General features: G+C 61.5%; 52 protein-coding genes. 25 read left to right on the top strand and 27 right to left on the bottom strand.

The features are described 5' to 3' along the window. Positions 1-1,087 precede the first annotated feature (1,087 nt). The 5 genes from ACIOVD_RS23625 to ACIOVD_RS23605 all read left to right on the top strand — a co-directional run bounded on the left by ACIOVD_RS23625 (position 1,088) and on the right by ACIOVD_RS23605 (position 6,192). The gene (locus tag ACIOVD_RS23625) at positions 1,088-1,660 is read left to right on the top strand and encodes a DarT ssDNA thymidine ADP-ribosyltransferase family protein (RefSeq protein ID WP_401130517.1); all 573 of its coding nucleotides are present in this window, start codon (positions 1,088-1,090) and stop codon (positions 1,658-1,660) included. After that, positions 1,657-2,298 (top strand): DUF4433 domain-containing protein, encoded by a 642-nt coding sequence (locus ACIOVD_RS23620; RefSeq protein ID WP_401130515.1) that lies wholly within the window; start codon positions 1,657-1,659, stop codon positions 2,296-2,298. Before ACIOVD_RS23625 ends, ACIOVD_RS23620 begins: the two co-directional genes overlap by 4 nt. Further along, complete coding sequence (locus tag ACIOVD_RS23615) at positions 2,298-3,362, top strand: macro domain-containing protein (RefSeq protein ID WP_401130513.1); 1,065 nt, start codon at positions 2,298-2,300, stop codon at positions 3,360-3,362. Before ACIOVD_RS23620 ends, ACIOVD_RS23615 begins: the two co-directional genes overlap by 1 nt. A gap of 550 nt (positions 3,363-3,912) precedes the next feature. Next, the gene (locus ACIOVD_RS23610) at positions 3,913-4,296 is read left to right on the top strand and encodes a nucleotide pyrophosphohydrolase (protein ID WP_401130511.1); all 384 of its coding nucleotides are present in this window, start codon (positions 3,913-3,915) and stop codon (positions 4,294-4,296) included. A gap of 24 nt (positions 4,297-4,320) precedes the next feature. After that, a complete protein-coding gene (locus tag ACIOVD_RS23605; RefSeq protein ID WP_401130509.1) occupies positions 4,321-6,192 on the top strand; it encodes a DNA/RNA helicase domain-containing protein in 1,872 nt (623 codons plus the stop codon). Positions 6,193-6,427: 235 nt separating this feature from the next. Here ACIOVD_RS23605 and ACIOVD_RS23600 read toward each other — a convergent pair whose 3' ends face one another. Continuing rightward, positions 6,428-7,360 carry a carbon-nitrogen hydrolase family protein gene (locus ACIOVD_RS23600; protein ID WP_320333098.1) on the bottom strand — a complete coding sequence of 311 codons (933 nt, stop codon included), beginning with the start codon at positions 7,358-7,360 and terminating at the stop codon, positions 6,428-6,430. Between the two features lie 32 nt (positions 7,361-7,392). Further along, positions 7,393-8,718 (bottom strand): MFS transporter, encoded by a 1,326-nt coding sequence (locus ACIOVD_RS23595; RefSeq protein WP_401130507.1) that lies wholly within the window; start codon positions 8,716-8,718, stop codon positions 7,393-7,395. A gap of 87 nt (positions 8,719-8,805) precedes the next feature. Between ACIOVD_RS23595 and ACIOVD_RS23590 the strand changes: the two genes are divergently transcribed. Beyond that, positions 8,806-9,747, top strand: coding sequence for a LysR family transcriptional regulator (locus ACIOVD_RS23590; protein WP_401130505.1), 942 nt, complete (start codon positions 8,806-8,808; stop codon positions 9,745-9,747). A 30-nt stretch (positions 9,748-9,777) separates the two neighbouring features. Here ACIOVD_RS23590 and ACIOVD_RS23585 read toward each other — a convergent pair whose 3' ends face one another. After that, complete coding sequence (locus tag ACIOVD_RS23585) at positions 9,778-10,800, bottom strand: YhcG family protein (RefSeq protein WP_401130503.1); 1,023 nt, start codon at positions 10,798-10,800, stop codon at positions 9,778-9,780. Between the two features lie 329 nt (positions 10,801-11,129). Here ACIOVD_RS23585 and ACIOVD_RS23580 point away from each other — a divergent pair, with 329 nt between their 5' ends. The 4 genes from ACIOVD_RS23580 (at position 11,130) to ACIOVD_RS23565 (ending at position 16,309) form a co-directional block, all read left to right on the top strand. Next, entirely contained in the window at positions 11,130-11,372 is a 243-nt protein-coding gene (locus tag ACIOVD_RS23580) for an exodeoxyribonuclease VII small subunit (RefSeq protein ID WP_095166242.1), read from the top strand. Next, complete coding sequence (ispA, locus tag ACIOVD_RS23575) at positions 11,369-12,256, top strand: (2E,6E)-farnesyl diphosphate synthase (protein ID WP_095166240.1); 888 nt, start codon at positions 11,369-11,371, stop codon at positions 12,254-12,256. Before ACIOVD_RS23580 ends, ispA begins: the two co-directional genes overlap by 4 nt. 99 nt (positions 12,257-12,355) lie before the next feature. Next, positions 12,356-14,254 carry a 1-deoxy-D-xylulose-5-phosphate synthase gene (gene dxs, locus ACIOVD_RS23570; protein ID WP_401130500.1) on the top strand — a complete coding sequence of 633 codons (1,899 nt, stop codon included), beginning with the start codon at positions 12,356-12,358 and terminating at the stop codon, positions 14,252-14,254. A gap of 156 nt (positions 14,255-14,410) precedes the next feature. Continuing rightward, positions 14,411-16,309, top strand: coding sequence for a TonB-dependent receptor domain-containing protein (locus ACIOVD_RS23565; protein ID WP_401130498.1), 1,899 nt, complete (start codon positions 14,411-14,413; stop codon positions 16,307-16,309). 49 nt (positions 16,310-16,358) lie between these two features. Here ACIOVD_RS23565 and ACIOVD_RS23560 read toward each other — a convergent pair whose 3' ends face one another. From ACIOVD_RS23560 to nrdR, 12 genes are all read right to left on the bottom strand, one after another. Further along, entirely contained in the window at positions 16,359-17,153 is a 795-nt protein-coding gene (locus ACIOVD_RS23560; RefSeq protein ID WP_159998149.1) for a cobalamin-binding protein, read from the bottom strand. Then, entirely contained in the window at positions 17,153-17,572 is a 420-nt protein-coding gene (locus ACIOVD_RS23555) for an MFS transporter (RefSeq protein WP_159998151.1), read from the bottom strand. Before ACIOVD_RS23555 ends, ACIOVD_RS23560 begins: the two co-directional genes overlap by 1 nt. Beyond that, positions 17,569-18,186, bottom strand: a complete 618-nt coding sequence (gene ribA / locus ACIOVD_RS23550) for a GTP cyclohydrolase II (RefSeq protein ID WP_027617724.1) — start codon at positions 18,184-18,186, stop codon at positions 17,569-17,571. Before ribA ends, ACIOVD_RS23555 begins: the two co-directional genes overlap by 4 nt. 109 nt (positions 18,187-18,295) lie before the next feature. Beyond that, on the bottom strand, positions 18,296-19,051 hold the full coding sequence (locus ACIOVD_RS23545) for a substrate-binding periplasmic protein (RefSeq protein ID WP_401130495.1): 756 nt from the start codon (positions 19,049-19,051) through the stop codon (positions 18,296-18,298). 23 nt (positions 19,052-19,074) lie between these two features. Beyond that, positions 19,075-19,578 (bottom strand): phosphatidylglycerophosphatase A, encoded by a 504-nt coding sequence (locus ACIOVD_RS23540; RefSeq protein ID WP_095166229.1) that lies wholly within the window; start codon positions 19,576-19,578, stop codon positions 19,075-19,077. Continuing rightward, positions 19,575-20,540, bottom strand: coding sequence for a thiamine-phosphate kinase (thiL, locus tag ACIOVD_RS23535; RefSeq protein ID WP_401130493.1), 966 nt, complete (start codon positions 20,538-20,540; stop codon positions 19,575-19,577). Before thiL ends, ACIOVD_RS23540 begins: the two co-directional genes overlap by 4 nt. Positions 20,541-20,564: 24 nt before the next feature. Beyond that, positions 20,565-21,065: a transcription antitermination factor NusB gene (gene nusB / locus ACIOVD_RS23530; RefSeq protein ID WP_056728930.1), complete on the bottom strand. Its 501-nt coding sequence runs from the start codon at positions 21,063-21,065 to the stop codon at positions 20,565-20,567. Next, positions 21,062-21,538: a 6,7-dimethyl-8-ribityllumazine synthase gene (gene ribE, locus ACIOVD_RS23525; protein ID WP_003228649.1), complete on the bottom strand. Its 477-nt coding sequence runs from the start codon at positions 21,536-21,538 to the stop codon at positions 21,062-21,064. Before ribE ends, nusB begins: the two co-directional genes overlap by 4 nt. A 91-nt stretch (positions 21,539-21,629) precedes the next feature. Continuing rightward, a complete protein-coding gene (gene ribBA / locus ACIOVD_RS23520; protein ID WP_095166224.1) occupies positions 21,630-22,721 on the bottom strand; it encodes a bifunctional 3,4-dihydroxy-2-butanone-4-phosphate synthase/GTP cyclohydrolase II in 1,092 nt (363 codons plus the stop codon). Between the two features lie 31 nt (positions 22,722-22,752). After that, positions 22,753-23,418: a riboflavin synthase gene (locus ACIOVD_RS23515; protein WP_320333106.1), complete on the bottom strand. Its 666-nt coding sequence runs from the start codon at positions 23,416-23,418 to the stop codon at positions 22,753-22,755. Positions 23,419-23,462: 44 nt separating this feature from the next. After that, the gene (gene ribD, locus ACIOVD_RS23510; protein WP_159998155.1) at positions 23,463-24,596 is read right to left on the bottom strand and encodes a bifunctional diaminohydroxyphosphoribosylaminopyrimidine deaminase/5-amino-6-(5-phosphoribosylamino)uracil reductase RibD; all 1,134 of its coding nucleotides are present in this window, start codon (positions 24,594-24,596) and stop codon (positions 23,463-23,465) included. Then, complete coding sequence (gene nrdR, locus ACIOVD_RS23505; RefSeq protein WP_162530215.1) at positions 24,593-25,057, bottom strand: transcriptional regulator NrdR; 465 nt, start codon at positions 25,055-25,057, stop codon at positions 24,593-24,595. The genes ribD and nrdR overlap by 4 nt, the downstream gene beginning before the upstream one ends. A gap of 128 nt (positions 25,058-25,185) precedes the next feature. On the opposite strand from nrdR, the gene ACIOVD_RS23500 reads away from it, so the two are divergent. The 3 genes from ACIOVD_RS23500 to trxA all read left to right on the top strand — a co-directional run bounded on the left by ACIOVD_RS23500 (position 25,186) and on the right by trxA (position 27,259). Next, positions 25,186-25,650, top strand: a complete 465-nt coding sequence (locus ACIOVD_RS23500) for a YbaY family lipoprotein (RefSeq protein ID WP_095166615.1) — start codon at positions 25,186-25,188, stop codon at positions 25,648-25,650. Beyond that, a complete protein-coding gene (locus ACIOVD_RS23495; RefSeq protein ID WP_401130489.1) occupies positions 25,647-26,312 on the top strand; it encodes a class I SAM-dependent methyltransferase in 666 nt (221 codons plus the stop codon). The genes ACIOVD_RS23500 and ACIOVD_RS23495 overlap by 4 nt, the downstream gene beginning before the upstream one ends. 74 nt (positions 26,313-26,386) lie before the next feature. After that, positions 26,387-27,259: a thioredoxin gene (gene trxA / locus ACIOVD_RS23490; protein WP_095166217.1), complete on the top strand. Its 873-nt coding sequence runs from the start codon at positions 26,387-26,389 to the stop codon at positions 27,257-27,259. 55 nt (positions 27,260-27,314) lie between these two features. Here the strand turns inward: trxA and ACIOVD_RS23485 are convergent, their stop codons facing one another. Further along, entirely contained in the window at positions 27,315-27,674 is a 360-nt protein-coding gene (locus ACIOVD_RS23485; protein ID WP_320333107.1) for a hypothetical protein, read from the bottom strand. A gap of 133 nt (positions 27,675-27,807) precedes the next feature. Between ACIOVD_RS23485 and ACIOVD_RS23480 the strand changes: the two genes are divergently transcribed. From ACIOVD_RS23480 to ACIOVD_RS23460, 5 genes are all read left to right on the top strand, one after another. After that, positions 27,808-28,413 (top strand): DUF2796 domain-containing protein, encoded by a 606-nt coding sequence (locus tag ACIOVD_RS23480; protein ID WP_401130487.1) that lies wholly within the window; start codon positions 27,808-27,810, stop codon positions 28,411-28,413. Between the two features lie 130 nt (positions 28,414-28,543). Next, on the top strand, positions 28,544-29,254 hold the full coding sequence (locus ACIOVD_RS23475) for an ABC transporter ATP-binding protein (protein WP_159998165.1): 711 nt from the start codon (positions 28,544-28,546) through the stop codon (positions 29,252-29,254). 1 nt (position 29,255) lies between these two features. Continuing rightward, positions 29,256-30,521 carry an ABC transporter permease gene (locus tag ACIOVD_RS23470; protein WP_095166209.1) on the top strand — a complete coding sequence of 422 codons (1,266 nt, stop codon included), beginning with the start codon at positions 29,256-29,258 and terminating at the stop codon, positions 30,519-30,521. A 9-nt stretch (positions 30,522-30,530) separates the two neighbouring features. Next, positions 30,531-31,049, top strand: coding sequence for a DUF3299 domain-containing protein (locus ACIOVD_RS23465; protein WP_095166207.1), 519 nt, complete (start codon positions 30,531-30,533; stop codon positions 31,047-31,049). 184 nt (positions 31,050-31,233) lie between these two features. Beyond that, a complete protein-coding gene (locus ACIOVD_RS23460) occupies positions 31,234-31,932 on the top strand; it encodes an OmpW family protein (RefSeq protein ID WP_095166205.1) in 699 nt (232 codons plus the stop codon). 60 nt (positions 31,933-31,992) lie between these two features. On the opposite strand, the gene ACIOVD_RS23455 is transcribed toward ACIOVD_RS23460, so the two are convergent. Then, complete coding sequence (locus ACIOVD_RS23455) at positions 31,993-32,922, bottom strand: NAD-dependent epimerase/dehydratase family protein (RefSeq protein WP_095166203.1); 930 nt, start codon at positions 32,920-32,922, stop codon at positions 31,993-31,995. Further along, the gene (locus tag ACIOVD_RS23450; protein ID WP_095166201.1) at positions 32,915-33,799 is read right to left on the bottom strand and encodes a sugar nucleotide-binding protein; all 885 of its coding nucleotides are present in this window, start codon (positions 33,797-33,799) and stop codon (positions 32,915-32,917) included. Before ACIOVD_RS23450 ends, ACIOVD_RS23455 begins: the two co-directional genes overlap by 8 nt. A 221-nt stretch (positions 33,800-34,020) precedes the next feature. Here ACIOVD_RS23450 and ACIOVD_RS23445 point away from each other — a divergent pair, with 221 nt between their 5' ends. Further along, positions 34,021-38,367, top strand: coding sequence for a DEAD/DEAH box helicase (locus tag ACIOVD_RS23445; RefSeq protein WP_401130485.1), 4,347 nt, complete (start codon positions 34,021-34,023; stop codon positions 38,365-38,367). On the opposite strand, the gene ACIOVD_RS23440 is transcribed toward ACIOVD_RS23445, so the two are convergent. Next, entirely contained in the window at positions 38,364-40,508 is a 2,145-nt protein-coding gene (locus ACIOVD_RS23440; RefSeq protein ID WP_401130484.1) for a mechanosensitive ion channel family protein, read from the bottom strand. The two genes, ACIOVD_RS23445 and ACIOVD_RS23440, sit on opposite strands and share 4 nt — an antisense overlap. 203 nt (positions 40,509-40,711) lie before the next feature. On the opposite strand from ACIOVD_RS23440, the gene ACIOVD_RS23435 reads away from it, so the two are divergent. The 3 genes from ACIOVD_RS23435 to ACIOVD_RS23425 are packed head-to-tail and all read left to right on the top strand — an operon-like array spanning position 40,712 to position 43,798. Next, positions 40,712-41,521 carry an endonuclease/exonuclease/phosphatase family protein gene (locus tag ACIOVD_RS23435; protein ID WP_401130483.1) on the top strand — a complete coding sequence of 270 codons (810 nt, stop codon included), beginning with the start codon at positions 40,712-40,714 and terminating at the stop codon, positions 41,519-41,521. Continuing rightward, positions 41,518-42,825: a cardiolipin synthase ClsB gene (gene clsB / locus ACIOVD_RS23430; protein WP_401130482.1), complete on the top strand. Its 1,308-nt coding sequence runs from the start codon at positions 41,518-41,520 to the stop codon at positions 42,823-42,825. The genes ACIOVD_RS23435 and clsB overlap by 4 nt, the downstream gene beginning before the upstream one ends. Further along, on the top strand, positions 42,812-43,798 hold the full coding sequence (locus ACIOVD_RS23425) for a lysylphosphatidylglycerol synthase domain-containing protein (protein ID WP_095166191.1): 987 nt from the start codon (positions 42,812-42,814) through the stop codon (positions 43,796-43,798). Before clsB ends, ACIOVD_RS23425 begins: the two co-directional genes overlap by 14 nt. A gap of 140 nt (positions 43,799-43,938) precedes the next feature. Here ACIOVD_RS23425 and ACIOVD_RS23420 read toward each other — a convergent pair whose 3' ends face one another. The 3 genes from ACIOVD_RS23420 to ACIOVD_RS23410 form a co-directional block, all read right to left on the bottom strand. Next, positions 43,939-44,697 (bottom strand): alpha/beta fold hydrolase, encoded by a 759-nt coding sequence (locus tag ACIOVD_RS23420; protein WP_320333117.1) that lies wholly within the window; start codon positions 44,695-44,697, stop codon positions 43,939-43,941. Then, positions 44,687-45,796 carry a DUF3182 family protein gene (locus ACIOVD_RS23415; RefSeq protein WP_401130481.1) on the bottom strand — a complete coding sequence of 370 codons (1,110 nt, stop codon included), beginning with the start codon at positions 45,794-45,796 and terminating at the stop codon, positions 44,687-44,689. Before ACIOVD_RS23415 ends, ACIOVD_RS23420 begins: the two co-directional genes overlap by 11 nt. Before the next feature lie 185 nt (positions 45,797-45,981). Next, positions 45,982-46,977 carry a GlxA family transcriptional regulator gene (locus tag ACIOVD_RS23410; protein ID WP_095166185.1) on the bottom strand — a complete coding sequence of 332 codons (996 nt, stop codon included), beginning with the start codon at positions 46,975-46,977 and terminating at the stop codon, positions 45,982-45,984. A 96-nt stretch (positions 46,978-47,073) separates the two neighbouring features. Between ACIOVD_RS23410 and ACIOVD_RS23405 the strand changes: the two genes are divergently transcribed. Together ACIOVD_RS23405 and ACIOVD_RS23400 are read left to right on the top strand one after the other, a co-directional pair. Next, on the top strand, positions 47,074-47,628 hold the full coding sequence (locus ACIOVD_RS23405; RefSeq protein ID WP_095166182.1) for a cysteine hydrolase family protein: 555 nt from the start codon (positions 47,074-47,076) through the stop codon (positions 47,626-47,628). A 36-nt stretch (positions 47,629-47,664) separates the two neighbouring features. Then, positions 47,665-48,489 (top strand): alpha/beta fold hydrolase, encoded by an 825-nt coding sequence (locus ACIOVD_RS23400; RefSeq protein ID WP_095166178.1) that lies wholly within the window; start codon positions 47,665-47,667, stop codon positions 48,487-48,489. A 90-nt stretch (positions 48,490-48,579) separates the two neighbouring features. Here ACIOVD_RS23400 and ACIOVD_RS23395 read toward each other — a convergent pair whose 3' ends face one another. Next, entirely contained in the window at positions 48,580-49,110 is a 531-nt protein-coding gene (locus tag ACIOVD_RS23395; protein ID WP_095166176.1) for a single-stranded DNA-binding protein, read from the bottom strand. A 9-nt stretch (positions 49,111-49,119) separates the two neighbouring features. Then, positions 49,120-50,517, bottom strand: coding sequence for an MFS transporter (locus ACIOVD_RS23390; protein WP_095166174.1), 1,398 nt, complete (start codon positions 50,515-50,517; stop codon positions 49,120-49,122). A 188-nt stretch (positions 50,518-50,705) separates the two neighbouring features. Here ACIOVD_RS23390 and uvrA point away from each other — a divergent pair, with 188 nt between their 5' ends. After that, a complete protein-coding gene (uvrA, locus tag ACIOVD_RS23385; protein WP_095166173.1) occupies positions 50,706-53,540 on the top strand; it encodes an excinuclease ABC subunit UvrA in 2,835 nt (944 codons plus the stop codon). Positions 53,541-53,680: 140 nt separating this feature from the next. On the opposite strand, the gene bfr is transcribed toward uvrA, so the two are convergent. The 3 genes from bfr to rplQ form a co-directional block, all read right to left on the bottom strand. Further along, positions 53,681-54,145: a bacterioferritin gene (gene bfr, locus ACIOVD_RS23380; protein WP_095166171.1), complete on the bottom strand. Its 465-nt coding sequence runs from the start codon at positions 54,143-54,145 to the stop codon at positions 53,681-53,683. Between the two features lie 149 nt (positions 54,146-54,294). Continuing rightward, entirely contained in the window at positions 54,295-55,749 is a 1,455-nt protein-coding gene (locus ACIOVD_RS23375; protein ID WP_401130476.1) for a catalase, read from the bottom strand. 227 nt (positions 55,750-55,976) lie between these two features. After that, on the bottom strand, positions 55,977-56,363 hold the full coding sequence (rplQ, locus tag ACIOVD_RS23370; protein ID WP_401130474.1) for a 50S ribosomal protein L17: 387 nt from the start codon (positions 56,361-56,363) through the stop codon (positions 55,977-55,979). Positions 56,364-56,397 lie beyond the last annotated feature (34 nt).

The raw sequence follows: 56,397 nt of genomic DNA, 5'->3' as shown, positions 1-56,397 counted from the left end.
CGGTGCAGCCAACATCGGCGCGGGGCCACGAGGTATCTGGTTACCGACGTCAAAGCCGGGTCCCTTCAAGCAGGGATGCGCAGCCTCCCTGCTTGAAGGGACCGACATTAAAAAATAAAATACCTCGGAATCTAGGAGGCACCACCGATTTCCAGGATCAGCCAAGACCAAAGGTCTGCCGCATAGTCAGGACAAATCAATCCTTGATCCGAATTATCCACAGGCGTAGAAAAGATCGGGCAAGGCGCTGTCGTTGACAGCAACCCAGGTAGCCAGAACCTTTAAGGCTACGCCACGCCATGGTGGTTCTCCCAAAGTGCGATTAGCGTCCGGCGGCTCGCACGGTCACAGCCATGTGATGGATGCCTACTTTTACCAGTGTGCCCACTGCGGCAACTCATACCCCTTTATAGCTGCCCTGCAGCAACCTATCCGCTTGGCCATTTCACTGCGCCAACCTGCGCCCGTCTCTTTCTTCCGGAAAGAGACGGGCGCTTCTACCGCTGCTGCAGCCCAACTCGTACAAGGCTTTGCGGCATTCCCCCTCGTGACAATCGGCGTGACAAACACCGAAGTCACCAGCAACAGCGATGCCGATGATGGTGCCGCAGCCCAAGGAATGGACTGCACCTGACTGACAGTCAGGCATGCCCCGGTCATCGCATTACTGCCTTCAACCGACTCAGGGTCTCGCAGCACCGGTCTCGTCAGCCAGTGCAGCCTCCACCCGCCCACTTCCTCGGAAGTGCTCAGGAGGCCAGATCATGAGATGCCCAAGCTTCCGGTCGTAAGGAGCCGCAAGTCCCGCGTTAGTGGACAACCCTCACAGGTCGCAGGGGCCTTGATCCCTGATAACACTCAACATTCTTGGCGGGATGACGTGGGGATGGTTTTAACGGTTTGGCTTTGAGAGGAGTTCGGGTATAGCACTGGTCAGTGGACGAGATGGACGCTATTTCACTCTGATACTGGTCCATTAGCAGATACCCTTTCAACGAGCAAGGTTATAGAGTGACGGAGCAATATCAAAATGGCATGATCGTGTAAGACGCAACCGTCGTATGTCCTGATGAGAGGGAGCTAATCAATGCCTGACATTCGAGAGCAAAAACTGCTTTATCACCTGACGAGCGTGACTAACATTCCATCGATTCTTGAGAGAGGTTTGATGCCACGAGCGCAGCTCCAAGAATTTCAAGATGTCGCCGACCAGGAAATCATCACCAACCGTCAAGCGTTGGCGCTTGAGAATTACGTTCCCTTTCACTGGTTCGCTCGAAACCCCTTCGATGGTCGAGTCCAACGTGACAGACCGAACGAGCAATTCGTGTTAATTACGGTGAGAAGGGCATTGGCCCAGCGAGGGAACTGGAAGGTTGTCCCATGCCATCCCTTGGCAAGCGGCAATATCCAATTGCTTGACTACACGCCAGGGGTGGCTGCGATAGACTGGGAGGTGATGAACCTTCGCGATTACCTTGATCCGACCTGCAAAAGCGTCTGTATGGCGGAGTGTTTATCGCCACATCCAGTACCGCCTACGTGGTTTTTTAAGGTTTACGCGCCCTCAGATCAGGTTGCAGAAAGCGTAGCCCGCGTAGTAGCTGGGCTGAGACTCTCGCTTGAGGTTGAGGTCAACGGAGCAATGTTTACCCGATGATCTATAAAAATTTGAATCCGGAGAAAGCGCTGATTTGGCGTATTGTCCACCGTGACAACCTACCTTGGCTGCTTGATAATGGCCTGCATTGCGCTGAGTCAGGGATTCTGTCGCCCAGTTACGTCAGCATCGGCAATCCGGATTTGATCAGCAAGCGTCGTCACCGTGCCGTACCTATCGCTCCTGGAGGCACGCTGGGCGATTATGTGCCGTTCTATTTCACGCCTTTCTCAGTGATGATGAAAAACATTCATTCGGGATGGGGCGTGCAGCAACGTAAAAATGAAGAGATAGTGATTCTTGTGTCCAGCTTGTATCACCTTCAAAATCTAAGCCTACCCTTCGTTTTTACAAACGCACACGCTTACCCTCACTGGACTGACTACTACAGCGATCTTGAGCGACTTGATCAAATCGATTGGGATGTACTTCAACGTCGTGATTTTAAGCGTGACCCTGACGACCCTAAAAAAATGGAACGCTATCAAGCCGAGGCCCTCGTGCACGGCCATGTGCCAGTAGAGGGCCTTCTGGGGATTGTCTGCTATACAGAAGCAATAAAGCGTCGTGTTGAAAAGGGGATTAAGGAGCGTGGACTGGATCTGCCTGTTCATGCCCGGGCAAGGTGGTATTTCTGATGATTAGGTTCACACAAGGCAACCTGCTTGAGGCTAAGGTCGAAGCACTCGTCAATACGGTCAACACCGTCGGCGTGATGGGCAAAGGCATTGCGCTGATGTTCAAGGAGCGTTTTGCCGATAATTACCGATTATACGCAACTGCTTGCAAAGCAAATCAGGTGCACACGGGTAAGATGTTCATCACAGAAGTGCGTGAGCTCGATGGTCCGAGGTGGGTGATCAATTTTCCGACAAAGCAACACTGGCGCTCTCCCTCCAAGATAAGTTGGATTGCTGAAGGACTAGACGATCTCCGTCATTTTTTGATCGACCAACAGGTTAAGTCAATCGCCATTCCGCCATTGGGTGCGGGTAACGGTGGACTTGAGTGGAACGTTGTCCGAGAACTGATCGAGGTGCAACTCAAGGATCTAGAAACCGATATCCTTGTCTTCGAGCCAACTAAGCAATATCAAAACGTTGCCAAACGCAGTGGAGTGGAAAAACTGACACCAGCCCGTGCTTTAATTGCCGAACTAGTGCGCCGTTACTGGGTACTAGGCATGGAGTGCAGCCTTCTAGAAATTCAAAAGTTAGCCTGGTTTTTAGAGCGTGCAATAGAACGCTTATGCCCCGGCGAGAACCCTCTAGACTTGAAGTTTGTAGCACATAAATACGGGCCATATGCCAATCGACTCCAACATTTGCTAAATAATTTGGATGGAAGCTATCTGCACTGCGGAAAGCGAATAAGCGATGCGGGACCGCTAGATGTTATCTGGTTTGATGAAAGCCGCAAAACATTCGTTCAAGCCTATTTAAAAAGCGAAGGCAAAGCTTACGCGCCGGCTTTGGAGCTTACATCAAAATTAATTGATGGTTTTGAGTCTCCCTATGGCATGGAACTTCTAGCTTCGGTGGACTGGCTGTTAGTAAATGATGGAATTAAACCGAACGTCACGGAAGTCCGCAAAGGCTTGTCTTCATGGAAAGCAACGACACCAGGTGCCGGGGAACGGAAGAGTCGTTTATTTGATGATAAGTCCTTGGAAATCGCCATAGAGCGGTTAACCACCATATAAACTCACTACTCCTAGTCATCACTTGGCAGGCATTATGGCGAGACTCCCCTGCATGCGATCTCGCCGGCCTTTAGTTTTTAATCAACACCGAGTGGCCGCAATCGGCCGGCTCCTAGCGGTCCTTACCGCTGCCCTTGTGTTAAGTCCGGCTCGACGCGGTTAGTCTCGTCAATCAAAATCCTGTCAGCAAATAAATGTGGACTTTTGGTCAAACGCCTTAGCATACCGAGAACAACGCAACAGTTGCGAAAGTAAAGTCTTACGCTGCTTCATGATCAGGAGCTAACCGCGTATGAGGTGAATTAAATCGTACTAAACCTTAGATTTTTATGAAGCCTGCAACTCATGGCTCTTGGTTTACGTTTTCCCGTCCCAAGCTGCAACGCCCAAGACCTCACCTTACCGTACTCAAAGGCATAAATGAGCTGCCGCCCTGCAAGAGTACCCAGCGAAAAACCGCCACAAAAAAAGGAAAAGTCTTACAATCCAGACCTTAATTTCTAACCCGGCTTTTCGGTCACGTTAGCTGTTGACTACAAGAGACGAGCCTGTGAGCAATGTAGATAGCACTCCCAAGCAATTGGTTAACGTGGAAAATCTTGCCGCATCACTGCAGCGCTTTGCCGATGAGCGCGACTGGCAGCAGTTCCACTCACCTAAAAACCTCCTCTTGGCTCTCACAGGCGAGGTAGGTGAACTCTGCGAAATTTTCCAATGGATGAGTGAGGCCGATTCAACGGGTGCAGCAAAGCGTCCCGAAACCGCTCAAGCCGTGAAGGACGAACTGGCTGACGTGCTCATGTATTTGGTCCGCTTGGCCAGTGTGCTGGGTGTCGATCTCAACGAAGCGGTGACAAGCAAGCTCGCCCTAAACGGGCAGAAATACCCTGTCGACAAAGCTAAAAGCACCAGCAAAAAGTACGACCAACTCTGACCCATTGGGCTCTAAGGACCACTCGTGATCGTTTACGCTGCGACCAAACAGCAATTCCTCAAAGACAGCGATAACGACGATATTGAAGATGTGATCCTCAGGCACTTCAAAGAAGCCACTGGCAAGAAGGTCGGAGCTTCGGAGATTAGATCCTGGCAGGGTTCACTGACTTATATGGCCAAGGTGCTTCGAGACGACGGCCTGCCCAACAACGCCGGCCTGGCGATTGAGCTGCACATCCCTCAGTCATCGAAACGAATCGACTTTTTGCTGACAGGCCGCGATGAGAATCAGGCAAAAAACGCGGTATTGATCGAACTGAAGCAATGGAGCAAGGCCAGCGCAACCACCAAGGATGCGATTGTCAAAACGGCGCTGGGTGGAGGTCTTGTCGAAACCATTCATCCGTCCTACCAGGTTTGGTCGTACGCCGCGCTGCTGGAGGGCTTCAACGAAGCCGTCTACGACAAAAGCATCGAAGTACGCCCCTGTGCCTACCTCCATAACTATGTCAGTGATGGCGTCATCGACTCTGCTCACTACGAAGCCTATACCAGCAAAGCCCCCTTGTTCCTCAAGGGCCCCGAAGAGCTTGCAAAGCTGCGAAGTTTCCTCAAGAAACACATCATTCATGGCGACAACAAGGAGGTTCTTTACGAACTCGCCAACGGGAAGATTCGCCCGTCCAAAGCACTGGCAGAGGCGCTGAGCGGGCTAATGAAAGGCAAGCCTGAGTTCGTATTGATTGATGATCAAAAGTCAATCTTCGAGTCGGCGCTCGCTGCGGCAAGTGAGGCCTCTATTGAAGCGCCGAAGGTGCTGATCATCGAAGGCGGTCCGGGTACCGGAAAAACAGTATTAGCGATCAACTTGCTGGTGAGGCTCACCGCCTTGAAGCTGTTGAGCAAGTACGTCTCAAAAAATGCTGCGCCACGCAAGGTGTACGAGAGCAAGTTGGTTGGCACCGTCAAACGTAGCCATTTCTCCAACTTTTTTTCCGGTTCGGGAGCCTTCATCGATACCGAGCCCAATACGTATGACGCACTCATCGTTGACGAAGCCCACAGGCTTAATGAGAAAAGCGGGCTTTACGGAAACCTGGGTGAAAACCAGATCAATGAGCTGATCGAATCAGCAAAATGCTCGATTTTCTTCATCGACGAAGACCAGCGCGTGACCTTGAACGACATTGGTAACAAGCAGGCTATCCGCGCCTTTGCCAAAGCCAAAGGCGCAACCGTGGAGGAATACATACTGTCTTCCCAGTTCCGTTGCAGTGGTTCTGATGGCTACCTGGCGTGGTTGGATGACGTATTGGGGATTCACGCGACAGCCAATCCACTGCTCGATACCAGCGAGTATGAGTTCAAGGTGTTCGACTCCCCTCAGGCGATGCATGCGGCTATCGAGCAGAAAAACCACGGAAACAAGGCTCGCGTTGTCGCGGGTTACTGCTGGTCTTGGCTCAGCAAGAAAGACTCCAAGGCCGCTGACATCGTTATCGGCGATGACTACGCACGCCAATGGAATCTGGATCAGGATGGCAGCTTGTGGATCATCGCTGAAAACTCCATTGAACAGGTCGGTTGCATCCACACCTGCCAAGGGCTGGAAGTTGATTATATTGGAGTGATCATCGGACCGGATCTAGTCGTGCGTGATGGGCAGGTGGTGACGTCGCCGCATGAGCGAGACAAGCACGACAAATCGATTCGTGGCTGGAAGAAGTTGATGAAGGAGCAACCTGCTCTGGCGCAGCAGGAGACAGACCTGATCATCAAAAACACGTATCGAACATTGATGACTCGTGGGATGAAGGGCTGCTACCTGTACTGTACCGATCAGGAGACCGCGCAATACTTTGAGAGTCGACTTGCCGGGTACAGCAACGACTGATGGCCCCGCGGGTTGGATGTCACTATTCGGGTTCAGCCTCACGAAAAAACCGTAGGCTGAACCACAAAAAAAGCCGGTCAAATGCCGTGCAAAAACCACAAAAAAGTGGGGGAACAAATGGGGGATCAGAGCGCTTTTCAAACTATCTAACTTATTATTTTTCAAACATATAGATCGATTAAAAGCTAACCACAAGCCGGCTTTTTAATGCCCGTTACCCCCCTCTCTTCACAAATCACCCCTCCCCAAACACCACCGCCTGCATCGGCGCTGTATTCACCTTCAACTGAAACACCTCCGGCCGCGAATAGTGCCCGCACACGTCAAAATCAAGGTTGCTGGCGCGGCCGATGGACAGGTCGATTTCGGCGTACAGGATGGTTTCCTGGTCAAACACTGGCCCTGCCAGCACTTCGCCGGTCGGGCTGACGATCATGCTGCCGCCGTGCATGATGTAGTCGGCGTCCTGGGCCTGGAGGTTGAAGTCTTCTCGGTAGCTGGCCGGGTATTCGGCCAGGGTGATGGCCTGGCAGGCGGACAGGACGTGGACCCGGCCTTCGAGGGCGATGTGCACCATCGATGAGGCCCAGGTTGGGCGGTCGTCGGCGGTGGGCGCGCAGTAGATTTCGGTGCCTTGGGCGTACATGGCCTGGCGCAGGGCGGGCATGTAGTTTTCCCAGCAGATGACGCTGCCCAGGCGGCCGAAGGGGGTGTCCACCGGGGCGATGGTCGAGCCATCGCCGAAGCCCCAGATGATCCGCTCCTGGCCGGTCGGCATCAGTTTGCGGTGATACCCGGCAATGCCTTGGCCCGGGGCCAGGGTCACGGCGGTGCAATACAACGTGCGGCCCAGGCGCTCGATGATGCCCATGACCACATGCAGGCCGGTTTCATTCGCCACTTCGCTGAGACGGGCCAGTTCCGGGCCGTCGAGGGTGACTGCGCCGTCCATGTAGCGCTCGAAGTGCGCGCGGCCGGTGGCATTGCGGCTGCCGATGACGGTGCCGAAGGCGGCGCCCTTGGGGTAGCCGCCGAGGAAGGCCTCGGGGAACACCGCAAGCGTGGCGCCCTGGGCGGCGGCCTGGCGGATCAGGCCGGCCGCTTTTTCGGCGCTCAGTTGCGGCTCGAACGGAATGGAAGACGCTTGCACTACAGCTGCTTTAAACATGAGCCTTGCCTTGTGTCAGAAGAAGATGGGGATTAACCACGAGTGATGTCGCGGTCCTTGGTTTCCGGCAGCAGGAACCAGAGCACGATGAAGCAGGCCAGCGACACGGCGGCCAGGTACACGGCAGGAATGTTCGGGTTGTGGGTGGCCTGGATCAGTGCCACCGCAATGAACGGGCCCGGGCCAGCCAGCAGGGCCAACGCCACGTTGTGCCCGACTGCGGCGCCGGTGGAGCGGATCGACGCTGGGAACACTTCCACCAGCAGCACCACGTCCATCACCGCAGTGATCGCCACCAGCAGCGCCATGATCAGCAATCCCAGGAGGATTGCCCCGTAGTGGCCGGTGTTCATCAACAGAAACACCGGGTAGGCCAGCACGGTCAGGCCGAATGCAGCGCTGAGGACAAAAGGACGACGACCAAAACGATCGCTGAGGCGCCCGACAATCGGGTTGAGCAAGGTGTAGATCACCAGGGTCAGGCTGCACAGCCACAGGGCCGTGGATTTGCTCAGGCCGACGGTTTGCGTCAGGTGGGTGTTGGCGTAGGTGATGAAGTAGTACAGCGACACGCCGAACAAGGCAGAGAATGCGAAGGAAATCACGAACGCGCGCCATTTGGCCCGGCTGGATACGGTTTCCAGGGTGTTGTTGGCCCGCTTGCGTTCAAGCTCCTCGTAGACCGGGGTGTCACCCAGTTTGCGGCGGATGTACATGGCCACGCCCGCCATGACGATGGAGGCAACGAACGGTACTCGCCATCCCCACTGAGCCACTGCCTCCTCGGACATTGAACTGGTGATGATCGCCGCAATCGCCGTACCGCAAAGAAATGCTGCGCCGGCCGTACCGGTAATCACGCTGGCAGCGGTGGCGCGGCGATTGGCCGGGGCACTTTCGACGATGTAGATCCCGGCGCTGGACCACTCACCTCCGACCATCATTCCCTGCAAGAAGCGCAGGGCCACCAGCAATATCGGCGCAGCAATACCGATGCTCGCGTAGTCCGGCAGCAGGCCGATCAGCGTGGTCGCCAGACCCATGCCGAACACCGTGATGATCAGCACCGCGCGTCGCCCCAGCTTGTCGCCAATCGGCCCCAGCACCACGGCGCCCAATGGCCGGGCGAGAAACCCCACGGCGAACACCGCCAGCGACGACAGCAGCGAGACGCCCGGCTGGGTCGACGGGAAGAAGATCTGGCCGATCACCGCGGCGAAGTAGCCGTAGATGGCAAAGTCGAACCACTCCATGAAGTTGCCGATACCGACGGCCACTGCGCGTTTGCGCAGTTCCGTCGCGGCGCTGGATGACGCTATGCCATCAGGTTGATCCGTTCGCGCTATCGTCTGTTGCATGCTGAGGTTCTCGATTGTTGTTGTGTTTGCCTGGGTTGAGATTAAGAATCCGCAGGTAAATTAATCAAACGAATACTAGAGATACCCATGATTAGAATTTCTAATATCAGTAGGGTCGACCTCAATCTGTTAATCATCTTCCAGTGCCTGATGACCGAGCGCAGCGTGACCCGCACGGCTGCCGTGCTGCACGTGACTCAAGGGGCGGTGAGCTCTTCGCTCAAGCGGTTGCGCGAACAGTTTCACGACGAACTGTTTCTGCGCACCGGCACCGGCATGGTGCCGACACCTCGGGCACTGGAGATCGCACCCAAGGTGATGGAAGCGCTGACAGCCGTCAGCGCGATTGTCGATCGCCAGCCGCAGTTTGCCGCCGAGTCATCCAACCGGGTGTTCAACATCGCCCTGTCGGACGACATCGAAAGTTACCTGTCGCCCAGGCTGGTCAACGAGGCCAAGGCCCGCGGCCTGTCAGTGAGTTTCGCCTTTCACCAGACCAACAGCTCACTGTGGAAAAACGCCCTGGCGGACCCGGCCATCGACATGGTCTTGTGTTCCGAGCCCAAGGAAGTCACCTCGCACTACTCCTCTCAAGTACTGTTCTCTTCGTCCTACTCCTGCCTGTATGACGGACCACGTCTCAACCTGCAGAGTCCTATCAGTCGCGACGAATACCTGCGCCACGAACATGTGCGGGTATCCTTCGATGGCCGCCGTGGTTTCGTCGATGACCTGCTGGAAAGTGAAGGCATTCCGCGTCGGGTATCAGCGTCCTTTACCCACTTTTCCGGGGCCCTGGCGACGCTGGTCAACAGCGATGTGATCGCCACCCTGCCGACCTTTGCGGCGCTGTCCTACGCCCGGATTGCCCGACTGACGGTCAGCCCGGTGCCGATTTTTGTCCCGGCCTTTCGTGTATTCATGGTCTGGGACGTGGAACACAACGACGACCCGCACAACCGCTGGCTGCGTAATTTCATTATCGATACCACCCAGGAGTTGCAGCGGGGCTCGTTGACGCCGACCTGAGGCAGGCCCAAAAGGAAGCAATCAAAAATGCTAATACTTGCCTGCAGCCAAATCATTGAGCGCATAAAACTCATGCAACTTGGCCTGCAGTAACTGCTTGTCTGGCAGTTGGGTTTGGTACTGCGCAATCAACGCCGGCGAAAGTGAACGGTTGAGTGCGTACTCAACCACCTCATCATCCTTGCTGGCACATAACAGCACACCCAACGCCGGGTTCTCGTGGGGTTTACGAACGTTGCGATCCAGGGCTTCAAGGTAGAAGTCCAGTTTGCCCAGGTATTCGGGCTCGAAGCGCCCGACCTTGAGTTCGATTGCCACCAGGCAGTTCAGCCCCCGATGGAAGAACAGCAGGTCCAGAGCAAAGTCACGGCCTCCGACCTGCAGGGGATACTGTGAGCCGATAAAGCAAAAGTCCCTTCCCAGCTCAATCAGGAAGTCCCTGAGCCGATGTATCAGACCACGATGCAAATCTGTCTCGATATGTCCTTGCGCAAGGTCGAGAAACTCGACCATGTAGGTGTCCTTGAACACATTTACAGCATCAGGATGTAACAGCTCTGCCCGTGGCGAAATTTTCGCCGGGCTAATGATTGAGCGCTCAAACAGTGCCGCCTTGATTTGGCGTTCGAGCTCGCGGCTTGACCATTTTTCCTGTATCGCCATGTGCAAGTAAAAAACGCGCTCTTCAGGGCATTCGCTTTGGTTGAGGATGATCAGGTTTTGCGTCCAGGGTAATTGTCGCAGCACTGCCGCGACTATTTCATCGTGCCTGTATGCCTCGTAAAACCTGCGCATGCGAAAGAGATTCGCCCTGGTAAACCCGCGTAAACCAGGCTGGGTTCGCGCAAGATGGGAAGCCAATTGAACCACGACACCATCTCCCCACTCGGCCGCTTCGATCTTGCGACTGATGTACGCGCCAACCTGCCAATAAAGCTCGATCAACTCGGTATTCACCGCCTGCAACGCACGCTGCCGTGCGCTAACGATCAAATGGGTAATTTCGCTAAAGCTGGTCTCGCCATCTGGTGAATTGAGCCGGAAATCATTCATGGGAAACAGTTCCACTCGATAGGACGTTTCCCTTTAACTACTTGAGTTTTCTTGAAAGTAAAAACCACTGAGTGTTTCCCCATAAAACACAGTCGTCGGTCCTGACTGCGCTCAGTCAGGTCAAGGCCAGCAGAGCAGCGGCCCTGAATATCTGATTCAGCGTCAGCCAACTAGACACTGAGCCCGATAGCGCAATTAATCGGCTCAATTCATGAGCCGATTAGCCTTCGTATTCGGCTCACGCCCAAGAACCGCGGGTCTCCTCATTTGCCCCCCTCCCCCCTATCTGCTAGTGTCGCGCCGGTTCAAATGTCACCTGGATAGCCGCCATGGCCCGCAAAAAAGCTGCACTGGATTTCGAACAATCCCTCGCCGACCTGCAAACGCTGGTTGAGCGTCTGGAGAACGGCGAGCTGTCGCTGGAAGACTCGCTGACCGCCTTCGAACAAGGCATTGGCCTGACCCGCGATTGCCAGGCCGCACTGGCACAGGCCGAGCAGAAGGTCCAGGTGCTGCTGGAGCGCGATGGCGAACTGGCCGAGGCGCCTTTCGACGCGGATCAACCAGAATGATCGCGGCGTATTCGGCCAGCAGTCAGGCTCGGGTCAACGCCGCGTTGGAAAGCCTGTTCGTCGCGCCGAGCCCGGAGCTCGCGCGCTTGTACGAAGCCATGCGCTACAGCGTGATGAACGGTGGCAAGCGCGTGCGCCCGCTACTGGCTTACGCCGCCTGCCAGGCCTTGGGCGGCGAGGCTGAGCAAGCCAATGGCGCGGCCTGTGCGGTCGAATTGATCCACGCTTACTCGCTGGTGCATGACGATTTGCCGGCCATGGACGACGACGACCTGCGTCGCGGCCAGCCCACCACGCACAAGAAGTTCGATGAAGCCTGCGCGATTCTCGCCGGTGACGGCCTGCAGAGCCTGGCTTTCAGCGCCCTGCTCGACCCGCGCTTGAATAACGCCGATGCCGAGATCCGCCTGCAAATGGTCAGCGCCCTGGCGTTGGCGGCAGGCCCAGCCGGTATGGTCGGCGGCCAGGCCATCGACCTCGGTTCGGTGGGCATCAAGCTCGACCAGCAAGCCCTGGAATACATGCATCGGCACAAGACCGGCGCGCTGATCGAGGCCAGCGTCAAGCTCGGCGCCCTAGCCAGTGGTCGGGCCGAGAAGAGCGAGCTCAAGGCGCTGCAGACCTATGCCCAGGCCATCGGCCTGGCGTTCCAGGTGCAGGACGACATTCTCGACGTCGAAAGCGATACCCAGACCCTGGGCAAACGCCAGGGCGCCGATATTGCCCGGGACAAACCGACCTACCCGGCCCTGCTCGGCCTCGAAGCAGCCAAGGCCTATGCCCTGGAACTGCGCGATCAGGCCCTGCACGCGCTGCGACCGTTTGACGCGTCGGCCGAGCCGCTGCGCGATCTGGCCCGCTATATCGTCGACCGCCGCAACTGATCCGGCGCACGCTGCCCAGCAAGTTCCGCGCTCTGCGTGGGCAGCGTGCGCTGCATCAGGTAAACTGCCGCATCTTTTATACCTATAACGATTCGCCTGATGCCCACGACGTTTCATGAGATTCCCCGCAAGCGCCCGACCACGCCCCTGCTCGACCGTGCCAACACGCCGGACGGCTTGCGCCGGTTAGGCGAAGCCGAGCTGGAAACCCTGGCCGATGAGTTGCGCCTGGAATTGCTCTACACGGTCGGTCAGACCGGTGGGCATTTTGGTGCTGGCCTGGGCGTGATCGAGCTGACCATCGCGCTGCATTACGTGTTCGACACCCCGGACGACCGGCTGGTGTGGGACGTGGGTCATCAGGCTTATCCGCACAAGATTCTCACCGGTCGTCGTGAGCGCATGGGCACCCTGCGCCAGAAAGACGGGATCGCCGCCTTCCCGCGCCGCTCCGAAAGCGAATACGACACCTTTGGCGTCGGCCACTCCAGCACCTCGATCAGCGCAGCGCTGGGCATGGCCATTGCCGCCCGCCTGCAGAACAGTGATCGCAAGGCCATCGCGGTGATCGGCGACGGCGCCCTGACCGCTGGCATGGCCTTCGAGGCGCTGAACCATGCGCCCGAAGTCGACGCCAACATGCTGGTGATCCTCAACGACAACGACATGTCGATCTCGCGCAATGTTGGCGGGCTGTCCAATTACCTGGCCAAGATCCTTTCCAGCCGCACTTACGCGAGCATGCGCGAGGGCAGCAAAAAGGTCCTGTCGCGCCTGCCTGGCGCCTGGGAAATCGCACGCCGCACCGAAGAGTACGCCAAGGGCATGCTGGTCCCCGGCACCCTGTTCGAAGAGCTGGGCTGGAACTACATCGGGCCGATCGACGGCCACGACCTGCCGACCCTGATCGCCACGCTGCGCAACATGCGTGACCTCAAGGGGCCGCAGTTCCTGCATGTGGTGACCAAAAAAGGCAAAGGTTTCGCCCCGGCGGAAGTCGATCCGATCGGCTACCACGCCATCACCAAGCTCGAACCCCTGGATGCCCCGGCCGCCGCGCCGAAGAAAGCCAGCGGGCCGAAGTATTCCGGTGTGTTTGGCGAATGGCTGTGCGACATGGCCGCTGCCGACCCGCGCCTGGTGGGGATTACCCCGGCGATGAAGGAAGGCTCCGACCTGGTGGCGTTCAGCGAACGTTTCCCGCTGCGCTATTTCGACGTGGCGATCGCCGAGCAACACGCGGTAACCCTTGCCGCCGGCATGGCCTGCGAAGGCGCAAAACCGGTGGTGGCGATCTATTCGACCTTCCTGCAGCGTGGCTACGACCAACTGGTGCACGATGTGGCGGTGCAGAACCTTGATGTGCTGTTCGCCATCGACCGCGCCGGCCTGGTGGGCGAAGACGGTCCGACCCACGCCGGCAGCTTCGACTTGTCGTTCCTGCGCTGCATCCCCGGGATGCTGGTGATGACCCCAAGCGACGAGAACGAACTGCGCAAGATGCTCACCACCGGCCACCTGTACAACGGCCCGGCGGCAGTCCGGTATCCACGCGGCAACGGCCCGAACGCAACGATCGACAAAGACCTGGAGCCGATCGAGATCGGCAAGGGCGTGGTGCGCCGCCAAGGCAGCACCGTCGCCCTGCTGGTGTTCGGCGTGCAACTGGCCGAAGCGCTGAAAGTCGCCGAGACCCTGGATGCGACCGTGGTCGACATGCGCTTCGTCAAGCCGCTGGATGAAGCGCTGGTGCGTGAGATTGCCGCCAGCCACGAGCTGCTGGTGACCATCGAAGAAAACGCAATCATGGGCGGCGCCGGTGGTGCGGTCAGCGAATTCCTCGCCCGCGAGAACATCCTCAAGTCGATGCTGCACCTGGGCTTGCCGGACAGCTACGTCGAACACGCCAAACCGGCGCAAATGCTGGCCGAGTGCGGGCTGGATGAGGCGGGAATCGAAGCGTCGATTCGCGAGCGCTTGCACCTGCTTAACATCTAAACGCAAAACCCTGTGGGAGCGAGCTTGCTCGCGATGGCGGCCTTTCAGTCGATTGAAACCTTGACTGATACTCCGCTATCGCGAGCAAGCTCGCTCCCACAATGGTTTCAGCGCCTATCAAATCTCAATTCGCCGCCAAGCCTCAACGGACCGCCGATGAAACTCTCCCCCCTCGCCCTGACGCTGACCCTTGTGCCCTGCGGCCCACTGCTGGCCGACACCTTCGAGCGCGATCAAGCACTGAAGCTGCCCGAAGTCCTGATCAGCGCCAATCGCCAGGTCGAAGCCCGCAATGACAGCAGTGCAGCCAACACGGTGTTCACCCGTGATGATATCGACCGCCTGCAACCCTCCAGCGTCACCGACCTGCTGAGCCGGGTGCCGGGGGTGCAAGTCACCCAGGCGGGCGGGCGCGGCAGCCTGCCGGGGATTTCCATTCGTGGCACCAAGTCCGCGCAAAGCCTGGTGCTGGTAGACGGCCAGCGCATTGGCAATTCGACCTCGGGCGACAGCAACCTGCAGCACATCAACATCGAACAGGTCGAGCGCGTGGAAGTGTTGCGCGGCTCACGCTCGGTGATTTATGGCAGCGATGCGATTGGCGGGGTGATTCAGATCTTCACCCGGCGCAGCGCCGAGCCCGGCCTGCAGCCACGCCTGCACATGGGGTTGGGCAGCAACCAGACCTGGGAGCGTAGCCTCGGCCTGTCCGGTGGCGATGCCAACACTCGCTTCAACCTCGGCGCCAGCCTGGATGAAACTGCCGGGATCGACCGCACCCACCAGTCCTACCCCAGCGATGGCGATCACGACGCCTACCGCAACCAGGCGCTGAGCCTGAGCCTGAGCCATGGTTTGAGTGACGACCTGGAAGTCGGTTTCAACGTGCTGGATAACCGCGGCAAGAGCGAGTTCGATAGCCCGTTCGGTCGCTACGACTCAAGCACGGGGCAAAGCTACCAACAAAAGCCCTACAGCGATTTCAACGTCAGTAGCGTCAGCGGCTATTTCGATGCCCGCGTCAACCAGGCCTGGAAGACGCGCGTCGAACTGGGCCACAGCGAGAACCGCGAACAAACCCGCGACAAGCTCAGCACTGAAGACTCGGTATTCAACACCTACCGCGACTCCGTGAATTGGCAGAACGACCTGACCCTCAACGAGCAGAACAGCCTGATCCTGGGGGGTGACTGGTACGAAGATCGGGTCAACAGCGACTTTGACTACTACGGCGCGCGCGCCGCTTTAGGTGAAGACAGCCGCTGGAACCGCGCCGCGTTCATTCAGCATCATTTCACTGCCGAGCATTTCTCCACCGAGCTGGGCCTGCGCCGCGACGACAATCAACAGTTCGGCAGCCAGAACAGCTGGAGCGGCACCTTCACCCTGCCGCTGAACACCGACAATGACTTACTGCTGACTTACAGCGAAGGTTTCCGGGCGCCGACCTTCAACGACCTTTACTACCCGGACTACAACAACCCGGGCCTGAAGCCTGAAACCTCAAAGAGCTACGAACTGCAATGGCGCAGCCAACTGACTGACAGCAGCCGACTGGAAGCCTCGCTCTACCGCACCGACCTCGAAGACGCGATCATCTATGGCAGCCGCCCGGAAAACGTCGCCTCGGCGCGGATCAACGGCTTCGAGGCAGCCCTCAAGCAGGAGCTGTTCGGCTGGCAGAGCAACCTGGGCGTCTCGATCATCGACCCACGGGACCGCGACAGCGGCCACACCCTCGCCCGCCGTGCACGCCGCACCTTGAACCTGGACCTGGACCGGCAGTTCGACCAGCTCGGACTGGGGGCGACCTGGCAAGCGGTGAGCAGCAGCTACGACGACGAGAAGAACCTCCAGCCCCTGGGCGGCTATGGCCTGCTGAGCCTGCGCAGCAGTTGGGCGGTGAACCACGAAGTCACCCTGCAGATGAAAATCGACAACCTGCTGGACAAGGACTACAGCCGCGCGCTTTACCAGTACCAAGGCGAGCAGTACGGTTATCGCGAGGAAGGCCGGGCGTTGATGTTCGGGGTGACGTGGATGCCGCAGCTCTGAACTGAGATCAGCGGCGGTGCGGCCTGCTCGCGATAGCCGCACTTCGGTCTTACCGACCAGGCGCTATCAACCGGCACAACGCCGCCGTCGCTTCGATCATCTGCCCGCTCGGCCGCTCCAGGCCTTTGTCGGTCACCCGCAGTAATTGCCCACTACTCACCGCCGTGACCTGTCGCCAGGCTTTCCAGGCATCGAGCTGAGCCTGGCTGCTGGCGAGGATCACCTGCGGATTACGCGCCAGTACCGACTCGATGCTGACCTGCGGCGCCGGCAGGCGCAGGTCGGCGAACACATTCCGCGCGCCACACACCTCTAGCGCGTCGCTGATGATCTGCCCGCCGCCCACGGTGTATAGCGGCTGGTCCCAGACCTGATAGAACACCCGCAGCGGCACCTCGCGCCGGTAGCGCTGGCGCAAGCCATCCAATTGCCGACGCAGGTCGGTCGCCAGTGCTTGCCCACGTTCGGCTCGTCCCAGTTGCCGGGCAATGTCTTCGATCTGGGTAGTCAATTGGTTGAGGCTGTGGGGTTCGGCGACGTAGGTGGGAATGCCCAGCCGGCTCAGTTGTTCGCGCTGTGCCGGGCCGACACTACCGGGCCAGAGCAGCAACAGATCGGGCTTGAGGCTGAGCAGGCGTTCCATGTCCAACTGGCCATAACGGCCCACCGATGGCACGGACTCAAGGGCTGGCGGACGCTCGCCGGCATCGAGCACGCCGACCAGCAGGTCGGCCGAGTCCAGCTCGACAACGATTTCCGACAGGGACGGTGCCAGGCTGACTACTCGCTCCACGGCGGCCGCTGGGCCACTGAGGACCAACAGCAGCGCCAGCCAGCGCCCCATCAGCCGAGTTGACGCGGAATACGGTAGAGGTAGAACAGCACGCCAGTGGCCAACCCCAGCAGCACCAGAGGCACCGCCTCCAGGCCGACGAACACCGCCAGCGCGCCGATCCAGGCCGGCAGGGAGGCCACCAGCATGGCGCTGCGGCGCTGAGCGGCCAGGGCGATCCAGGCCGCCGGTTCATCGGCGGTGTCCAGGGCTTTTTGGGTGGCGATCAAGCCGTGCTTGTAGGCACCGAAAAACTTCAGGCTGACGAACATCGAGGCCATGCCGGCGATGAAGAACGGCATCGCCAGGATCGGAGCCAGGGCTTCACCCTCGCCAAACAGGCCATTGATCACCAGCAACGGCAGCAGGGCCAGCGCGAAGTATTGCCACCAATTGACGGACAGGCGCCGCCGAACCTGGCCGCGGGTCACGCCCGGTCTGCCTCGCCCTGGTGCTCGTTGCCCATCATGTGGTCGAGCTTGCTGGCCTTGGTCGCCAGGTAGAGTTTGTTGTGCGGATTGTGGCCGGTGTGCAACGGCACGCGCTCGGCAACCACGATGCCCATGTCGGTCAATGCCTTGACCTTGCGCGGGTTGTTGGTCATCAGGCGCAGGGATTTGACGCCCAGGTGCTCGAGCATCGGCAGGCACATGGCGTAGTCACGCTGGTCAGCGGCAAAACCCAGGCGCTCGTTGGCTTCAACGGTATCGGCACCGCCATCTTGCAACTCATAGGCGCGGATTTTGTTCAGCAGGCCAATACCCCGGCCTTCCTGGCGCAAGTACAGCAACACGCCACGGCCTTCGCGGGCGATGGCCTGCAAGGCGGCTTCCAATTGTGAGCCGCAGTCGCAACGCTGGCTGAACAAGGCATCGCCGGTCAGGCACTCGGAGTGCAGCCGGCCGAGTACCGGGGCACCATCGGCCACATCACCCAAGCTCAACACGACGTGCTCGCGGCCAGTGGACTCATCGAGAAAGCCATGCATGGTGAATTGCGCAAAAGGCGTTGGCAGCTTGGAAGCGGCAACAAAAACGACAGGCACCGGTGTGCTCCTGATCTATGTACTGGAGATTCGCAGAGGCGGCATTGTAACAGCAGGTTCCGAACCACGCTTAGGCTGAATTATCGGCCATAACGATCAAATAGTTTGATCACTGGCCGGCGGGCATCAGGTTACCCTCAAACGGATACGGTTGTTTCCAGCGTTCGAAAATCGGTTTCAGCCCGCCATTGCCGACCAGCAGGGTCATGCGCTGATCATACAGCTTCATCAGCGACCTGGCCTGGGAGGTATCGGCAAAACCGAGGAACAGCGGCAGTTCGGCCAGGTGGGTATAGCGAAACTGCTGCGAATCGACGGCGCCTTTGAGTACCGCCTCGACCTCGGTCTGGGCGTCGATGTAATAGTCCGCACGACCCTGCTGGAGCATCGGCAGAATGCCGGTGCGGCGCTCGATCTGGTTATAGCGGCGCACATTGGGCAGGTAGTTTTCGTAACGGTAGCCGCGCACCCAGGCCAGGCGGTACTTGCCCAGCGTGGCCTGGGTAGGTGCCGGACTGCTCGCCAGGCCGAGGACATAGATGTGGTCGGAGTCAAAATTCCAGTGCGGGTACAGCACGCCCTTGGCCTCGTCCCGGTAGGACCCGACCAGGGCATCGACTTCCTTGAGTTGCACCAGGCCGATCGAACGGGTGTAGGGCACCGTGCGGATATCCAGCTTGACCCCGGCCGGCTCGAACACCTCACGCAAGATGTCCCAGGCCAGGCCGTGCCCGTCGGCAGCGGTGTAGTCTTCCCAGTCTTCGCTCGCCAGATGGATTTCCGCAGGTACAGCGGGCACTTCCACCGCACGGGCGACCGAGCAGACCATAGCCAACAGCAGGATCCAGCAACCGCGCTGCACCATTCCCTAGCCCCTCGAACAGTCCCTCAGGTGAAATACCAGACCAGCCCCTGCATCCCCAGCCAGGCAAAGACCCCCGCCAGCACGTCATCGAGCATGATCCCGATGCCGCCGTGCACATGCCGGTCGATCCAGCGAATCGGCCATGGCTTGAGGATGTCGAAAAAGCGGAACATCAGGAACCCCGCCAACAACCAGTACCATCCCTCCGGCACCAGCCACAGGGTGATCCACATCCCGACCATTTCGTCCCAGACAATGCCTTCGTGGTCGTGCACGCGCAAGTCGTCGGCAACCTTGCCGCAGAGCCAGAAGCCGAACAGCATGGTGATGCCCAGCATCAGCCAGTAGCCCCAGTCGGGCAGCATCTGCCACAGCGGGATGAAGGGTAGCGCAACTAACGAGCCCCAGGTGCCGGGTGCCTTGGGCAAGGTGCCCGAGCCAAAGCCGAAGGCCAGGAAATGCCAGGGATTGCGCCAGACCGATGGCGGCACGAACTCTGCCGGAACCTGTTTGGGATGATCTGTCACGGTGTCTCCTGGAAATGTTGATAACCCCGGATGTTCGGGGTGATGTCCTGCCCATTGGCGTCCAGCAGCGTTACGCCCTGCCCGGCCACGACCCGGCCGACCACGTAGATCGGCCAGCCCTCGGCCAACAGGGTCGGCAGATGAGCCGGCGGCAAGGTGAACGCCAGTACGTAGTCGTCACCGCCGCTGACCGCAGCCACCCGGGCCGCATTCTCGCCGAGAAACCCAAGCAGTGCCGCCGACAGCGGCAGTTTCTGGTTCTCCACCAGCAAGCCGACAGCCGACGCCTTGGCAATATGCCCGCAGTCGGCGAGCAAGCCATCGGAGATATCCAGCGCCGCGCTGGCCTTGCCGCGCAACGCCTGGCCCAACGCCAGCTGCGGCTGTGGCGACCAGTAGTGCGCCAGCAACGGTTCGGCGATAGCGGCCGGTGCCGTACGCTGGCCGAGCACCAGGGGCAAGGCCCCGGCAGCGTTGCCCAGCTCGCCGCCGACACACAGCAAGTCGCCGACCTGCGCACCGCTGCGGGTCAGGGCCTGGCCAGCCGGGACGCGGCCGAACACGGTCATGGTCAGGCTCAGCGGGCCGCGCGTGGTATCGCCACCCACCAGCCGCACGCCGCAGCTCTGCGCCATCTGGTTCAAACCACGGGCATAGGCATCCAGCCAATCGGCGGTTACCGTCGGCAAGGTCAGGGCAAGGGTAAAGGCAACGGGGGTGGCGCCCATGGCAGCCAGGTCACTGACGGCCACCGCCAGCGAACGCTGACCGAGCAAAAACGGGTCGCAGGGATCTGCGAAATGCACACCGGTCACCAGCGTGTCGGTGGAGATCGCCAGCTGTTCCCCTGCGGGAACAGCGAGCAAGGCGCAGTCGTCGCCGATCCCCAGCGCAACGCCATCGCCCGCCTGCGCACAGGGCGCAGCGGCGAAGTAGTTGCGGATCAGCTCAAACTCGCCCATCAGGTATCCTGTCTCAAGCGCGTATCAGCGCTTGAACGCCTTCACTTCAGCTTCACGCAGGCGCGGGGCCAGCTTGTCGAGGACACCGTTGACGAACTTGTGGCCATCGGTGGAACCGAAGACTTTAGCCAGCTCGATGCCTTCGTTGATCACCACGCGGTACGGCACGTCGACGCGCTTGAGCAGTTCCCAGGTGGACAGGCGCAATACCGCCAGTTCAACCGGGTCGAGCTCGTCGATGGTCAGGTCCAGGCAAGGCGTGAGAGCGGTGTCGATTTCGGTCTTGAACTGCGGAACCCCGTGGAGGATTTCGCGGAAGTAGGCGCCATCGACATCACTGAAATCATTATCGACCCGGAACTGCGCTTCGATCTCGTTCAAAGACTGCTTGGCCATGTGCCATTGATACAGAGCCTGGGTCGCGAGCTGACGGGCTTCGCGGCGCTTGACGCTCTTCGATGGTTTACCAGCATCCGCAGGCTTTGGATCGCGCGGGTTGAAACGATCGCTTTCGTCGCTAATCACTTGGCCTCCAACTGCGCCAGCAGGCTGACCATTTCCAGAGCGGACAGGGCAGCTTCGGCACCTTTGTTACCGGCCTTGGTGCCGGAACGTTCGATGGCTTGCTCGATGGAATCAACGGTCAGCACGCCGAAAGCGACTGGAACGCCGAACTCCATGGACACCTGGGCCAGGCCCTTGGTGCATTCACCTGCCACGTATTCGAAGTGCGGAGTACCGCCACGAATGACCGCGCCCAGGGCGATGATTGCCGCGAACTCGCCTTTCTGGGCGACTTTCTGCGCAACCAGCGGGATTTCGAAGGCGCCAGGGGCACGGATGATGGTGATGTCGCTTTCGCTCACGCCATGGCGAACCAGGGCATCAACCGCACCGCTTACCAGGCTTTCGACAACAAAGCTGTTGAAACGGCCAACAACCAGGGCGTAGCGGCCTTTGGGGGCGATGAAGGTACCTTCGATGGTCTTCAGGGTCATTCGACAAATCTCTTAAAGAGCCGGGACGCGTTCAGTACGCGTCCCTCAGTGATATTTGAACCGCGAACAAGGGGTGGAAAAACACCGGCCTTTATTCGGAGGGCACGTATTCTACAACTTCCAGATCGAAACCGGATATCGCATTAAATTTCATTGGCGCCGACATCAGGCGCATTTTGCGTACGCCAAGGTCGCGCAGGATCTGCGAACCGGCACCGACGATGCTGTAGGTGGTCGGTTTTTTCACCGCCGCCTGGTCAGCGGTTTCGCGGATATGCGCCAGCAACACGTCGCCATCGAGCGGGTGACCGAGCAACAGAACCACCCCGCTACCCGCCTCGGCAACCGCGGCCATGGCGGCGCGCAGGCTCCAGCGGCCCGGCTGCTTGACCATCAACAGGTCGCGCAGCGGGTCCATGTTGTGCACCCGCACCAGGGTCGGTTCTTCGGCGCACACGGTGCCCAGGGTCAGGGCCATGTGCACGTCGCCTTCCACCGAATCACGATAGGTCACCAGGTTGAATTGGCCCAGTTCGCTGTCCAGTGGCTGCTCGGCAATCCGCTGAACGGTACGTTCGTGGATCATCCGGTAGTGGATCAGGTCGGCGATGGTGCCGATCTTGATGTTGTGTTCAGCGGCAAAGGCTTCCAGTTCGGTACGACGGGACATGGTGCCGTCGTCGTTCATCACCTCGCAGATCACCCCGCTCGGCTCGAACCCGGCCATGCGCGCCAGGTCGCAGGCGGCTTCAGTGTGGCCGGCACGGGCCAGGGTGCCACCGGCCTGGGCCATCAGCGGGAAGATGTGCCCCGGGCTGACGATATCTTCAGCCTTGGCGTCCTTGGCGGCAGCGGCCTGCACGGTACGCGCACGGTCGGCGGCGGAGATGCCGGTGGTCACGCCTTCGGCGGCTTCGATCGACACAGTGAACTTGGTGCCAAAGCCGGAACCGTTGCGCGGCGCCATCAGGGGCAGCTTCAGCAGTTCGCAGCGCTCGCGACTCATCGGCATGCAGATCAGGCCACGGGCGTGCTTGGCCATGAAGTTGATGTGCTCAGCCTGGCAGCACTCGGCGGCCATGATCAGGTCGCCTTCGTTCTCGCGGTCTTCGTCATCCATAAGGATGACCATCTTGCCTTGGCGGATGTCTTCAACCAGTTCTTCGATGCTATTGAGCGCCACGCGGCACCCCCCTTCTTTCGAAATTTGAGCTTCAGGATTTGAGGTAGCCGTTGGCGGCCAGAAAGCTTTCGGTGATGGTGCCGCCGGCAGTCGACTCCGCGGCCTTGTCGCCCAGCAGCAGTCGCTCCAGGTAACGGGCCAGCAGGTCCACTTCCAGGTTCACCCGGCGACCCGGCTGATACGCGGCCATGATGGTTTCGCTCAAGGTGTGCGGAATGATCGTCAGCAGGAATTCGGCGCCATCGACCGCGTTCACCGTCAGGCTGGTGCCGTCGACGGTGATCGAGCCTTTATGGGCGATGTACTTGGCCAGTTCCTTCGGGGCACGGATGCGGAACTCCACGGCCCGGGCGTTTTCGGTGCGGGCGACCACTTCGCCGACGCCGTCGACGTGACCGCTGACCAGGTGGCCACCCAGGCGGGTGGTCGGAGTCAGGGCTTTTTCCAGGTTGACCGGGCTGCCGCTCTTGAGGTCATTCATGGCGGTGCAGTCGAGGGTTTCGCGACTGACGTCCGCTGCAAAACCGTCGCCTGGCAGCTCGACGGCCGTCAGGCAGACGCCGTTGACCGCAATGCTGTCGCCCAGTTTGACATCGCTCAGGTCGAGCTTGCCGGTGGCTACGTGAACCCGTACATCTCCGCCTTTTGGGGTCAATGCACGAATACTGCCGATGGATTCGATGATGCCGGTAAACATGAAGTCCTCCTCGAGAACAAAACCTTCTTGGCCGCAGCCGGGAATTATACGCTCGCGGCCGGCACGGGAATGGCGGTGACTCGCCAGTCATCGCCAACCGCACGAATGTCAGTGATTTTCAGTGCCGGCGCATCCTTCATTTGCGTCAGTGGCCAGTCGAGCAATGGCCGCGCCGTGGAGCCGAGGAATTTTCCGGCGACAAAGATCTGGTACTCGTCCACCAGGCCTTGCTGGGCAAAGGCGCCCGCCAGCCTTGGGCCGGCTTCCACCAGCACCTCGTTGACGCCGCGGGCGGCCAGTTCGAGCAATAGCTTGCGCAGGTCGACCTGACCCTCTTCACCCGGCACGATCAGGCACTCGGGGCCGTTGGCGTACTGCTCTTCCACGGCCACGCAGGTGGCGACCAGGGCCGGGCCGGCCTTGAAGAACGGGGCATCGAGCGGCACCCGCAGGCGACCATCGATCAATACCCGCAACGGTGGACGGCTCATGGCCAGGGCGCTTTGTTCGGCGTCCAGCCCCAACTCGTCGGCGCGCACAGTCAGGCGCGCGTCGTCCGCCAGCACCGTGTCGGCCCCCGTCAAAACCACGCTGGCCTGCGCCCGCAGGCGTTGGACCGCGGAGCGCGCCGCCGGGCCGGTAATCCATTGGCTTTCGCCGCTGGCCATGGCGGTGCGCCCATCCAGGCTCATGGCCAACTTGACCCGCACGAACGGCAAGCCGTGCTCCATGCGCTTGAGGAAACCCAGGTTGAGCTGGCGCGCCTCGCCTTCGAGCACGCCGCAGGTGGTGGCGATGCCGGCCTGTTCCAGGCGCTGCAGGCCACGCCCGGCCACTTCCGGGTTGGGGTCCTGCATGGCGGCAACGACGCGCGCTACCCCCGCCGTGACCAACCCATCGGCGCACGGTGGCGTGCGGCCGTGATGGCTGCAGGGTTCGAGCGTGACGTAGGCGGTCGCGCCCCGCGCCTGCTCGCCGGCGGCGCGCAAGGCGTGGACTTCGGCATGCGGCTCGCCGGTGCGCACATGCCAGCCTTCGCCGACGACCTGCCCGTCACGCACGATCACGCAACCGACCCGCGGATTGGGATGGGTGCTGTAGTGGCCCTTGCGTGCCAGTTCCAGCGCGCGCGCCATGTAGTGGGCGTCGAGGATCGCTTGCTCAGTGGACATCGTCATGGTTTGACCGGTTCTCGGGCCAGGCGATCGATCTCTTCGCGGAACTCGTTGAGGTCCTGGAAGCGGCGATACACCGAAGCGAAACGAATGTAGGCGACTTCATCAAGCTTCTGCAGCTCGGCCATCACCAGCTCACCGACCACCAGCGATTTGACTTCGCGCTCGCCGGTTGCCCGCAGTTTGTGCTTGATGTGCACCAGGGAGGATTCCAGGCGCTCGACGCTCACTGGACGTTTTTCCAGGGCGCGCTGCATGCCCGCGCGAAGTTTTTCTTCGTCGAACGGCTGGCGGCTGCCGTCGGTTTTGATCAGGCGCGGCAACACCAGTTCGGCGGTCTCGAACGTCGTGAAACGTTCGCCGCAGGCCAGGCATTCACGCCGGCGGCGCACCTGTTCGCCCTCGGCGACCAGACGGGAGTCGATGACCTTGGTGTCGTTGGCACCGCAGAAGGGACAGTGCATGGTGGCAGGCAACAAAAAAAGGGAGGGCCATGGTAGCGCATCCCGGTGGCAAGACAAGCCATAGGGTTTACGGTATACAGACGGGCTATAGTGCTTGATCCATGGATTTCACCTCGCTGGAGCCGCAAATGCCGCTACGACCGCTTGTTTTACTCAGTTTCGTCAGCCTGCTGGTGGCCTGTAGCAGTGATGCGCCCAAGCCCGCAGAACCGGCATCCGGCCCCGCGCCGCAGATGGCCCAGAAGAAGGCCCAGGCGTCCGCCGACCAGGGTCCGCTGCCGGCTTACCAGCGCGAACTGAGCGGTTCGTTGCAGGGTGTGCCAGCGGGGGCCGAAGTCGAACTGGCGCTGCTGGTGGTCGACGAGCGTTCGCGGCCGCAGCAGTTGCTGGCCAGCGCCAACCTGGTCGGCAACAACCAGGCCCTGCCGTTTCACCTGCGCTTCAACCCCGAAGCCTTTCCCGCCGGCGCGCGGGTCGAGCTGCGCGGGCGCGCCAGCCAATCCGGACAACTGATCCTGCACCTGCCCTCGCAACGAATTTTCCAGCCGACTTCCCAGGCTCTGGGGCAATTGCAATTCGTCAAAGCACCATGACGGCACCGCTCGACCTGCAACACGCCCTGAGTGAACTGCTGGGCGATGCGCAACTGGTGCCCTGCCCGCTGCCGGATACCGAGCTGCAACTGTGGCTGATCGACGGCGACAATATGGACCGTGCCTTCAGCCCGGAAGAAACCCGACGGATCCTGCATGAACCGCCTTACTGGAGTTTCTGCTGGGCCAGCGGCCTGGCAGTGGCGCGCTACCTGGCCGCCCACCCACAGTGGGTCGCTGGCAAGCGGGTACTGGATTTCGGTGCCGGTTCCGGGGTGGCGGGGATTGCGGCGGTCAAGGCCGGTGCCCTCGAAGTGGTGGCCTGCGACCTCGATCCCCTGGCACTCGCCGCCTGCCGGGCCAATGCCCAGCTCAATGGGGTTGAACTCAGCTATTCAACGGACTTTTTCGCCGAGGCCGATCGTTTCGACCTGATCCTGGTGGCTGACGTGCTGTATGACCGCGCCAACCTGCCGCTGCTCGACGCATTCCTCAGCCGAGGCCGCGAAGCCCTGGTCGCCGACTCACGGGTGCGCGACTTCTCGCATCCGCTCTACCGGCGGCTGGAGATGCTCGAGGCCATGACCTTGCCCGACCTGGCCGAGCCTGAAGAGTTTCGTCATGTGAGCCTGTACCATGCTGCCCGCTGCGTTACGGATTGACCCGGCTGCCTGCGCTTTCGGCCAACCCCACCAAGCTTTATAGTTGCCCCATCCACGTTTTTTCGAGATACCCCATGAGTCAAGACACGCCGTACATCTTCGACGCCACCACCGCTGATTTCGAGCAGTCGGTGATCGAGAACTCGTTCCACAAGCCCGTGCTGGTGGATTTCTGGGCTGAATGGTGTGCACCGTGCAAGGCGCTGATGCCGATGCTGCAAACCATCGCCGAGAGTTACCAGGGCGAGTTGCTGCTGGCCAAGGTCAATTGTGATGCCGAGCCAGACGTCGTGGCACGCTTCGGCATTCGCAGCCTGCCGACCGTAGTGCTGTTCAAGGACGGTCAGCCAGTGGACGGTTTTGCCGGCGCGCAACCCGAATCCGCGGTGCGCGCACTGCTTGAACCTCATGTGCAGATGCCACCGCCGCCTGCGGCCGATCCGTTCGAACAGGCCCAGGGGTTGTTCGACGAGGGCCGCTTTGCCGAGGCCGAGGCCGCGCTCAAAGTGCTGCTGGGGGAAGACAACAGCCACGCCGGTGCACTGATCCTGTATGCCCGCTGCCTGACCGAACGCGGCGAGCTTGGCGAAGCCCAAGCCGTGCTGGATGCGGTCAAGAGCGATGAGCACAAGGCCGCACTGGCGGGCGCCAAGGCGCAGATCCAGTTCCTCGGCCAGGCGGCGGACCTGCCGGATGTGGCCGACCTGAAAGCGCGCCTGGCACAGAATCCACAGGACGACGAAGCGGTCTATCAATTGGCAATCCAGCAACTGGCCCGCCAGCAATACGACCCCGCGCTGGACTCGCTGCTCAAGCTGTTCATTCGCAACCGCAGCTACAGCGAAGGTTTGCCGCACAAGACCCTGCTGCAGGTGTTTGAGCTGCTGGGCAACGATCACCCGCTGGTCACCACCTACCGCCGCAAGTTGTTTGCTGCGTTGTACTGATCCGCATCAAGCGCAACCCTGTAGGAGCGAGCATGGCCGCGTGGAAAACATGCGCCTACGACGGCTCTATCCAGCTATAGAGCGGTGTATCGCCGCCGCTCAGCACCTTGACCTCGGCGCAGTGGCGCAGGCGCACCAATAGGCGCTTGCCAGCTACCGCGCTGCCGGTCAGTCCTTCCAGTTGCTCGAGCAGATCCGGCCCACTCAGTTGCCCGGACTTGCGCAGTAACGCCTTGGCCAACTGCCACTGGGCGTCGTCCGGATTGGCCGGTTTCGCCGCAACGCTGGCGGCGGGCTCTACACCGTCGACCTTACTCACCTGCAACTGCGCGCCAAGTTTCGCCCAATCGCCATCATCGAGCTCCAGGGTCAAGTCCACCGGCCAGTCGCCGATGCTTCCACGTATGCGCAACATTGGGCTTTCCTCAGGTTTATGACGAACATGCTCCCACGCGTCTTGCGCAACGCCAAGCATGCAGTCAAACTCCCGCCGATATTGTTATAAGATCACATAACAAAATAGTTAACTTTCGCCCCGGAGACTTTCCATGCGCCGTCTGCTCCTCGCTTTGCCGTTTGCCCTGTTGCCGCTGGCCATCGCCCAAGCGGCCGACGAACATGATCATGATCATCAACACGCCAGCCTCGGAGCTCACGAACATGGCGTCGGGCGCTTGAACGCGGCGCTGGATGGCCAGACCCTGGAGCTGGAACTGGACAGCCCGGCGATGAACCTGGTGGGCTTCGAACACGCCGCCAGCACGCCGGCAGACAAGGCCAAGGTTGCCGCGGTACGGGCACAACTGGAGCAGCCGCTGGTGCTGTTCAGCCTGCCGCAGGCCGCCAACTGCGTGCTCAGCCAGCAGGAGCTGAACAGCCCGCTGTTCGGTGACAAACCGGACGCCGACGATGACCACGACCACGACCACGCAGACGCCAAGGACGCCGAGGGTCATGAACACCAGCATGACCACAGCGAAATCCACGCGCATTACCAGTTCACCTGCAGCCAACCGGATGCGCTGAAGAGCCTGGACCTGGCCCAGGTGTTCAAGACCTTCCCCGCCACCCAGAAAATTCAGGTACAACTCATCAGCCCCAACGGCCAGCAAGGGGTCGAGGTGACGGCCAAGGCGGTTGCGCTTAAATTCTGAATCCACCGAAGATCCCCTGTAGGAGCGAGCCTGCTCGCGATGGAGTGTCAGATACTTTGGTATCGACTGATACACCATCGCGAGCAGGCTCGCTCCTACAGGGGTTCACCACCAACCAGACCGGTTTCACATGACCCAAGCACTCATCGAACTGACCGACCTGGGCTTCCATTGGCCCGGTCACCCGCCCTTGCTGGACATCCCGGCGTTTCGCCTGGAGGCCGGTGAAACCCTGTTTCTCAAAGGCCCCAGCGGCAGCGGCAAGACCACCCTGCTGGGCCTGCTCGGCGGCGTGCAGAAGCCCAATCGCGGCAGCATCCGTTTGCTCGGGCAAGAACTGACGGACCTCTCGGCCGGTGCCCGGGATCGTTTTCGGGTCGACCACACGGGCTACATCTTCCAGCAGTTCAACCTGCTGCCGTTTCTCTCGGTGCGCGAAAACGTCGAGTTGCCCTGCCACTTCTCCAGCGTGCGCGCCAACCGCGCGATCCAGCGTCATGGCAGCGTCGACAGCGCCGCCGCCACGCTGCTCGCGCACCTGGGGCTCAAGGATCCAGGCCTGCTTGGTCGACGGGCCGACTCCCTGTCGATTGGCCAACAGCAACGCGTCGCCGCCGCCCGCGCACTGATCGGCCAGCCGGAACTGGTGATCGCCGACGAGCCGACCTCGGCCCTCGACTACGACGCCCGCGAGGCCTTCATCCGCCTGCTGTTTGCCGAATGCCGGGAAGCCGGTTCCAGCCTGTTGTTCGTCAGCCACGACCAGAGCCTGGCGCCGCTGTTCGATCGTCACCTGTCGCTGGCCGAACTCAATCGCGCCGCCACGCCCGCAGAGGTCTGAGATGTATCTGTTCCGTCTAGCCATGGCCAGCCTGGCTAACCGCCGCTTCACCGCCATCCTCACGGCCCTCGCCATCGCCCTGTCGGTCTGCCTGCTGCTGGCCGTGGAACGCGTGCGCACCGAAGCCCGCGCCAGTTTCGCCAGCACCATCAGCGGCACCGACCTGATCGTCGGCGCTCGCTCCGGTTCGGTAAACCTGCTGCTGTACTCGGTGTTTCGTATCGGCAATGCCACCAACAACATCCGCTGGGACAGCTTCGAGCACTTCGCCAATAACCCCAAGGTGAAATGGGCAATCCCGATTTCCCTTGGCGACTCCCATCGCGGCTATCGGGTGATGGGCACCACTGACGCCTACTTCCAGCATTACCAATACGGGCGCCAGCAACACCTGCAACTGGCCAGCGGCCGGGCCTTTGCCACGGATCCGTTCGAGGTGGTACTGGGCGCGGAAGTGGCCGACGCGCTGCACTACAAACTCGGCGACCAACTGGTACTGGCCCACGGCGTGGCGGTGATCAGCCTGGTCAAGCATGACGACAAGCCCTTCACCGTGGTCGGCATCCTCAAGCGCACTGGCACCCCGGTGGACCGCACGCTGCACATCAGCCTCGGGGGCATGGAGGCGATCCATGTCGATTGGCACAACGGCGTGCCGGCGCGTGGCGATGGCCGGATCAGCGCCGACCAGGCGCGCAACATGGACCTCACGCCCCAGGCCATCACTGCGTTCATGCTCGGCCTCAACAGCAAGATCGCGACCTTCTCCCTGCAACGCGAGATCAATGAATTTCGTGGCGAGCCGATGCTGGCGATCCTGCCGGGCGTGGCCTTGCAGGAACTCTGGAGCCTGATGGGCACCGCTGAAAAAGCGCTGTTCGTGGTGTCCCTGTTCGTAGTGCTGACCGGCTTGATCGGCATGCTCACGGCGATCCTCACCAGCCTCAACGAACGCCGACGGGAAATGGCGATCCTGCGTTCGGTCGGCGCCAGGCCCTGGCATATCGCCACGCTGCTGGTGCTGGAGGCCTTTGCGCTGGCGCTGTCGGGGGTGATCGCCGGCCTCGGCCTGCTGTACCTGTGCATCGCCCTGGCGCAAGGTTACGTGCAGTCCAACTACGGCCTGTTTCTGCCGTTGTCCTGGCCAAGCGAGTATGAATGGACGCTGCTCGGTGGCATCCTGCTTGCCGCGCTGCTGATGGGCAGCGTGCCTGCCTGGCGGGCCTACCGGCAATCGCTGGCCGACGGTCTGTCGATCCGTTTATGAGGACGTAAAATGCCCCGCGCTCTGCTTGCGCTGTTGATGCTGGTCGCCCTGCCCCTGTGGGCGGCCGAACCCAGGGACCTGACCTGGTCGGAGATGATTCCGCCGGACGCGCCCGCCGAAGTGCCGAACATGAAACCGCTGCACGACCTGTCGCAGATGAGCGACGCCTTGTCGGCCGAGTCAGCGCCGGCCGCCCGGCAGGACCTGCCCAACGCACCGGTGGTGCAGACCCTCGACGGCCAGGCCATTCGGTTGCCCGGCTACATCGTGCCGCTGGAGGTCAATGAGGCAGGGCGCACCACCGAGTTTTTGCTGGTGCCGTATTTCGGCGCCTGCATCCACGTGCCCCCACCGCCGTCGAACCAGATCGTGCATGTCCGGAGCGAGATCGGGGTCAAGCTCGAAGAGTTGTACCAGCCGTACTGGATTGAAGGCGCAATGCAGGTCAAAGCCTCCACCAGCGAACTGGCGGATGCCGGGTACCAGATGGATGCCCAGAAGATCTACGTGTACGAATTGCAGGAGTGAAACTGCGAAGTTTTCATGGACTGACCTGAACTTGCGTCTACGCTCAAGCCGGCGCTGACGACGACCGCTCATCCGAGCAACGATCTTAATGCGCCATCACGCTTTCATTGAGCTGCGTCAACGTCCCAGGTCGGATCCCTCCATAAAATGGGATATAGAATTCAAATTGTCCCTTGGAGCCCCCATGCACAAGTCATTGCTTAGCGCTTCCCTCATTGCATTCGCGCTTGCAGCCCCGTCCGCCCAAGCCCACGAAGCCGGCGACATCATCGTCCGGGCCGGTGCCATCACCGTTAATCCGAAGGCCGACAGCTCCAGCGTCAAGGTCGATCGCGGCCCGCTGGCGGGTACCGACCTGGGCGGCAAGGCGACAATGAGCAGCGACACGCAATTGGGCCTGAACTTCGCGTACATGATCACCAACAACCTGGGGATCGAGCTGCTGGCGGCAACGCCGTTCGAGCATGACGTCAAACTCAAAGGCACCGCACTCCCTGCGGCCAACGGCAAGCTCGGCTCCTTGAAGCACCTGCCGCCGACCCTGAGCCTGGTGTACTACCCGCTGGATCACAAATCGGTGTTCCAACCCTACGTGGGCGCGGGCATCAACTACACCTGGATCTATGACGAACACGTCGGCAGCCAGGCCAGCGCCAACGGCTTCGACAACTTCCGGGCGAAAAACACCTGGGGCGTGGCATGGCAGGTCGGTGCCGACTACATGCTGACCGACAACATCATGATCAACGGCCAGGTGCGCTACATCGACATCGACACCACCGGTTATGTGGATAACAACGCTGTCGCGCCAGGCACTCGCGCCAAGGTCGACATCGATGTGGACCCATGGGTCTACATGGTTGGCCTGGGCTACAAGTTCTAAGCCACACCCGCAGAAAAAAGGCGCCTCTCATCAGGCGCCTTTTTTGTTCTCGTAAAACCCCTAGCGACCCAGCAGGCGGGCCAGACCGACGCTCATTGGCGTTTGCTCGGGGAAGGTGAAGCGCTGCAGCAGGCGCTGGTTGTTCGCCCGCGAATGGCGGATATCGCCCGAACGGGCCGGGCCGTAGGTGATCGGCGGCAAGTCGCCGACCACTTCGCGCAACGCCTGGAGCATTTGCTTGAGGGTGGTGGCCTGGTTCCAGCCGACGTTGACCGCACCGACTTCCAGCGTAGGCGCTTCGATAGCCTGCACCAGCAGGTCTACCAAGTCTTCGACATAGACAAAATCACGAGTCTGCTCGCCATCGCCGAACACGGTGATCGGCAGCCCCTTGACCGCGCGCTCGCTGAAAATGCTGATCACCCCGGAGTACGGCGACGACGGATCCTGGCGCGGGCCGAAGATGTTGAAGAAGCGAAACACCGCGGGCTCCAGGCCATGCTGGCGGCGGTAGAAATCGAGGTAGTACTCACCCGCCAGCTTGTCCGAAGCGTAGGGCGTGAGCGGCGCCTTGGCGGTGTCTTCGTCGATCGACTGGCCTTCGCCATTGTTGCCATAGATCGCCGCACTCGAGGCAAACAGCACACGCTTGATCCCAGCCTGGCGCATGGCTTCACAGACGTTCAGGGTGCCAATGAAATTGCTCTGGTGCGTACGCACCGGATCGTCCACCGAGGCCTGCACGGAAGCCACGGCAGCCAGGTGCGCCACGGCACAACAACCGACCATCACCTTGGCCACCAGGGCAGCATCGGCGACGTCGCCTTCGATCAACTCGATACGTGGATCGTCCAGTTGCAGGTTGCTGCGCTTGCCGGTGGACAGGTCATCGAGCACACGCACCGAGTAGCCCTTGGCAAGCAGGGCGTCGGCGAGGTGCGAGCCAATGAAACCGGCACCGCCGGTGATTAATACAGGGCCTTCAGCCATGACGATAAAACCTATCCAGTAAGCCCGGGAGCGCGGCACGCCAGGCGCGCGGCTTGATCCCGAAGGTGTGCAGAATTTTCTTGCAGGCCAGGACCGCGTGTTGCGGCTCTTCGGCGGCATCCGGGCGCGCGGCATGGGCCTGCGCAGTCGGTGCTTCGATGGCCAGCGGATGCAGGCTGCGGGCCTCGGTCAAAATGGCCTGGCCCAGCGCCAGCGGCGTGGTCGCCTCGTGTCCGGCGTAGTGATAGGTGCCCCACAGCGGCGCCGCGCAATCGAGTTGCTTGAGCACCGAAATGATCACCCGTGCGGCGTCGTCCACCGGGGTTGGGTTGCCCCGTCGGTCATCGGCCATCAGCAGCTCTTCAGGCTGTTCGGCACGTGCCAGGAAGCGTCCCAGTGCGCCATCGGCACTGTCATCGAGTAACCAGCCAAACCGCAGCATCACGTGTTGCGGGCAGGTTGCGCGCACGCTCTGCTCGATGCGCCACAACGCCTGGCCACGCAGGCCCAGTGGCACCGGTTCGTCCTTTTCACTGTAGGCAGTGGCCCGCGAGCCATCGAACACTCGATAGCTGGAAGGCTGGAGCAGGACGATGTTGTGGTGCTGGCACAATTCCGCCAGGCGCTCGACTGCTCGTTCCTGCCCGGCCAGGCGCGCCTCGGGCACCTGCTCGGCCTGGAACCAGTCGAAGTAGTAGGCGAGGTTGATCAGCGCGTCCGGGCGAGTGTCGTCGAGCAGTTGGGTCAGGCTCGCGGCATCCCAGCCGTCTTGCGGTGGACGGGGGGCGAGGAAACCGATGTCTTCCTCCGCACCGAGGCGAATCAGCGCCTGCCCAAGGGCATTTCCGCCACCCAGTAACATAAGGCGCATTCGCATAGAGTCAGCAGGCCCAGTCTGTTTGAAACGATGAGTGTAGCGACAGCGCCCGCAGGCGTTGTCGTTGAGAGTTGCCGGAATCGTTACATTTTGCGGGTTTAATACGCAACCGTCACTTATAAACTGCCAACCGCAGCCTTTGCAGTCGCAGCCAGGGGCAGCGCTGGGCCGCACTGCGCGCGCACTTGCAACTTGGGCCGGGCCGTCGCATAACTGAGCCCATGAATCTCCCCGAGTCCGCCGACAGCGTCCTCGACGGCTTTCACCCCGCCGTCAGCGCCTGGTTCAGCAGCACCTTCGCGACGGTCACTGCCGCCCAGGCGCGCGCGTGGCCCTTGATCCGCCAGCGCCGCTCGACCCTGATTGCCGCGCCCACCGGCTCCGGCAAGACCCTCACCGCGTTTCTGGCGGTCATCGACGACCTGGTCCGGCAAGGCCTGGCCCTGGGCGGCGAGTTGCCTGACGAAACCCGGGTGGTCTACGTCTCGCCCCTCAAGGCGCTGTCCAACGACATCCAGCTCAACCTGCAGACCCCGCTGGCCGGCATCACTGCGCAACTGCAACAGCAGGGACTGCCTGAATTGCAGATCAGTACCGCGGTGCGCACCGGCGATACCCCGCAAAAGGAGCGCACGGCGATGCGTAAAAGCGCACCGCACATTCTGGTGACCACCCCGGAATCGCTCTACGTGCTGCTCGGCTCCGACTCGGGCCGACGAATGCTCGCCAGCACCCGCACGGTGATCGTCGATGAAATCCACGCCATGGCCGCCAGCAAGCGCGGCAGCCACCTGGCCCTGAGCCTGGAGCGCTTGCAGGCGTTGTGCCGCGAGCCGCTGCTGCGCATCGGCCTGTCTGCCACGCAAAAGCCCATCGACGCGGTGTCGCGGTTCCTGGTGGGCACTGGACGCCCCTGTGACATCGTCGACATCGGCCACGCCCGCCCCCGGGACCTGGACATCGAAGTGCCGCCCGTGCCGTTGTCGGCAGTGATGGCCAACGATGTCTGGGAGCTGGTCTATGAGCGCATCGCCACCCTCGCCCGCGAGCACCGCACCACCCTGGTCTTCGTCAACACCCGGCGCCTGGCCGAACGCTTGAGCCGCCACCTCAGCGAACGCCTGGGCAAGCACGCGGTGGCCGCGCACCACGGCAGCCTGGCCAAGGAGTTTCGCCTGGATGCCGAGCAACGACTCAAGCGCGGCGAGCTGCAGGTGCTGATCGCCACTGCGTCGCTGGAACTGGGGATCGACATCGGCGACGTCGAACTGGTCTGCCAGATCGCCTCGCCGCGCTCGATTGCCGGGTTCCTGCAACGGGTCGGCCGCTCCGGGCACCAGGTTGGCGGCACGCCCAAGGGGCGCCTGTTCGCCACCACCCGCGACGACCTGATCGAATGCGCCGCCCTGCTCGACTGCGTGCGCCGGGGCGAGCTCGATAGCCTGCTGATCCCCGTCGCGCCGCTGGACGTACTCGCCCAGCAGATCATCGCCGAAGTCAGTTGCCAGGAATGGCCGGAGCAGGCGCTGTTCGACACCCTGCGCCGCGCCTCACCCTACGCCGCGCTGGACCAGGCGCATTACCAGGCCGTGCTGAAGATGCTTGCCGAAGGCTACAACGGTCGCCAAGGCATCCGCAGTGCGTACTTGCACCGCGACGCCGTCAGCGGTTCCTTGCGCGGCCGCCGCGGGGCCCGGCTGACCGCAGTGACCAGCGGCGGGACGATTCCCGACAACGCCGACTACAGCGTGTTGCTGGAGCCCCAGGGGCTGAACATCGGCAGCGTCAACGAAGACTTCGCGGTGGAGAGTATCGCCGGCGATGTCTTCCAATTGGGCAACAGCTCCTACCGGATCCTGCGGGTCGAAACCGGCAAGGTGCGGGTCGAGGACGCCCAGGGCCAGCCGCCCACCATCCCGTTCTGGCTGGGCGAAGCACCGGGGCGCAGCGCCGAGTTGTCCTACGCCGTGGCGCGCCTGCACGCCCAGCTCGACCAACTGCTGGGCGCCACGCCCGGCGACTTGCAACCGAGCCTGGCCTGGCTGACCGCGACCCTTGGCCTGAACCTGGCCTGCGCCGAACAACTGGTGGACTACCTGGCCCCCGCGCGCCTGGCCCTCGGCGCCCTGCCGTCCCAGGACACGCTGCTGATGGAGCGCTTTTTCGATGAGTCCGGCGGCACCCAACTGATCATCCACACGCCCTTCGGCAGCCGCATCAACCGCGCCTGGGGCCTGGCCTTGCGCAAGCGCTTCTGCCGCACCTTCAACTTCGAATTGCAGGCCGCCGCCAGCGAGGACGCCATCGTCCTGTCGCTGTCCACCAGCCACAGCTTTGAACTGCAGGACGTCTGGCGTTACCTGCATAGCAACAGCGCCGAGCAGATCCTCGTCCAGGCAGTGCTCGACGCCCCGCTGTTCGGCGTGCGCTGGCGCTGGAATGCCGGCGTGGCCCTGGCGCTGCCGCGCTACAGCGCAGGCCGCAAGGTGGCGCCGCAGATCCAGCGGATGAAAAGTGAAGACTTGATCGCCAGCGTGTTTCCCGACCAGATCGCCTGCCTGGAAAACCTCGCCGGTGAACGGGAAATTCCCGATCACCCACTGGTTGAGCAAACCCTCGACGACTGCCTGCACGAAGCCATGGACTGCAACGGCTGGCTGGCCTTGTTGCGGCGCATGGAGCAGGGCGAACTGCGGTTGATCAGTCGCGACCTGCCCGCCCCTTCGCCCCTGGCGGCGGAAATACTCAACGCCCGGCCCTACACTTTTCTTGACGATGCGCCTCTGGAGGAACGTCGCACGCAAGCGGTGCTCAGCCGTCGCTGGAGCGATCCGCAGGCGACCGATGACCTCGGCGCCCTGGACCCGCAGGCGATCGAGTCGGTGCGCGAAGAGGCCTGGCCGCAACCCGCCAGCGTCGATGAAATGCATGAAGCGCTGATGAGCCTGGGAGCCATCACCGACAACGAGGTGCAGCAGAACGATCGATGGCTGCCGTGGCTACGGGAGCTGGCCGAGCAAGGCCGCGCCAGCCGCCTGGCCATCGATTCCGAACATGGCCTGTGGCTGGCGCTGGAGCGCCTGAGCTGCCTGCAAGGAGTTTATCCACAGGCGCTGCTGCAACCGCCGCTCCATCCGCTACCAGGCTTTGACCAGCTGTGGGCACCTGATGAGGCGCTGGTGGAGCTGCTCCGCGCCCGGCTCAGCGCCTTCGGCCCACTGCCCCTGAGTGAGATTGCCGCCGCCCTGGGGCTGATGCCGCTGTTGGTCGAGCAAGGCCTGGCCCAACTGGAGCGCGACGGTTACGTATTGCGTGGGCGCTTCAGCCCAGGCGCGACGCAGGAACAGTGGTGCGAGCGGCATTTACTGGCGCGGATCCATCGCTACACGGTCAAGCGCCTGCGCCGGGAAATCGAACCGGTGGCCCTGCAGGACTTCATGCGATTTCTGTTTGACTGGCAGCACCTGTCCGCGACAACCCAAGGCCAGGGCAACGCCATGTTGCCGGTGATCGTCGCGCAGTTCGAAGGCTACCCGGCGGCGGCTTCGGCCTGGGACAGTGATCTGTTGCCGGCGCGACTCAAAGGCTACTCGGCCACCTGGCTGGATGAACTGTGCCGCAGCGGCAAGCTGGTCTGGACGCGCTTGAGCGCGCGCCACAAGACCGCCAGCGTGGCCCTGCGCAGCACACCGATCGTGTTGTTGCCCAGGGTGCAAGCGGCACTCTGGAGCAGCTTGACCGAACAGGCACAGGTCGAGGATTTGTCGCCCAAGACCCAGAAAGTCCATCAGGCCCTGAGCCAACACGGCGCGCTGTTTTTTGATGAGTTGCTGCACGAGGCGCACCTGCTGCGCAGTGAACTGGAGATCGCCTTGCAGGAGTTGGTCGGCGCCGGCCTGGTGAATGCCGACAGCTTCGCCGGCCTGCGCGCACTGATCACCCCGGCGAGCAAACGCCAGGCCCGCAGCAGCCGACGCGGGCGCGGGCCCCTGGTCGGTGGGATGGACGATGCCGGACGCTGGGCCCTGCTGCGTCGCACAGCCGCCCCCGTCAGCGATGCCCCGCGCGGCACACCCGCAGGCACCCTTGAACACATCGCCATGACCTTGCTGCGCCGCTACGGCGTGGTGTTCTGGCGCTTGCTGGAGCGCGAAGCGGACTGGCTGCCCAGTTGGCGGGAATTGCTGCGCACCTTTCATCGCCTGGAGGCACGCGGGGAGATCCGCGGCGGACGTTTTGTCAGTGGCCTGGCCGGCGAGCAGTTCGCCCTGCCCGAAGCCATCCCGCTGTTGCGCGAAGTGCGCCGCCGCCCCCATGACGGCAGCCTGGTCAGCGTCTGTGGGGTTGATCCGCTGAACCTGGTCGGCACCTTGCTGCCGGGGCAGAAAGTCCCGGCCCTGGCCAGCAATCGACTGGTGTACCGCGACGGCTTGCCGGCGGCGGCCGAGATCGCCGGCGTGCAGCATTTCTGGCTGCAACTGGACCCGCAACAACGCAGCACGCTGCAGCAGAAGCTGACCCAGTACCGGCTCGCGCCAGTCGCCGACCCTGGTCTGCCGAGCGCTTAAGAACTGTGGCTCGGATTGGGCATCAGCAGCGCTGAGTTGTCCTTGGCGGCGACCGCCTCCTCATGCTTGTCTTCGGGTCGGTCCAGGTGTCGCTCATGCAGCAGCACCTGCTGTGGATAAGTCTGCGCGAAATGCACCCATGGGCTGTTATCCACAAGCTTTTTCAAGCGCAGGTTGAACGCCCGGTTCACCGCATATTGGCCGCCGGAGACCGTGCGGAACTGCGCCGTCAGGATCACCCCGTTGAGGTCCATCTTGTCGACCCCGAACACTTCCAGCGGGCCTTGCAGGTTGTACTTGAGGAACGCGTCTTCGCTGATCGAACGGCCCGCGTCGCGAATCAGCGCGATGGCCTGGTCGACGTCGGTGTCGTAGGTGAACTGCACCGAGAAAAACGCAAAGGCGAATTGCCGCGACTGGTTGGTGACCGCCTTGATCTGGCCGAATGGCACCGAATGCACGAAGCCCTTGCCGTCGCGCAGGCGCAGGGTCCGGATGGTCAGGCCCTCCACCGTGCCGGCATGCCCCGAGTCGAGCACCACCCAGTCGCCGATCGACAGGGTGTCTTCGATGATGATGAACAGCCCGGTGATCACATCCTGCACCAGTTGCTGCGAACCAAAACCGATCGCCAGCCCCACCACCCCGGCACCGGCCAGGAACGGTGCGACGTTGATCCCAAGGTTGGCCATGGTGGTGATTGCGCAGATCACCACCAGGATGATTTTCATCGCGTTGCGCAGCAACGGCAGGATGGTTTTGATCCGGGTACTGGGCTGGCGCGCATTGCGTTTGTTGACCGGCGGCTTCAAGGCTTCCTGAATGGCCGTGTCGAGTACCACCCACACCAGCCAGGTCACCAGGAAGATCAGGCCGATGCGGCTCAACGAATCGCTGATCGCCCGGCCAATCGCGTTGCTGACCGCGAACTCGAACAACGATACGCCCCAGATCCGCCCCAGGATGTCGATGAAGGCGATGGCCATGACAATCCGCAGCAAGGCGTGGGACAGGCTCAGGAAACGCTCCTTGTAGGCACCGCTGCGCTGCACCGCCAGCGCGCTGCGGGACTTGAACAGGTGTTGCAGCATGGTGCTGATAAACACCGTGGCAATCAGCAGCAAGGTGGTGAACAAGGCACAGCGCAGGACCTTCTGATTGTCATCGCCGATGCCGATCAGGTTGATCAGCGACACCAGCACCATCAACAGGATCGGCCAGTACCAGACCCCGGAAAAGATCCGCAGGGTCTCGCGTAATGCCGGTTGTTTCTGGCGCTGGGCCAGCGGCAGGATGCGGATCAACTGACCCACCGGTCTGCGCAGGCGAATCACCAGCAGGCCGAAGATGATCGACGCCGACATACCAGTGAACACCGCGATACTGCTGGTCAGGTTGTCCCCCAGGCGATTGGCGATCTGCGAGCTGGTCAAGGCGTCGCTCAGGGCCACCAGAAAACCCATGGCGAACAACGGCCGCGGGCTGTTTCGCAGCAGGATGCGCACTGCCTGGCGCTTGTGCCCGACGTTGAACAGCACCACCAGCGACAGCAACAGCGAGGCGACAAAGATCCCGGCGCTGGTGGCGTAGGCCAGGCTCAAGGCCAGTGCGCGGCCTGCCGATGCGGGCAGGAAATGACTGAGGTAGAGGGTCAGGGGCAAGCTGATCAAGGCGGGCAGCGTGTAGGGCAGCAGGTAACCGAGCAACGCCTGGCCACGCTCACGGGTGAGCAACAGGCGATGCCGTGCCAGGCGTCGGGCCAGCAGGCCACCGAGTAACCAGAGCAGCGCAAACACCCCGCCCCACACCACGCTCAGCAGGAGGAAATCGCCGACCACGCTCCAGCTCGAGCGCGGCGAAGGTTGATTGACCAGTTGGTCCACCTCGTCCACCGCGCGGTCCGCACGCAGGCGCCAGGCTTGTACCAGGTGCTCGTTAAGATCGAGCTTTTCCTGGACGTCATCGATGCTCGAACTGATGGCGCCCAGCAGGCCGCCCTGCACCAGCGGTTCGGGTTTGGACGCTGCGGCCGGCTCTTTACCGGTAACCGCCGCAATGGCCGGTAGCGCATTCGCCTGCAAGGCAGGACTGGCGCAACACAACAGTAGCGCGAGCCAGATCGCGGTTTTGATTGGAGACAAAACGCGGTGCTCCTTTTTGACCAGGTGATGTGTGCAGAAGATCGCAGCCTTGAGCGATCGCTACAAGCGTAGATCGGCAAAACCCCATGAAGGTTTCACTGCCCAGGCGTTTGACCGCCCGTAACGTCGTCGAAACTTTCCGCCCTGGCCCACAGTCATCAACAAACAGGGGGCAGCCCGACGATCATCAGGCGGGATCACACATGGCGGCGTTTGACACCAGCGGCGAGCAGGCCGAGCAACCCGATGCAGCGAGTGCAAGCCCCACCGCGGTACGCCGTTTTACCGTGCTCACGGTCAATACCCACAAGGGCTTCGCCGCCCTCAATCGGCGCTTCATCCTGCCCGAACTGCGTGAAGCGGTGCGCAGTGTCGGCGCCGACGTGGTGTTCCTGCAGGAAGTGCACGGCGCCCATGAGCACCATCCCCGGCGCTACAGCAACTGGCCCAGCATGCCCCAGTACGAATTCCTCGCCGACAGCCTCTGGCCGCAGTTCGCCTATGGGCGCAACGCGGTGTATCCGGCAGGCGACCACGGTAACGCGCTGCTGTCGAAATTCCAGATCATCCGTCACGACAACCTCGACGTCTCCATCAGCGGCCATGAAAGCCGTGGCGTGCTGCATTGCGTGTTACGCCTGCCCGGTGACGGCCAGCAGGTGCATGCCATGTGCGTGCATCTGGGCTTGCATCAGGCCCATCGCGATGAACAACTGCAACTGCTGATCAAGCGCCTGCAAGAGTTGCCAGCCGACGCCAGGGTGATAGTCGCCGGCGACTTCAATGACTGGCGCCAGCGCGCCGACGATCTGCTCAATCCGTTGGGCCTGCGCGAGGTGTTCCGCGAGCACCATGGCCAGCCGGCGCGCAGTTTCCCGGCCCGCCTGCCCCTCCTGCGCCTGGACCGCATCTACGTGCGCAACCTCAAGGCCCATCGCCCGCAGGTGCTGGCGGCGCGGCCCTGGTCGCACCTTTCCGATCACGTTCCGCTGTCGGTGGAGATTGAGCTATGAGCAGCGCCCCGCTGGAAAAAAACCTGCTCGAACCCCAGGCATCCGCCGCCGAATCGGTCACAGCCAGACGCGCCCTCGTCGACCTCGACTATGGCTGGCACGGCAACAACTGCGTGGTATTGCTGGAAAATGGCGAGGCCTACTTTCCCAAGGTGTTCGAGGCTCTGCGCCAGGCCAAGGGCGAAATTCTGCTGGAGACCTTCATTCTGTTCGAGGACAAGGTCGGCAGCGAGCTGCAGCAGATTCTGATCGAGGCGGCGCAGCGTGGCGTGCGTGTCACCGTCAGCCTCGATGGTTTTGGTTGCGGCGAACTGGCCAGCGAATTCCTCCTGGCGATGTGTGATGCCGGCGTGCACTTGCAGATGTTCGACCCGGCCCCACGGCGCCTGGGCATCCGTACCAACTGGTTCCGCCGCCTGCACCGCAAGATCGTGGTGGTGGACGGCAGCATCGCCTTTGTCGGCGGCATCAACTTCAGCGCCGATCACCTGGCCGACTTCGGCCCCCAGGCCAAGCAGGATTATGCGGTGCAGGTAGAGGGGCCGGCGGTGGTCGACATCCATCACTTCGCCCTGCTGCAAAGCGGCCGCCATGCCCGGGCGCGCTCTGGCTGGCTGCGGCGCAAGCACCGGCGCAGCGAGCTGGCGTTCAGCGATCACGATGGCCAGGTGCGCCTGGTCTACCGCGACAACCGCGACCACCCCCGGGACATCGAAGACGTGTACCTGCAGGTGCTGCGCAGCGCCCAACGCCGGGTGATCATCGCCAACGCCTACTTTTTCCCTGGCTACCGCCTGCTGCGCGAAATTCGCAACGCCGCCCGCCGAGGGGTCGAGGTGCGGCTGATCCTGCAGGGGCAACCGGACATGCTGGTGGCCAAGCTGGCGGCCCGCCTGACCTATGACTACCTGCAGCAATCGGGGGTGAAGATCTATGAGTACTGCGACCGCCCACTGCACGGCAAAGTCGCCTTGGTGGATGAGGACTGGAGCACGGTCGGCTCGAGCAACCTCGACCCCTTGAGCCTGTCGTTGAACCTGGAAGCCAACGTGCTGATTCGCGACCGGGCATTCAACCGCGAGCTGTGCGAGCGCCTCGACGAACTGAGCGACCATCACTGTAAGGTCATGCCGGCCAACCAGCGCCCCCGGGGATTGCTGTGGCGCATGACCATTGGCTTCCTGGTGTTCCACTGCCTGCGGCACTTCCCCGCCTGGGCCGGTTGGCTGCCGGCGCACAAACCGCGCCTGCAGCCTTTCACGCCAGCAACTCAGGTGCAGGATGACGCCCATGAATCGCGCTGAAAGCCAAGACGCCCCCGCCGTTGCCGAGCATCCGCCGTCCCGTTGGCGGCGCCTGAAAAAGCCGCTGACGGCGCTGTTTTTCCTGCTGCTGATTGTGTTGTTCACCCTGCTCGCCCACCGCATCGATTGGAGCGAAGTGTTCGACACCCTGCAGGACTTCAAAGTGCGGACCCTGATCATCGCCTCGACGATTACCGTGCTGAGTTTTCTCACCTATGCCTGCTTCGACCTGATCGGCCGCACCTACATCGGGCAAAACCTGACCTGGCGGCAAATCCTGCCGGTGGGGGTGATCAGCTACGCGTTCAACCTCAACCTGAGTGCCTGGGTCGGCGGTATCGCCATGCGTTATCGCCTGTATTCGCGACTGGGGGTCAGCAAGGGCAACATCGCCAAGATCCTCGGCCTGAGCCTGGCCACCAATTGGTTTGGCTACATGCTGGTGGCCGGGGCGATCTTCAGCAGTGGCCTGGTGCACATGCCACCGGGCTGGAAGCTCAGCAGCGCGGCCTTGCAGGGCGTGGGCCTGCTGTTGCTGCTGGTGAGTGCCGGCTACCTGGCGGCGTGCCGCTTTTCCAGCCGTCGTGAATGGTCGATTCGTGGGGTTGAGATCAACCTGCCGTCACTGCGCATGGCGATGCTGCAACTGGCCCTGGGAGCATTGAACTGGTCGCTGATGGCGGCGGTGATTTTTACTTTGCTGCCGAGCAAACTCGACTATCCGCTGGTGCTTGGGGTGCTGTTGATCAGTGCCATCGCTGGGGTAATCACTCACATTCCGGCCGGGCTTGGGGTACTGGAGGCGGTGTTTGTCGCCCTGCTGCAACACCAGGCCTCTCGCGGCAGCCTGGTCGCCGGATTGCTGGCCTATCGGGCGATCTACTTCCTGTTGCCGCTGTTGATCACCGTGGCCATGTACCTGGTGGTGGAAGCCAAGGCCAAGGCGCTGCGGATCGAGAAAAAACCCTCCTGAACGCCCACTTTCACTGTAGGAGCGAGCGCCCGCTTGCGGCCTGCTCGCGATGGTCGCCAACAATGAAGTGCCAAGCCTGATTCCCCGCGGTGTCCTTGCGGGCATCGCGAGCAGGCTCGCTCCCACCTCAAAAACGCCTGTCAGGTGGACTGGATGATGCTCAACCGCTCACCCACCACCATCTCGGTAATCCAGCCCACCAGGATCGAGGTGTAGGCCTGTTGCGCCACGGGCTCGCTGAGGGCGTGATCGGCGCCATCGATGATGCGGTGGGTCAGGGAGTGGGTCTGCTGGCACGCCGCGCGGTAACTCATGATGGTGGCATGGGGTACGTAATCATCGGTTTGCGACTCCACCAGCAACACATCGCCGGTAAATTGCGCGCAGGCATACAGGGCCCGATTGCTGTCGGCATGCACCAGGGTGCTGCGGTAATCAAGCAGGTCTTGCTTGTCGAGGTCGCGCTTGGGGGTGTGCCATAGCTCGTCGCGGTACAGCGCCGGCACCCGCAATGCCAGCCAGCGCACGGGGCGCAAGGTGGTGAGGATCGCCGCCAGGTAGCCACCGTAACTGGTGCCCACTACCGCCACCGCTGAAGTATCGATGGCCGGGTGGGCGAGCAGGCGGTCATAAGCGGCCAAGAGGTCCTTGAGGTTATCTTCGCGGGTCACCCGGGTCAGTGGGATGCCCGTACCGCCGGTGTGTCCACGCAAGTCGAAGGTCAGGCACACGCAGCCCAGGCCGGCAATGCCCTTGGCCCGCTCCAGGTCGCGCTCCTGGCTGCCGCCCCAGCCGTGTACGAACAACACACCGGGGACCTTGGATTTGGGACTCAGGAAGGTCGCGCTCATGTGTTCGTCGTCGATCTCGATTTCAATGGTTTCGCTTCTAGCCGTCATAGGGTTTGACCGTCACATACTTGAGGAGAAAATCACTGTTTTCTGCCGGGCCGCGGTACACCTCGATGGCCCCGGCCGGCAAGGGCTGGTCCTGGTAAGTCTCCACCGACGACACGCGAATCGCCGGCAAACCCGGCTGGTTGAGGAAACTCTGCACCGCCGCCACCTCCGCACTGCTGGCCCCGCCCATGCGCCACGACTGCTCAAGCACGCCGCTGCAGCGCTGCCCCCGGGCATCGAGGCCCTGGGCGATGTCGTAGTTGCGCCGCGAGGCATAAAAGCCCGGGTAAGCCTCGTCCGCCGCGACGTCGAACACCTGAGCCTGTTCAATGGCCAGGCGCACGTCGTCGGCCAATGGCAACTTGAGCAGGTCGGCGTAATAGCCCTGGACCACCAGCAAGTCCGAACCGCCATAGACTTTTTCGCCTAGACCGTCTTCGGTCAGATATTGCTCGCCGCAGTAACTGAGTACGGTGTCAGCAATGAAACTCTGGCCGACGCTGTGGGTGATGACCTCCTTGAGGTCCTGCTCCAGCACCACGCCACTGGCGAACAAGTCGGCAGCGTCGGGCCGGCCGAGGACCTGCCGGAACGCTGCGAGGCCGCTGATCACTTCCTGGCCGCGTCCGGCACACGCGTGTATCGGTTTCAGCCGCAGCGGGCCACGCTCGAGCAGTTGCTCGGCCGCTGGCAGGGCGTCCTCGAGGGAAAACACACTGATGCCCTCCAGCACCACCTGGCGCACTCGCTCCGCAAACAAGGGGGCCCAGCCTTCGGGCGCCTTGGCCTGCCTGTTCAATAGACCATGGGTGATGGCTTTGGTGCAGATGAACGAGTGGTCGACGTAGCCGCCCCACAGATCGTCCGGCCCTTTGACTCCCAACTGACGGGCCGCCCCACCACCGACCAGGGTCTGGGTGGGCAGCAGGTACAGGTCGCGCCCGGCATGGGTGTCCGCGTCGTAACTGCCGCCATATGGCCAGCCGAGAATCTGCGCCAGCCACTGCGCCAGCGCCCGGTTGGTCTCGACCTCGTGCTGCGGCGCCTGGGGCCGCACGGAATGGGCCACCACCAGTTTGTTGCGATTAGTCGGGGTCATGCGTCCCCCTGCCATCTGCGCTTGATGAATGTAGCTCAGGGCGGTGCAGGGATCAGGCCAACCCTGGCTATTGGCGGATGTGCGGTCGATTCGCGTGCTGTGGGGGGCACGGCTGGCAACTGGCTTGTCTTATTCTGCACGACCAGCGCCAACGCTCCGGCATTTTGCACGATCGATCCACGCTGTTACCGCGCCAGTACCGCCGTTGGCGACACCCCGAATTTGCTGCGGTAATCGCTGGGCGCCAGCCCGGTGATTTTCCTGAAGGTCGCGCGAAACGCGCTGGGGTCCGTGTAGCCGACGGTCCAGGCGATATGGTCGATGGTGCCGTTGGTGAACTCGAGCATTTCCCGAGCCTTGCCCACCCGCAGGTGCTGGCAGTACTCAGTGGGTTTCAAGCCGGTAGACGTGCGGAAGCGGCGCAGGAAAGTGCGTTCCTCCAGGCCCGCCTGCTGGGCCATCACGCTCAACGAGACTTCCACCGCGCCGTTGGCTTGCAGCCAGTGCTGGACCTTGAGGATCGCCGCGTCGCCATGGCTGAGGATCGGCGCGAAGTTGCTGCCGCACTGGCTCGCGCTGTCACTGTGTTCGACCACCAGGAACCGCGCCGTGCCGGTGGCAATGCTCGGCCCGAGCAAACGGTCTACCAGGCGCAGGCCCAGTTCGGACCAGGCCATCAGGCCGGCGGTGGTGATCAAATCGCCATCATCGACGATGGGGGTGTCGGCGTTGAGCTTGACCTGGGGATAACGCTCGGCGAACTGCTTGGCCGAGGTCCAGTGAGTGGTAGCGCTACGGCCATCGAGCAGACCGCTTTCAGCCAGCAGAATCGACCCCACGCAGACCCCACCCAAGGTTGCCCCGCTCGCGTGCTGCTGGCGCAACCAACCGATCAGCGGCGCTGACGCCTGCCCTTCGCAAAAACCGCCGATCGACGGCGGAATCAGCAGCGCCACCAAGCCCGCATCGGGGCCAGGATGACTGTCGTAGACACGCTGCGGAGCGTGTCCGGGCTCTGCCTGCCAGTGGCTGACCCGCAACCACGGCAACTGCGCGCTCTGGTGCTCGGCGGCAATGCGATTGGCGACGCCAAACAGATCGGTCAAGCCGTGTACTGCCGCCATCTGCGCACCGGGATAGATCAGCACGCCCAACTCGGCGACTGCGCGTTCTACACCCATTGTCAGTTTTCCCCCTTCTATTGTCGGTGCGGCCAATCCTCGTAGCGTCCGTGCGCGGCAATACTGGCGCCCACACCCACTCCAGAGGAAACACCCATGGCCAAGCAAGCACTCATCGTAGTCGATATCCAGAATGACTACTTCCCCCAGGGTAAATGGCCGTTGGTCGGCGCCGATGCCGCTGCCGACAACGCGGTAAAACTGCTCCAGGCGTTCCGCGAAGCCGGCCACCCGGTGGTGCACATCCGCCACGAGTTCACCTCCAGCGAAGCCCCATTCTTCACCCCCGGCTCCGATGGCGCCAAGTTGCACCCCAAGGTGCTGAATCGCAGCGACGAGCCGGTGGTGCTCAAGCACTTCGTCAACTCGTTCCGCGAAACCGAACTACAGTCAATCCTCGACCAGCAAGGCATCGAGAGCCTGGTGGTGGTCGGCAGCATGAGCCACATGTGCATCGACGGCATCACGCGCGCTGCGGCGGACCTTGGCTACAACGTCACGGTGATCCACGACGCCTGCGCGTCCCGCGACCTGGAATTCAACGGCCAGGTGGTACCCGCCGCCCAAGTGCACGCCGCCTTCATGTCGGCCCTGGGTTTTGCCTATGCCAGCGTGGTGTCCACCGCAGAGTTCCTGGCGGCACAGCCCTAAGCCTCATTCCCTGAGCATTCATTGGAGACGATCGACATGGCTACTCTCACGACTCGCGAAGGCAACACCCTGTACTACAAGGACTGGGGCAGTGGGCAACCGGTAGTTTTCAGCCATGGCTGGCCGCTCTCCAGTGACAGCTGGGAATCACAGATGCTGCACTTTGCCGACAATGGCTTTCGCGCCATCGCCCACGATCGACGTGGGCACGGACGCTCCAGCCAGCCGTGGGACGGCAATGACATGGATCACTACGCCGACGACCTCGCCGAACTGATCGAACAGCTGGACCTGAACAACGTGATTCTCTTCGGCTTCTCCACCGGCGGCGGTGAAGTCGCCCGCTATATCGGCCGGCACGGCACTCAACGACTGGCCAAGGCCGGGCTGATTTCAGCGGTGCCGCCGCTGATGCTGAAAACCGAGACCAACCCCAAGGGCCTGCCAATCGAAGTCTTCGACGGCATCCGTGCCGGCTCCATCGCCGACCGCTCGCAACTCTACAAGGACGTTGCCGGCGGCCCATTCTTCGGCTTCAACCGCCCCGGCGCCACACCGTCCCAGGGGCTGATCGACGCATTCTGGATGCAAGGCATGATGGGCGGCCATAAAAACACCCTCGACAGCATCAAGGCCTTCTCGGAAACCGACTTTCGCCAGGACCTGAAGAAATTCGACATCCCTACCCTGATCATCCATGGCGACGACGACCAGATCGTGCCGATCCAGGCCGCGGGGCTTGAGAGCAAACGCTTGATCGAACACGCCGAACTGATCGTCTACCCAGGGGCTCCACACGGGCTGACGGATACGCATAAAGCGCAGGTGAATGCGGATATGTTGCGATTTGCCCAGCGTTAAGCGGCAAGCGAAAGCAAAAAACCCGCGTTTCGTGGACCGAAACGCGGGTTCTTTCAGCTTGCAGCTTGTGGCTTGAAGCTTGTTGCTGCGTTAAAACGGAATATCGTCATCAAAGCTGTCGAAGTCTGCAGCCGGCTGCGGTGCGGCCTGTTGCTGTGGCGCTGGACGCGACTCACGCTGTGGCTGTTGCGACGGAGCCGGACGCGGTGCCTGCTGGCGTGGAGCGGCTTGCTGGTAGTTGTTACCGCCGCCGCCCTGGCCTTGCTGGTCGCCCTGTGGACGGCCGCCCAGCAGTTGCATGGTGCCTTGCATGTCGACCACGATTTCGGTGGTGTAACGCTTGATGCCGTCTTTTTCCCACTCGCGGGTCTGCAGCTTGCCTTCGATGTAGACCTGCGAACCTTTACGCAGGTATTCGCCGGCGATCTCTGCAACCTTGCCGAACATCGATACACGGTGCCATTCGGTCTTTTCGACTTTCTGGCCAGTTTGCTTGTCGGTCCATTGTTCGCTGGTCGCCAGACTCAGGTTGGTCACGGCGTTACCGTTAGGCAAGTAGCGAACTTCGGGATCCTGGCCGCAAGTGCCGACCAATATGACTTTGTTAACCCCACGGGCCATAACGTTCTCCTAGGCTTCGCACGCTGTCGGCGCCGGGTTGTTGACCAGGCGCTCGAGGGTGGTGCGATCCAATAGTTCGGTGTCCAATTTGATGTAAATGGCGGCTTCATCAGCCACCACGATGGCATCGGTTACCCCAACGACGGCCAGCAGGCGCTCAACCAGACCGGCTTCGCGGATCGCTTCGGGCGATAACGGCAAGCGCAGGCTCGTCACATAGGGAGGTTCGCGCATGGTAACAGCAAAGGCCAACCAGAGGGCAGCCAGACCTGCGCATCCGAGGAACACAACCGACAGACCGCCATGCTGGTACATCCAGCCGCCCATGATGCCGCCCAGTGCCGAACCGAGGAACTGGCTGGTGGAGTAGACCCCCATGGCCGTGCCCTTGCCGCCTGCCGGTGAAACCTTGCTGATCAACGACGGCAAGGAGGCTTCCAGCAGATTGAACGCGGTGAAGAACACCACCGTACCAATCACCAGGGCCCGCAAGCTGTCGCCGAACTGCCAGAAGAATAGCTCAGTGAGCATCAGCGTCGCGACGGCACCGAGTAAAACTCGTTTCATTTTGCGTTTCTTCTCGCCGTAGATGATGAACGGAATCATGGCGAAGAACGAAATCAGTAGCGCGGTCAGGTACACCCACCAATGCTGTTCCTTGGGCAGCCCGGCTTTTTCCACCAGCGCCAGCGGCAAGGCGACGAAACTCGACATCAACATCGCGTGCAACACAAAAATCCCCAGGTCCAGGCGCAGCAGGTCCGGGTGCTTGAGGGTCGGCAACAAGGCCTGGCGGGCGACCCCGGACTCACGGTGCTGCAAGGGGCCCGTGGAGCGCGGCACCATGAACATCACGATGACGATCCCCAGCAATGCCATGCCGCCGGTCGCCAGGAACAGCCCGGACAGGCCGAAGGCGCGGGTCAGCAGCGGCCCGACCACCATGGCCACGGCGAACGACAGGCCGATGGTCATGCCGATCATGGCCATGGCCTTGGTGCGGTGCTGTTCGCGGGTCAGGTCGGACAACAAGGCCATGACCGCTGCGGAAATCGCCCCGGCGCCCTGCAGGATGCGTCCGGCGATCACGCCCCAGATCGAATCGGCGTTGGCCGCCAGCACGCTGCCCAGGGCAAAGACGATCAAGCCCAGGTAAATCACCGGGCGCCGCCCGATACGGTCGGAAATGATCCCGAAGGGAATCTGGAACACCGCCTGGGTCAGGCCGTAGGCGCCAATCGCCAGGCCGATCAGGGCCGGGGTCGCGCCTGCCAGGTCCATGCCGTAGGTCGCCAGTACCGGCAACACCATGAACATGCCAAGCATACGGAACGCGAACACCAGGGCCAGACCGCTCGCTGCGCGGGTCTCGCTACCACTCATGCGTTCGCTGTGGGGATCGTGCATGGAATTACCTCATGTGAACCGGCGGCGATTCTATCAGTCCCATCGGTTGACGGGGTATAGGGCGACGCTTTGCCGCGCACGGATGACAGAGTCTTCATGTAAGGCACCATCGTGCACATTTGATAGTGTGCATCCATCCAGTATTTGGCCTTATACTCCTACGTTTACGCCCGCCGAGCGAGGCCACCTTGGACAAGATCCTGATTCGTGGGGCTCGAACCCACAACCTGAAGAATATCGACCTGACCCTGCCACGGGACAAACTGATCGTCATCACCGGCTTGTCCGGGTCCGGCAAGTCGTCCCTGGCCTTTGACACCTTGTATGCCGAGGGTCAGCGGCGTTATGTCGAGTCGCTGTCGGCCTATGCCCGGCAGTTCCTGTCGATGATGGAAAAGCCCGACGTCGACACGATTGAAGGCCTGTCACCGGCCATCTCCATCGAGCAGAAGTCGACCTCCCACAACCCGCGCTCGACGGTTGGCACCATTACCGAAATCTACGACTACCTGCGCCTGCTTTACGCTCGCGTAGGTATTCCGCGCTGCCCGGATCACGACATCCCCCTGGAAGCCCAGACCGTCAGCCAGATGGTCGACCTGGTGCTGGCCCAGCCTGAGGGCAGCAAGCTGATGCTGCTGGCCCCGGTGATCCGTGAGCGCAAGGGCGAACACCTGTCGGTCTTCGAAGAACTGCGGGCCCAGGGTTTCGTCCGTGCCCGGGTCAACGGCAAGCTGTGCGAGCTGGATGAGCTGCCGAAGCTGGATAAACAGAAAAAGCACTCGATCGATGTGGTGGTCGACCGCTTCAAGGTTCGCGAGGACCTGCAGCAGCGCCTGGCCGAGTCGTTCGAGACCGCCCTGAAGCTGGCCGACGGCATCGCACTGGTCGCACCGATGGACGATGAGCCGGGTGAGGAGATGATTTTCTCCGCACGTTTTGCCTGCCCGATCTGCGGCCACGCCATCAGTGAACTGGAACCCAAGCTGTTCTCCTTCAACAACCCGGCGGGCGCTTGCCCGACCTGCGACGGCCTGGGAGTCAAACAGTTCTTCGACATCAAGCGCCTGGTCAACGGCGAACTGACCCTGGCCGAGGGCGCGATTCGCGGCTGGGACCGGCGCAACGTCTATTACTTCCAGATGCTCGGCTCGCTGGCCGCCCATTATGGGTTTAGCCTGGAAGTGCCGTTCAACCAGCTGCCAGCCGACCAGCAGAAAGTCATCCTGCATGGCAGCGGCAGCCAGAACGTCGATTTCAAATACCTCAACGACCGGGGCGACATCGTCAAGCGTTCGCACCCGTTCGAAGGCATCGTGCCGAACCTCGATCGCCGCTACCGCGAAACCGAGTCTGCTTCGGTGCGCGAAGAGCTGGCCAAGTTCCTCAGCACCCAGCCCTGCCCGGATTGCCGCGGCACCCGCCTGCGCCGTGAAGCGCGGCACGTGTGGGTCGGCGAGAAAACCCTGCCGGCGGTGACCAACCTGCCGATCGGCGATGCGTGCGACTACTTCGGCACCCTGAAACTGACGGGGCGGCGCGGCGAAATCGCCGACAAGATCCTCAAGGAAATCCGCGAACGCCTGCAGTTCCTGGTCAACGTCGGCCTTGACTACCTGTCCCTGGACCGCAGTGCCGACACCCTGTCCGGCGGTGAGGCGCAGCGCATTCGCCTGGCCAGCCAGATCGGCGCCGGCCTGGTGGGCGTGCTGTACATCCTCGACGAGCCCTCCATTGGCCTGCACCAGCGGGACAACGACCGACTGCTGGGCACCCTCAAGCATTTGCGTGACATCGGCAACACGGTGATCGTGGTCGAGCACGACGAGGACGCCATTCGCCTCGCCGACTACGTGGTAGACATCGGCCCCGGCGCTGGCGTGCATGGCGGGCATATCGTCGCCGAAGGCACACCGGCCGAAGTCATGGCCCACCCGGACTCGCTGACCGGCAAATACCTGTCGGGCCGGGTGAAGATCGCCGTGCCCGCCAAACGCACGCCGCGCAACAAGAAGCTGGCACTGCACCTCAAAGGTGCCCGCGGCAACAACTTGCGCAATGTCGACCTGGAAATCCCCCTGGGCCTGCTGACCTGTGTGACCGGCGTGTCCGGCTCAGGCAAGTCGACACTGATCAACAACACCCTGTTCCCCCTGAGCGCCACCGCGCTCAATGGTGCGACGACCCTGGAAGCCGCAGCCCACGACAGCATCAAGGGCCTTGAGCTGTTGGACAAAGTGGTCGACATCGACCAGAGCCCGATCGGTCGTACGCCGCGCTCCAACCCGGCGACCTACACCGGGCTGTTCACGCCGATTCGTGAGCTGTTCGCAGGCGTCCCGGAGTCGCGCTCACGGGGCTATGGCCCGGGTCGTTTCTCGTTCAACGTCAAGGGTGGACGCTGTGAGGCCTGCCAGGGGGACGGCCTGATCAAGGTCGAGATGCACTTCCTGCCGGACATCTATGTCCCGTGCGACGTGTGCAAGAGCAAGCGCTACAACCGCGAGACCCTGGAGATCAAGTACAAGGGCAAGAGCATCCACGAAACCTTGGAAATGACCATCGAGGAAGCCCGGGTGTTCTTCGACGCGGTACCGGCCCTGGCGCGCAAGCTGCAGACGCTGATGGATGTCGGCCTGTCGTACATCAAGCTCGGGCAATCGGCGACCACCCTGTCGGGCGGTGAAGCACAGCGGGTCAAGTTGTCCCGCGAGTTGTCCAAGCGTGATACCGGCAAGACCCTGTATATCCTCGATGAGCCGACCACCGGCCTGCACTTCGCGGACATCCAGCAATTGCTCGACGTGTTGCACCGCCTGCGCGACCACGGCAACACCGTAGTGGTGATCGAGCACAATCTGGACGTGATCAAGACCGCCGATTGGCTGGTGGACCTGGGGCCGGAAGGCGGCTCCAAGGGCGGTCAGATCATCGCCGTGGGTACGCCTGAGGAAGTCGCCGAGATGAAGCAGTCGCACACTGGCTTCTACCTCAAGCCACTGCTGGAACGCGACCGGGCCTGACACCGACCCATGAAAAAGCCCCTGTCACGTTATCGGTGACAGGGGCTTTTTTGTGTCTTGCATCTGTAGGAGCGAAGCGTGCTCTCGATGGCGATTTCGAGGACGCCATCGCCGGTAAGCCGTGCGCCTACAAAGCAGAATCAGAACTGCGATTGCAGGTAGTTTTCCAGACCGATCAACTTGATCAGGCCCAGCTGTTTCTCCAGCCAGTAGGTGTGATCTTCTTCGGTATCGGCCAACTGGATACGCAGCATGTCGCGACTGATGTAGTCCTTGTGTTGCTCACACAGCTCAATGCCTTTGCACAGCGCGGCACGCACCTTGTACTCCAGGCGCAGGTCGGCGGCGAGCATGTCCGGCACGGTAGTCCCGACGTCGAGGTCGTCCGGGCGCATGCGCGGCGTACCTTCCAGCATCAGGATCCGGCGCATCAGCGCATCGGCGTGCCCGGCTTCTTCTTCCATCTCGTGATTGATGCGCTCGTAGAGCTCGGTAAAGCCCCAGTCCTCATACATCCGCGAATGGATGAAATATTGATCACGCGCTGCCAGTTCGCCCGTGAGCAACGTGTTGAGGTAATCGATTACGTCCGGGTGACCTTGCATCGCCCTACATCTCCCTGCTTGAAAGTCTGTAGTTTGAACCAAGGCGCCCGTTTGGTCACTCGATTCGCGAGATAAAAGCGAAGATATTCTGAGAAAAGTGGTTTAAATAACGCAAAAACCGCCCAATTGAGGGCGGTTCTGCTTCTCGTTTAGACTTCGTTAAGCTGTACACCCAACGCCGTTGCAATTGCTTCTCCGTACGCCGGATCGGCCTTGAAGAAGTGCTGCAGTTGACGGTCGACCACATCACCGGAAACCCCGGCCATGGCGCCAGCAATGTTGCTGACCAACAGGGCTTTCTGTTCAGCGCTCATCAAGCGAAACAGCGCACCGGCATGGCTGTAGTAGTCGGTATCTTCGCGATGATCGTAACGATCAGCCGCTCCACTCAACGCCAGTGGCGGCTCAGCGAAGTGCGGGGCCTGCTTTGGCGACTCCACGTAGCTGTTCGGCTCGTAGTTGGGCGCCGCGCCGCCATTGCTGCCAAATGCCATGGAACCATCGCGCTGATAGCTGTTGACCGGGCTGCGTGGTGCGTTCACCGGCAGTTGCTGGTGATTGGTGCCCACACGGTAGCGGTGCGCATCGGCGTAGGCGAACACCCGGCCTTGCAGCATGCGGTCCGGCGACAGGCCGACACCCGGAACCATGTTGCTCGGGCCAAACGCAGCCTGCTCGACTTCGGCGAAGTAGTTCAGCGGGTTACGGTTGAGTTCCAACTCGCCGACTTCAATCAACGGAAACTCTTTCTGCGACCAGGTCTTGGTCACGTCGAACGGGTTCTCGTAATGCGCCGCTGCCTGGGCTTCGCTCATGATCTGGATGCACACGCGCCATTTCGGGAAGTCACCGCGCTCGATGGCACCGAACAGGTCGCGCTGGGCGTAGTCCGGGTCAGTCCCGGCCAGACGCGCAGCTTCGGCCGGCGCCAGGTTCTTGATGCCCTGCAGGGTCTTGTAGTGCCATTTCACCCAATGCCGCTCGCCGCTGGCGCTGATCAGGCTGTAGGTATGGCTACCAAAGCCGTGCATGTGACGGTAGCCATCAGGAATCCCACGGTCGGAGAACAGGATAGTCACCTGGTGCAGCGCCTCAGGGGAGTGCGACCAGAAGTCCCACATCATCTGCGCGCTTTTCAGATTGCTTTGCGGCAGACGTTTTTGGGTGTGGATGAAATCCGGAAACTTCAGCGGATCACGAATGAAGAACACCGGCGTGTTATTGCCGACGATGTCCCAGTTGCCTTCTTCGGTGTAGAACTTCAAAGCGAAACCACGAGGATCGCGTTCGGTGTCCGCCGAGCCGCGCTCACCACCGACAGTGGAGAACCGCAGGAAGGTCGGGGTTTGCTTGCCGACGGCGGAAAACAGCTTGGCGCTGGTGTACTGGGTGATATCGCGAGTGACGGTGAAGGTACCGTAAGCACCCGAGCCCTTGGCATGCACGCGGCGCTCAGGGATATTTTCGCGGTTGAAGTGGGCGAGCTTCTCGATCAGGTGAAAATCGTCGAGCAGCAGCGGGCCGCGTGGACCGGCGGAACGGGAATTCTGGTTATCTGCGACGGGAGCGCCACTGGCGGTAGTCAGCGTTTTATTCTGGCTCATGCACAATCTTCCTCTTCAGTCTTGGAAACTGCCGGCTAATCGGCTGAGAAGGAGTATTGACCAGGAACATGACACCATCAAATTCATTAATTGATCGGCATCAATAGAAATTAACTAATTGAAAGCTGCTCCAGATAGACGCGAATAACGCCGTCCGTCGGCGGTACTTTTCCAGCGCGCACAAAAAACCGGGCACTAGGCCCGGTTCTTCGTTACAGCTTGTCGTCTTACTCGGCGCTTACAGCTTCGCCGGCAGTAGCACGATCAACCAACTCGACGTACGCCATAGGCGCGTTGTCGCCAGTGCGGAAGCCGCACTTGAGGATGCGCAGGTAGCCACCCTCACGGGTAGCGTAACGCTTGCCCAGGTCGTTGAAGAGCTTACCAACGATAGCTTTCGAACGAGTACGGTCGAAAACCAAACGGCGGTTAGCCAGGCTGTCTGTCTTGGCCAAAGTGATCAGCGGCTCAGCAACGCGACGCAGTTCTTTGGCTTTTGGCAGTGTAGTTTTGATCAGCTCGTGCTCGAACAGCGACACCGCCATGTTTTGAAACATGGCCTTGCGGTGCGAGCTGGTGCGGCTCAGGTGCCGACCACTTTTACGCTGACGCATGGGTCATTCCTTCCCAACCACACCCCTCGGGGAT

Origin of the sequence: Pseudomonas sp. NPDC087626, from assembly GCF_044743405.1 — a bacterium.
In the GTDB taxonomy this organism is placed as follows: domain Bacteria; phylum Pseudomonadota; class Gammaproteobacteria; order Pseudomonadales; family Pseudomonadaceae; genus Aquipseudomonas.
The sequence above is the reverse complement of the archived record's forward strand: the minus strand, read 5'-3'. Positions and strand labels throughout refer to the sequence as shown.

Excerpts from the sequence above, each read along its gene's own strand:
- ACIOVD_RS23435 (WP_401130483.1), top strand. The coding sequence starts at position 40,712 with ATGGCGGCGTTTGACACCAGCGGCGAGCAGGCCGAGCAACCCGATGCA.
- ACIOVD_RS23495 (WP_401130489.1), top strand. The coding sequence starts at position 25,647 with ATGACGGCACCGCTCGACCTGCAACACGCCCTGAGTGAACTGCTGGGC.
- ribD (WP_159998155.1), bottom strand. The coding sequence starts at position 24,596 with ATGACGATGTCCACTGAGCAAGCGATCCTCGACGCCCACTACATGGCG.
- ACIOVD_RS23620 (WP_401130515.1), top strand. The coding sequence starts at position 1,657 with ATGATCTATAAAAATTTGAATCCGGAGAAAGCGCTGATTTGGCGTATT.
- ACIOVD_RS23515 (WP_320333106.1), bottom strand. The coding sequence starts at position 23,418 with ATGTTTACCGGCATCATCGAATCCATCGGCAGTATTCGTGCATTGACC.
- ACIOVD_RS23390 (WP_095166174.1), bottom strand. The coding sequence starts at position 50,517 with ATGCACGATCCCCACAGCGAACGCATGAGTGGTAGCGAGACCCGCGCA.
- thiL (WP_401130493.1), bottom strand. The coding sequence starts at position 20,540 with ATGGGCGAGTTTGAGCTGATCCGCAACTACTTCGCCGCTGCGCCCTGT.
- ACIOVD_RS23480 (WP_401130487.1), top strand. The coding sequence starts at position 27,808 with ATGCGCCGTCTGCTCCTCGCTTTGCCGTTTGCCCTGTTGCCGCTGGCC.
- trxA (WP_095166217.1), top strand. The coding sequence starts at position 26,387 with ATGAGTCAAGACACGCCGTACATCTTCGACGCCACCACCGCTGATTTC.
- ACIOVD_RS23625 (WP_401130517.1), top strand. The coding sequence starts at position 1,088 with ATGCCTGACATTCGAGAGCAAAAACTGCTTTATCACCTGACGAGCGTG.
- dxs (WP_401130500.1), top strand. The coding sequence starts at position 12,356 with ATGCCCACGACGTTTCATGAGATTCCCCGCAAGCGCCCGACCACGCCC.
- ACIOVD_RS23410 (WP_095166185.1), bottom strand. The coding sequence starts at position 46,977 with ATGGGTGTAGAACGCGCAGTCGCCGAGTTGGGCGTGCTGATCTATCCC.
- ACIOVD_RS23375 (WP_401130476.1), bottom strand. The coding sequence starts at position 55,749 with ATGAGCCAGAATAAAACGCTGACTACCGCCAGTGGCGCTCCCGTCGCA.
- ACIOVD_RS23420 (WP_320333117.1), bottom strand. The coding sequence starts at position 44,697 with ATGACGGCTAGAAGCGAAACCATTGAAATCGAGATCGACGACGAACAC.
- ACIOVD_RS23415 (WP_401130481.1), bottom strand. The coding sequence starts at position 45,796 with ATGACCCCGACTAATCGCAACAAACTGGTGGTGGCCCATTCCGTGCGG.
- ACIOVD_RS23600 (WP_320333098.1), bottom strand. The coding sequence starts at position 7,360 with ATGTTTAAAGCAGCTGTAGTGCAAGCGTCTTCCATTCCGTTCGAGCCG.
- ACIOVD_RS23475 (WP_159998165.1), top strand. The coding sequence starts at position 28,544 with ATGACCCAAGCACTCATCGAACTGACCGACCTGGGCTTCCATTGGCCC.
- ACIOVD_RS23560 (WP_159998149.1), bottom strand. The coding sequence starts at position 17,153 with ATGGGGCGCTGGCTGGCGCTGCTGTTGGTCCTCAGTGGCCCAGCGGCC.
- ACIOVD_RS23455 (WP_095166203.1), bottom strand. The coding sequence starts at position 32,922 with ATGGCTGAAGGCCCTGTATTAATCACCGGCGGTGCCGGTTTCATTGGC.
- ACIOVD_RS23565 (WP_401130498.1), top strand. The coding sequence starts at position 14,411 with ATGAAACTCTCCCCCCTCGCCCTGACGCTGACCCTTGTGCCCTGCGGC.
- ACIOVD_RS23445 (WP_401130485.1), top strand. The coding sequence starts at position 34,021 with ATGAATCTCCCCGAGTCCGCCGACAGCGTCCTCGACGGCTTTCACCCC.
- ACIOVD_RS23400 (WP_095166178.1), top strand. The coding sequence starts at position 47,665 with ATGGCTACTCTCACGACTCGCGAAGGCAACACCCTGTACTACAAGGAC.
- ACIOVD_RS23500 (WP_095166615.1), top strand. The coding sequence starts at position 25,186 with ATGCCGCTACGACCGCTTGTTTTACTCAGTTTCGTCAGCCTGCTGGTG.
- ACIOVD_RS23470 (WP_095166209.1), top strand. The coding sequence starts at position 29,256 with ATGTATCTGTTCCGTCTAGCCATGGCCAGCCTGGCTAACCGCCGCTTC.
- ribE (WP_003228649.1), bottom strand. The coding sequence starts at position 21,538 with ATGACCCTGAAGACCATCGAAGGTACCTTCATCGCCCCCAAAGGCCGC.
- ACIOVD_RS23595 (WP_401130507.1), bottom strand. The coding sequence starts at position 8,718 with ATGCAACAGACGATAGCGCGAACGGATCAACCTGATGGCATAGCGTCA.
- ACIOVD_RS23395 (WP_095166176.1), bottom strand. The coding sequence starts at position 49,110 with ATGGCCCGTGGGGTTAACAAAGTCATATTGGTCGGCACTTGCGGCCAG.
- ACIOVD_RS23405 (WP_095166182.1), top strand. The coding sequence starts at position 47,074 with ATGGCCAAGCAAGCACTCATCGTAGTCGATATCCAGAATGACTACTTC.
- ACIOVD_RS23590 (WP_401130505.1), top strand. The coding sequence starts at position 8,806 with ATGATTAGAATTTCTAATATCAGTAGGGTCGACCTCAATCTGTTAATC.
- ispA (WP_095166240.1), top strand. The coding sequence starts at position 11,369 with ATGATCGCGGCGTATTCGGCCAGCAGTCAGGCTCGGGTCAACGCCGCG.
- ACIOVD_RS23580 (WP_095166242.1), top strand. The coding sequence starts at position 11,130 with ATGGCCCGCAAAAAAGCTGCACTGGATTTCGAACAATCCCTCGCCGAC.
- nrdR (WP_162530215.1), bottom strand. The coding sequence starts at position 25,057 with ATGCACTGTCCCTTCTGCGGTGCCAACGACACCAAGGTCATCGACTCC.
- ACIOVD_RS23460 (WP_095166205.1), top strand. The coding sequence starts at position 31,234 with ATGCACAAGTCATTGCTTAGCGCTTCCCTCATTGCATTCGCGCTTGCA.
- ACIOVD_RS23450 (WP_095166201.1), bottom strand. The coding sequence starts at position 33,799 with ATGCGAATGCGCCTTATGTTACTGGGTGGCGGAAATGCCCTTGGGCAG.
- ACIOVD_RS23585 (WP_401130503.1), bottom strand. The coding sequence starts at position 10,800 with ATGAATGATTTCCGGCTCAATTCACCAGATGGCGAGACCAGCTTTAGC.
- ACIOVD_RS23545 (WP_401130495.1), bottom strand. The coding sequence starts at position 19,051 with ATGGTGCAGCGCGGTTGCTGGATCCTGCTGTTGGCTATGGTCTGCTCG.
- ACIOVD_RS23465 (WP_095166207.1), top strand. The coding sequence starts at position 30,531 with ATGCCCCGCGCTCTGCTTGCGCTGTTGATGCTGGTCGCCCTGCCCCTG.
- ACIOVD_RS23615 (WP_401130513.1), top strand. The coding sequence starts at position 2,298 with ATGATTAGGTTCACACAAGGCAACCTGCTTGAGGCTAAGGTCGAAGCA.
- clsB (WP_401130482.1), top strand. The coding sequence starts at position 41,518 with ATGAGCAGCGCCCCGCTGGAAAAAAACCTGCTCGAACCCCAGGCATCC.
- rplQ (WP_401130474.1), bottom strand. The coding sequence starts at position 56,363 with ATGCGTCAGCGTAAAAGTGGTCGGCACCTGAGCCGCACCAGCTCGCAC.
- bfr (WP_095166171.1), bottom strand. The coding sequence starts at position 54,145 with ATGCAAGGTCACCCGGACGTAATCGATTACCTCAACACGTTGCTCACG.
- ACIOVD_RS23425 (WP_095166191.1), top strand. The coding sequence starts at position 42,812 with ATGAATCGCGCTGAAAGCCAAGACGCCCCCGCCGTTGCCGAGCATCCG.
- ACIOVD_RS23485 (WP_320333107.1), bottom strand. The coding sequence starts at position 27,674 with ATGTTGCGCATACGTGGAAGCATCGGCGACTGGCCGGTGGACTTGACC.